The sequence below is a fragment of the Ruegeria intermedia genome (genome assembly GCF_900129345.1).
GTDB classification, from domain to species: domain Bacteria; phylum Pseudomonadota; class Alphaproteobacteria; order Rhodobacterales; family Rhodobacteraceae; genus Ruegeria; species Ruegeria intermedia.
In genome coordinates this window covers 227,510-282,393 of the sequence record NZ_FQVK01000001.1, presented here as the reverse complement: position 1 = coordinate 282,393, position 54,884 = coordinate 227,510, and the positions used below count along the sequence as shown (strand labels likewise).

Genomic DNA, 54,884 nt, shown 5'->3' with positions numbered 1-54,884 from the left:
CGGCGGTGATGTCGTCATGGGTCGGGCCGATGCCCCCGCTGGAGAACACATGGTCATAGGCCTGCGACAGCGCCTTGACGGCGGTTTCGATGGCCTCGGCGTCATCGCTGACGATACGAACTTCTTTCAGATCGATGCCATGCTTGGTCAGCTCCTGCGCCAGAAAGTGCATGTTGGCGTCGCGGGTGCGGCCCGACAGGATTTCATCCCCGATCACCAGCATTGCTGCGGTTGGGTTGGGCATGGCGCGCTCTCCTCTTGATCGACCTTTGAGGCAGGTATAGGCCCAGAGCCATGCGCTTTCAAACCCCTCTTGTCCCCGCCCGCCTGATCCGCCGTTACAAACGCTTTCTGGCCGATTGCAGGCTTGAGGGCGGGCACGAGGTGACGGCCCATTGCGCCAATCCCGGGTCGATGATGGGGCTGGCCGAGCCGGGCATGAAAATCTGGCTGGAGCCCAACGATGACCCCAGGAAGAAACTGAAATTCGGCTGGCGGCTGGTCGAGCACGAGAACGGCCATTTCACCGGGGTCGATACATCGGTGCCCAACCGGGCGCTGCGGGCCGCGCTTGAGGCGGGCGAGATCCCCGAACTGGCCGCCTATGGCACCGTCCGGCCCGAGGTGAAATACGGGGCCAGCAGCCGTGTGGACTTCCTGCTGAGCGAGACGGGGTTGCCGGACGCCTATGTCGAGGTGAAAAGCGTGACCCTGTCGCGCCAGCCCGGACTGGCCGAGTTTCCCGACAGCGTGACCGCGCGCGGCACCAAGCATCTGGGCGAGTTGGCCGCGATGGCCGAGGCCGGGCACCGAGCGATCATGCTGTACCTGGTGCAGCGCACCGATTGCGACAGATTCGCGCTGGCCGCCGATATCGACCCGGCCTATGCGGCGCAATTTGACGCTGCGGCAGCAAAAGGGGTTGAACGGCTGGTCTATGCGACCCAAATCACGCCCAAGGGCGTCTGGATCGGCGACAAACTGTGACGCCCGCGACCGCGCGCCCTCTGGCACTTTCTGCACAAGCAGCGTAAAGAGGGTTTCGCGCGCAACAATTGGAGCCCCGCGTTGATGAAAGACCATCGTGGCCGCCTGACCAAGGACGGCATCCGCATTTACGAACAGGCTGACTTTGCCGGCATGCACGCGGCAGGGGCGGTCGCGGCGCGCATCCTTGATGACATCGCCGAGCATGTCTTTCCCGGCCAGACAACGGGCGAGATCGACCGGATCATCACCCGGATGGTCGAGGAGGCGGGCGCGAAATCGGCCACCATCGGCTACAAGGGCTATCAGCACGCCAGCTGCATCAGCGTGAACCACGTGGTCTGCCACGGGATTCCGGGCGAGAAGAAGCTGAAGGACGGCGATATCCTGAACATCGACGTGACCGTGATCGTCGATGGCTGGTTCGGCGACACCAGCCGCATGTACGTGGCGGGCAAGCTGTCGCGCAAGGCCGAGCGGCTGATCCAGGTGACCCATGACGCCCTGTTCAAGGGGATCGAGATGGTCAAGCCGGGCAACACCTTCGGTGACATTGGCCACGCGATCCAGTCCTACGTCGAATCGCACCGCATGAGCGTGGTGCGCGATTTCTGCGGGCACGGGCTGGGCCGGGTGTTCCACGCGCCGCCCAACGTGCTGCACTATGGCCGCCCCGGCACCGGCGCGGTTCTGGAAGAGGGCATGTTCTTTACCATCGAGCCGATGGTGAACCTGGGCCGCCCCGAGACCAAGACCCTGGCCGATGACTGGACCGCCGTGACCCGCGACAAGTCGCTGTCGGCGCAGTTCGAGCATTCCGTGGGCGTCACCTCGGACGGGGTCGAGATCTTTACCCTGTCACCGGGCGGCACGTTCCACCCGACCTATTGATCCTGATCCTGCTGCGCGCGCCACAGCGCAAGCAACAGCGTTTCCCGCCCCCAAGGCGTCACCGCGTCCTGGATGAACACGGGCGCGCGGCGCGGTTTGGGTTCGGGGCCGGTCGTGGCCTCGGCTCTTTGCGCGGGTGCCAGCGGAAATATGGGCATGGCGCGGTCCATGCCCTGCAACATAGCATGGTGCGGCCCCGGGTCCAAAACCGGGCGATTCAGCCCCGCCACATCAGCGATATATGGGTGTCGCCGTATTTGCGCGCATCGTGCAGCGTGAAGCCTTCGGGCGGAGCCATCGGGGCGTTCTCTTCCCAGACCACAAGCGCATCATCGGCCAGCCAGCCGCCGTTCATGGCTGCCGCCAGTGCTTTTTGCCCCAGCCCCTTGCCATAGGGCGGGTCGAGGAAGATCAGCTCGAACGGCGCGCCGGGATTGTCGCCCAGCCGCGTCGCGTCGCGGCGGATCAGGGCGGTGCGGTCGGCGCTGCGGGTCATGTCGATGTTCTTGCGGATCAGCCCCTGCGCCACGCGCCCGTCATCGACGAAGGTGACATGCGCCGCGCCGCGCGACAGCGCCTCGAGCCCCAGCGCGCCGGTGCCGGCAAACAGGTCCAGCACCCGCAGCCCGTCGAAATCGATCAGGTGGTTCAGCACGTTGAACAGGCTTTCGCGCACCCGGTCGGTGGTGGGGCGCAGATGCGCGCCCGCATCCCCCTTGCCGACCGAGGCCAGCGCCCGGCCCCGGAACTCTCCGGCGATGATCCTCACGCCTTGAGCAGCGGCTTCAGATCCGCTGCGGGGTCGGCCACCACCGCCGGATCGGCGGTTTTCCCTGCGTCGATCAGGCGCTTGCCGACCATGTAGGCGCGCGGGTCGTTCATCGCATCCACTGCCAGCAACTGATCGCCCCGGTAATACCAGAACGAGGTGGTCGCCCCCTCGCCCGGCCGGGTCACCACCCGGTCGTAGCCCGTGTTCAGCCCGGCGATCTGCAGCTTCACGTCATACTGGTCCGACCAGAACCACGCCGTGGCCACGTAATCCTTGCCCGCGCCCAGCATGTTCTGCGCCACCACCTCGGCCTGGTCGATGGCGTTGGGCACGCTTTCCAGCCGGATGCGCCGGCCCTTGTAGGGGAACGAGGCGCAATCGCCCGCCGCCCAGATATCGGCGGCAGAAGTGCGGCCCTGCGCGTCGGTCTTGATGCCGTTCTCGATGGCAAGCCCGGCTGCCTCGGCCAGTTCGGTCGCCGGAGTGATGCCCACGCCCACGACCACGAAATCGACCGCCAGTTCCGTCCCGTCGCCCAGCACCGCGCCGGTGACCTTGCCATTCTCGCCGGTGATCCGCTCCAGCCCGACGCCTTCGCGGATGTCCACCCCGTGCGCGTGGTGCAGTGCGCGGAAATAGTCGCTGGTTTCGGGGGCCGCGACACGCTGCAGGATGCGGTCGGCCATCTCGACCAGCGTCACCTGCACGCCGCGCTTGGCACAGACGGCCGCGGCCTCGAGCCCGATGTACCCGCCGCCCACGATCAGCGCCCGGGCGCCTTCGGTCACGGCGGGGGCCATCGCGTCCACGTCGGCCAGCGTGCGCACCACATGCACGCCCGCCAGGTCTCCGCCGATGGCGGCGGGCAGGCGGCGTGGATGGGAGCCGGTTGTCAGCGCCAGTTGGTCATAGGCGATCACCTCGTCGCCGATGGTGACGGTCTTGGCCGCCGGGTCGATCGCGTTCACCTGCTGACCCAGCCGCAGGGTGATGTCATTTTCGGCATAGAAACTTTCGGGTCGCAGGAACAGCCGTTCCAGATCCATCTCGCCCAGAAGATAGGCCTTGGACAGCGGCGGGCGCTGATAGGGCAGCACGGGTTCCGCCCCGATCAGGGTGATCGCCCCGTCAAACCCGCCCTTGCGCAGCCCGGCCACCAGGGATGACCCCGCCTGCCCGGCTCCGATCACGACGATATGGCTCATCTGCGCTGCCCCCTGTCGATTTCCCGTGGCCTGTGCCACCCGCCAACCTATATTGCGGCAAGCAGCGCGTTTGCAATTTCAATCGACAGGAGCATGACGATGATTTCAACCGGCGACACCCTGCCCGAAGCAACCCTGATCCAGATGGGCGAAAACGGACCGGAAGAGGTGCGGCTCTCCAGCAAGGTCAAGGGCCGCAAGGTGGTGATCTTTGCCGTGCCCGGCGCGTTCACCCCCACCTGCCACTCGGCCCATGTGCCCAGCTTCATGCGCACCAAGGACCAGTTTGCGGCCAAGGGCGTGGACGAGATCATCTGCGTGTCGGTCAACGACCCCTTCGTGATGAAGGCTTGGGGCGAGGCCACGGGTGCGACCGCTGCCGGGCTGACCATGCTGGCCGATCCGGCCTCGGAATTCACCAAGGCGATCGGCATGGATTTCGACGCCCCGCCCGCCGGCCTGATCGCGCGTTCCAAGCGCTATGCGATGCTGGTCGAAGACGGCAAGGTCGTGGCGCTGAACCTCGAGGAAAGCCCCGGCGCCTGCGAGATTTCGGCCGGAGAAGGCCTGCTGGCGGTCATCTGACCGCCAAAAGGAAACCCAACCGCAAGCGCCCCGCCGGGCGCTTGCACATGGCAGAAAAACGGCAAGGAGGATCTTGATGGCCGACATGAAAACACTGGCCGGCATCGGCGCCATGGTCGCTCTGACCGCCTGCGAGGTGCCACAATCCCCTGTCGTCACCGGCCCCGACGGGCAGGCCCGCATCCAGATCAGCACATCGGGTCTGACCTGCTATCAGACGCGCTGCCTCGACATCGATCCGGCCGCGCGCAGCGTTCGGATGGTGGGCAATCGCACCACCGGCATTCCGCGCGGAATAGATGTCAGCGATGGCACCGTGACCCCGGCCGAGTTCCGGCGGCTGGGTGAGGTTGCCCTGCTGGCCGGCGGCACCGGTTCTCGCGGCGACCGCGGCTAAAGCAGGCTGTCCATCTTGCGCGCCAGCTTGGCGTCCTGAGACGACAGGCCGCCCACGTCATGGGTGGTCAAAACCACCTCGACCGTGCGGTAGACGTTCTTCCATTCGGGGTGGTGGTTCCACTTTTCCGCAAAGATCGCCACCCTGGTCATCCAGCCGAAGGCATCGACGAAATCGTCGAAGATGAAGGTCTTGGTGATCGCGTCGCGGTCCGCGACCATGGTCCAGCCGTTCCTGAACAGCGGATCCAGCAGCGGGCCGCGGGTCTCGGTGGACAGTAGTTCGCTCATTGCCGTTCCTCCGGGTTGGCTTTTCTGAACGGGCCGTAATCCGTCAGAATCTCGATCTCTTCGCCTACCGCCCGGGCCTCGGCCTCGAGGTACCGCGCGACGGCGTCGGCAAAGCCGGGATCGGCGATCCAGTGCAGGCTGTGCGTGCGCGTGGGCAGATAACCCCGCGCCAGCTTGTGTTCGCCCTGCGCGCCGGCTTCGACTCGGGCCAGACCATGCGCGATGGCAAAGTCAATCGCCCTATAGTAGCACAGTTCGAAATGCAGACAGGGGTGATGTTCGGTGCAGCCCCAATAGCGCCCGAACAAGGTCTTGCGCCCGATGAAGTTCAGCGCGCCGGCCACCGGGTATCCGCCCCGCTCGGCCAGCACCAGCGCCACGTCATCGGCCATGGTTTCGTGAACGATGTCAAAGAATTGCCGCGTCAGATAGGGCGAGCCCCACTTGCGTGCGCCGGTGTCCTGATAGAACTCCCAGAACGCGTCCCAGTGTTCGGGCCGCAGATCGGCGCCGGTCAGGGTGCGGATCTCGCCGCCAAAGGCATTGGCCTGCGCCCGTTCCTTGCGGATGTTCTTGCGCTTGCGCGAGGACAGGGCGGCGAGGAAATCGTCGAAATCGGCATAGCCGTCGTTCAGCCAGTGAAACTGCTGCGAATCGCGCGCCAGCAGGCCCATCTGCTGCCCGGCCAGCGCCTCGTCCTGGGTGCAGAAGGTGACGTGCAGCGACGACAGGCGATTGTCGGCGGCCAGTTGCACCGCCCCCTGCACCAGCGCCGACATGGCGGTCCCGTCATAGCCGGGCCGTGTCAGAAACCGCCGCCCGGTGGCCGGGGTGAAGGGCACAGCGATCTGCAATTTGGGGTAATACCGCCCGCCCGCGTTTTCATAGGCATGGGCCCAGCTGTGATCGAAGATGTATTCGCCCTGGCTGTGCGACTTGGCATACATCGGCGCGGCCCCGATCAGCAGGCCGTCCAGATAGGCGGTCAGGTATTGCGGCTGCCACCCGGTGCCCCGCCCGACCGATCCGCTGTCTTCCAGCGCGCGCAGGAACCGGTGCGTGGTGAACGGGTCCAGCGGGCGGGCGCCGTCGGCGGCCTCGGGGCAGGCACAACTGTCCCATTCGGCCGCCGGGATCCGATCCAGCGATGACAGAACCCGGATCTCGATCTGTGACTGGTCCATGTGGCCTCCTGCGTCCCCTTGAACCATCTGTGACGCCGGCAGCCGGGTTCAACCCGGAATGGCGGCCAGATAGTTTTCGAAGGTCACATTGTCGGCCACCTTGCGCGCCTCGGCCTCCTGTTCGGCCGAGCGCACCGTCCAGCACAGGATCGGCACGCCCTGCGCCTTCAGCTCGGCCACGCGGGGGCGGGACAGGTCCTGCACCTCGTGACTGATGAAGCTGGCCTCGACGCGGTCGAAATCGGGGATGTCGCGCAGGTGATCGCAGACCCCGACCGGAAGATGTTCGACCTTGGGCTGATAGGAACACGTCACGATGCCCCGTGGCAATTGCGGTGCCAGACGCGCCAGTTCGGCCACCGTGTGCGGGTTGAACGACATCAGCGCCACCGGCCCGGCATAGCGGCGCAGCAGCTCGACCACCGCCTGCTCGAGGGCGCCGACATTCGCGCCCATTTCGCCATCCTGATCCTTGAACTCGATCAGCAGCGGGACCCGGCCGGCGACCAGATCCAACACCTGTTCCAGCGATGGAATCCCCTCGTCCCCGTGCAGCAGCGGAATCTTCGCAGCCTCGGCCCGGGTGATCTGCTGGATGGCCCCCGTCTGGCCGGTCAGGCGCAACAGATCATAGTCGTGGAACACCATGGCCCGACCGTCGGATGTCAGCTGCAGGTCGATCTCGATCCCATAGCCGGACCTGACGGCGGCGGCGACCGCCGCCCGGCTGTTTTCCGGGCGGTTGTCGCGGATGTCGTGCAGCGCCCGGTGGGCGATCGGTGTGCGCAGAAACGCGTCGGGCAGCGGAGGTATCATCGGACTTCGAAAATCCCTTCGATCTCGACCGCGACGCCCAGCGGCAGCGACGCGGCGCTGACGGCCGAACGCGAATGGCGGCCGGCTTCGCCCAGCGCCTCGACCAGGAAGTCCGATGCGCCGTTGATCACCTGCGGCTGGTCGGTGAAATCGGCGGTCGAGTTCACGAAACCGGTCAGCTTGATCACGCGCAACAGCTTGTCGATGTCACCGCCGCAGGCCGCCTTGACCTGGGCCAGCAGGTTGATCGCGCAGACCCGCGCCGCCGCCGCGCCGGCCGCGACGTCCATGTCGGCGCCCAGCTTGCCGGTGATCAACGCATCGCCCTTCGAGATCTGACCCGAGACATAGACGATGTTGCCCACCCGCACGAACGGCACGTAATTGGCCGCCGGCGCGGGGGCGTCCGGCAGGATCACGCCCATGGATTCCAGTTTTGCCGCGATGCTCATGTTCTTGTCCTCAGCTCTCGGTCCGTTTTCGGGACGCTAACCGGGAACGGGATTCGCGAAAAGACGCAAAACCGTCATTTTCCCGTCGGCCTGCGAAACGACGCGCTCTCTTTTGTCCCCGAGGTGTTGAACGCCAACCACTTTACCTTGCGGATGCGCGCGGGTAACACGCTAGGAGTTTCAATTCGGGCGGAAAACCACTATCTGCCGGAGGATTGGGCCGGTGCAAACAGGCCAAGAGTATTGATCGAGTGTCCGGTTGCCTTACATCCGGGCGAACGGGAGTGAATGAGACCGTGTCGAGCCGGATCCGTTTCAGACATGTCGCCCTTGGCGCGCTTTTGGCGGTGCTGTCGGCCTGTGCCAGCCAGCCGCAGGATGCCGCGACGCGGGGCGAGGTTTTCGACCCCTACGAAAAAACCAACCGGGGCATCCACAAGTTCAACCGGGGCGTGGACCGGTTTCTGTTCCGCCCGGCGTCCAAGGGTTATGTCAAGGTCGTGCCCGACCCGATGGTAACCAGTTTCAACAACTTCGCCGAGAACATCACCCTGCCCGGGCAGGCCGTCGATTACCTGTTGCAGGGCAACCTGAAACAGTCCGGCAACGCCCTGCTGCGCTTCGTGATCAACTCGACGGTGGGCGGGTTCGGCCTGTCGAAACCGGCGGACGAGTTGAACCTGCCGCCGGTCGATACCGATTTCGGCGAAACCCTTTATGTGTGGGGTTTCGGCGAAGGTGCCTATGTCGAGCTGCCCTTCTACGGCCCGTCCACCACACGCGACGCGGTGGGCGTGGTGGTGAACCTGTTCACCAACCCGATCGACCTGGCGCCGACCCGCCCGGTCGACAACCTGGGCCTTTATGCCGAGGTCGTGCGCCGGATGGGCGACCGGGGCCGGTATTCGGACACGGTGGACTCGATCCTGTATGAAAGCGCCGACAGCTATGCGCAGGCCCGCCTGATCTATCTGCAGAACCGCCGGTTCGAACTGGCGCGCGACGATGAGGATGCCTATCTGGATCTGTACTCGGACCCGTACGCCGACCTTGGCGGGGATCCGGCCGCGGACCCCTATCTTGACCCCTACGAGGACCCCTATGCCGAATGACACATTGACCCGCCGCGGCTTCGTCTCTGCCGCCCTGGCCGGCGTGACGGCGGCCGCCCTTCCCCTGCCCGCGCTGGCCCTGACCGAAGCCGCGGCCAAGGCTCTGGTCGACAAGGTGGTGGCCGAGATCAACCGCGTCATCGAATCGGGCAAATCCGAAAGCGCGATGCTGCGCGACTTCGAGAAGATCTTCGTGCGATACGCCGATGTGCCGATCATGGCCCGCTATGCGCTGGGCGCCGATGCGCGCAGCGCCAGCAAGGCGCAGCTGCGCGAATTCATCAAGGCGTTCCAGGGCTATATCTCGCGCAAATACGGCCGCCGGTTCCGCGAGTTCATCGGCGGTCAGGTCACCGTGAAATCGGCCCGCAAGATCAAGGCCGGGTACGAGGTGCGCAGTACCGTCAAGCTGCGCGGCGAGGCTCCGTTCGAGGTGACCTTCCTAGTGTCGGACAAATCGGGCCGCGACAAGTTCTACAACATGTTCATCGAAGGGGTGAACCTGCTGTTGACCGAGCGCACCGAGATCGGCGCGATGCTGGATGCCCGCAAGGGCAATCTGGATCAGTTGATCCGGGATCTGAAAACCACCGGCTGACCCCGTCGACCAAAACAAACGCCGCGCAAAACGGATGCGCGGCGTTTTCGTGCTCGGGGCGGCTCAGTTCAGCCGCTCGCCCGTGTCTTTGGCGAAATACGACACCTTGCTCATGTCGAAGGCCAGGTTCAGCATCTGACCCGCTTGGGCGCTGGTTTCGGCATGCAGGCGCGCGGTGACCTGCTTGCCGCCCAGTTCCGACACGACATAGGTGTCCGCGCCCGCCGGCTCGACCATGTCGACCAGGCAGGCGGCCTCCTGCACGCCGGCGCCGGCGCGGAACCCGGCCTCGGCGATGTCCTCGGGGCGCAGGCCCAGGATCACCTCTTCGGGCAGGTGCAGATCGCGCGTATCGGTCAGCACGATCGGATCGCCCCCCGCACGCGCGATGGCGACCTGCGTGCTGGTCCCGTTGCGCTGGACCCGCGCCGGGATCAGGTTCATCGCCGGCGAGCCCATGAAATCGGCCACGAACAGGTTGGCGGGGCGATTGTAGATCTCGGCCGGAGTGCCGATCTGCTGCACCACACCGCCCTTCAGCACCACGATCTTGGTGGCCAGGGTCATCGCTTCGATCTGATCATGGGTCACATAGACGATCGAGGCATCCAGCGTCTGATGCAGCTTCTTGATCTCGGTCCGCATCTCGACCCGCAGCTTGGCGTCCAGGTTCGACAGCGGTTCGTCGAACAGGAACAGCTTGGGGTCGCGCACCAGCGCCCGGCCCATCGCCACGCGCTGACGCTGGCCACCCGACAACTGGCTGGGGCGACGGTTCAGCAGGGGCTCGATCTGCAGCAGCGACGCGACCTCTTTCAGCTTGGCGTCCTGTGTGGCCTGATCGACCCCGCGCACTTTCATGCCGAAAGTGATGTTCTTGGCCACCGACATGGTCGGGTACAGGGCGTAGGACTGGAACACCATCGCGATGTCGCGGTCCTTGGGGCTGACATGGGTCATGTCCTTGCCGCCGATCGACAGCGTCCCGCCCGAGATCGGCTCGAGCCCGGCGATGCAGTTCAGCAGGGTCGACTTGCCACAGCCCGAAGGGCCGACCAGAACCAGGAAATCGCCCGGTTCGATCGAGATGTTGATGTCCTTCAGAATCTCGGTTGCGCCGTAATTCTTGTACAGGTTTTTGATATCGAGGATGGGAGCCATGGGTTATCCCTTCACGGAACCGGCGGTCAGGCCGCGGATGAAATACTTGCCGGCAACGACATAGACGAGCAGCGTCGGCAGCCCCGCGATGATCGCGGCGGCCATGTCGACGTTGTATTCTTTGACGCCGGTGGTTGAGTTGACGATGTTGTTGAGCGCCACGGTCACGGGCTGCGTACCCGCCTGGCTGAACGAAACGCCGAACAGGAAGTCGTTCCAGATCTGGGTGAACTGCCAGATCACCGTCACCACGACGATGGGCAGCGACAGCGGCAGGAAGATCGACCAGAAGATCCGCAGGAACCCGGCCCCATCCACCCGCGCCGCCTTGGTCAGCTCGGCCGGAATGGTGACATAGTAGTTGCGGAAGAACAGCGTGGTGAAGCCCAGCCCATAGATCACGTGAACGAAGATCAGGCCCGGAATGGTCCCCGCAAGCCCCATCAGCCCCAGCAGCCGCGCCATCGGCAGCAGCACGACCTGGAACGGGATGAAACAGCCGAACAGCATCAGCGAAAAGATGATGTTGGCCCCGCGGAACCGCCACTGCGCCACGACATATCCGTTCAGCGCGCCCAGCAGGGTCGACAGGATCACCGCCGGCACCGCGATCAGCACCGAGTTCCAGAAATAGGGCCGCAACCCTTCGCACTGAATCCCGGTGCAGGCGCTGGACCAGGCGGTCTTCCACGCCTCGAGCGTGACGTCGCGGGGCAGGGCGATCAGGCTGCCGGTGCGGATCTCTTCCAGGCTTTTGAGCGAGGTCGTGACCATCACGAACAGCGGCATCAGGTAATACAGCGCAAACAGGCCCAGCAGCACATACAGCAGCCAGCGCAGCGCGGTCTTGCCGGCCGTGCCCTGCGCACGGGTTCGGGGCATCGACAGATCAGTCATTTTTCGCCCTCAGTTCTGAGTAAAGGTAAGGAACCACGATCGCGAAGACGACCAGCATCATGATCATCGCCGACGCCGCCGCCTGGCCGATGTCGCCGCGCGAAAACGCCATGGCGTACATGTAGGTGGCCGGCAGATCGGTGGCATAGCCGGGGCCGCCGCCGGTCAGGGCGATGACCAGGTCGAAGCTCTTGATCGCAAGGTGGGCCAGCACGATGAAGGCCGACAGGAAGATCGGCGCCATCGACGGGATGATGATCGCCGTATAGATCCGCCAGGTGGGGATGCCGTCGACCTGCGCGGCCTTGATGATCTCGCCGTCGACCGAGCGCAGCCCGGCCAGAAACAGCGCCATCACGAAGCCCGAGCTTTGCCAGACCGCCGCCATCACGATCGTGTAGATCGCGAAATCGGGGTTCACCAGCCAGTCGAAGGTGAAGTTTTCGAACCCCCAGCCCCGAACCGTGGATTCAATGCCCAGACCGGGGTTCAGGATCCATTTCCACGCGGTGCCGGTGACGATCATCGACAGCGCCATCGGGTACAGATAGATCGTGCGGATGAACCCTTCGACGCGGATCTTCTGATCCAGCAGGATGGCCAGCGCCAGGCCCAGCACCATCGCGATCACGATGAACAGCGCGCCAAAGATGTACAGGTTGTTGATTGCCGTGTCCCAGCGGGGCGAGTCGAACAGGCGTTCGTATTGCACGAAGCCCTTGATCTCGTATTTCGGCAGCAGTTTCGAGCGGGTCAGCGATACCCAGGCCGTCCATCCGATGAAACCGTAGACAAAGATCAATACGGCGATGAACGAGGGTGCCAGCACCACCTTGGGCAGGTGGTTTTCCAGCCATTCCGACATTTGAGCCTCCGGGGAGAAAAGGTGCCCTGCCCGCGCATGGGGGCAGGGCGGGTTGGAGATCAGTAGCTGTTGGCCACTGCGTCAGCCAGTTGTTGCACGGCCTCCTGCGAGGACATGTCCGAGTTGAAATGCGCGGTCACCACGTCGGTGATCGCACCGGCCTGCGCCCCGCGCAGTGCCATGCCGTGGGCATAGGACGGCAGCAGCGAGCCGTTTTCGGACGAGGTCGCCATGTCTTCGGCCGAGATCTTGGCGCACATGTCGAACTTGTCCAGCGACACGTCGGTGCGGGCCGGGATCGAGCCCTTGTTCAGGTTGAACACTTCCTGGAACTTGGGCGCGACGATCAGCTTGGCCAGCAGTTCCTGCCCGGCGCGCTTGTCGTCACCTTCCACGTCAAACATGGCAAAGCTGTCGACGTTGTACAGATATCCGTCGCCGGGGGTCGAGGCGCACAGGAAATCCTTGCCCGGTTCCTTGCCCGCGGCCAGAAATTCACCCTTGGCCCAGTCGCCCATGATCTGGAAGGCGGCCTCGCCGTTCATGACCATGGCGGTGGCCAGGTTCCAGTCGCGGCCCGAGAAATTCTCGTCAACGAAACCGCGCAGGGTGCGCATCTGGTCGAACACCTTGACCATCGTGTCCGAGGTCAGCGCCTCGGGGTCCAGCTCGACCAGCGCCTTGTTGTAGAACTCGGGGCCGCCAAGGCCCAGAACGACCGTTTCGAACACGGTCGCGTCCTGCCAGGCCTGGCCGCCATGGGCCAGCGGGATCACGCCGGCGGCCTGCAGCTTCTCGGCGGCGGCGTTGAATTCATCCCAGGTGGTCGGCATCTCGATGCCATTGGCCGCCAGCACGTCGGCATTGGCCCAGATCCAGTCGACCCGGTGCACGTTCACCGGCGCGGCACACCAGGTACCCTCGCACTTCATGTGCGCTGCGATCGAAGCGGGCAGAACCTTGTCCCAGCCTTCGGCCTCGGCCACGTTCGAGATGTCGGCCAGAACGCCCTCTTCGTACCATTCCTGGATCGCCGGGCCCTTCAGCTGAACCGCGGTCGGCGCGTTGCCGGCCAGAACCCGGGCGCGCAGCGCGGTCATCGCCGCGTCGCCGCCACCGCCCGCGACGGGCATGTCCGTCCAGGTGCCGCCATTGGCCGCGAATTCCTCCTGCAGAACGGCGACCGACTTGGCCTCGCCGCCCGATGTCCACCAGTGCAGAACTTCGGCCTGCGGCTCGGCCATGACCGACGACGCGGCCAGAACGGCCAGCGACGACGCCGTGGCGAATGCAAAACGTTTCATGTTCGGTATCCTCCCAGAACCTGTGTCATACCGCCGATTGGGCGGCGATGCCGGATATTACCGGAGACAAACCGCCCTCAGGCAACGGAAAATCGGGCCCGAACCCGCCGCCGGAGGCATTTTTTCCCGCCTTTTGTTACAGCATGTTACGTTGATCTTGAATCCGTTGCAGTCCGTTACAATTGAGGGCAGCGTCGTAGGGAAACTCAGGGAGGACGAACGTGAGCATTCCACGTTTGCTGGTTGTCGACGACGACCCGGAGATCCGGTCGATGCTGACCCAGTTCTTTCAGCAGAACGGGTTCATCGCCCTTCCGGCCGCAACCGAGGACCAGGTGCGCGCGCATCTGAAATCGGGCCGCATCGACCTGATCCTGCTGGACGTGATGCTGGGTGACGAGAACGGGGTCGAGATCTGTGCCCGCCTGCGCCGCGAACAGGACGTCCCGATCATCTTCGTGTCGGCCCTGTCGGCCGATCACCAGCGCATGGCCGGCTACGAGGTCGGCGCCGATGACTACATCGCCAAGCCGTTCAACCCGCAGCTGCTGCTGGCGCGCGTGCGGGCGGTAATGCAGCGCGCGCGGCGCACGCCGTCGCTGGCCTATCGCCGGCGGATCCGCACCTTCCGCTTCGGCGGCTGGGTCTATGACGGAAAGCGCGACGAGGTGCATGCGCCCGACGGTTATCAAGTGTCGCTGTCACAGCGGGAAACCGCGCTGCTCAAGGTGCTGTTGGCCAATCCCCACATCCCCCTGACCCGTGACGAGATCGCCGCCGCGCTGGACGTGACCGGCAGCGGCGACAAGCCCGAGGCGCAGGGCCGCGCCATCGATGTTCTGGTCGGGCGTCTGCGCTTCAAGATCGAGGCCAACCCCAAGGAACCCCAGATGCTGCGCACCGCGCGCGGGGTGGGATACGTCTTTGCCTGCGACGTGGCCGTGGAAGACGAGGCATGACCCTGCGCCTGCGCAGTCTCGGCTGGGTCTGGGCCATCGGAGCCTTCGCCGCCGGGCTGCTGGCGGCCGGACTGTGGTTTGCTTCGGCCCGCAACTGGGACCGTTACCTGACGCGGGCCTACGCGGCCGGGTTTTCCGTCTACGAAAACTTGCGCACCGGGCGCGGCGCCCTGCCCGACATCACGATCAAGCCGCTGTCTCCGCAGGCTGCACAGCTGGCCGAAGCCGGCGAGTTCGAACAGCTGCCCGGCCTGCAGGGGCGGCGCTTCGTGACCCACCTGTCGATCCTGACCGACAGCTCCGCGCCTCTGGGCGGGCGCGAACTGACATTGGCCGTGATGTCCGACCGGCTGGTCTATCCGGTGTCCGACATCGTGGCCGGCAGCGATCAGACCGGTCCGCAGAAAATGGGAAACCTGACCCGGCTGCTGGCCACCTATTGCAGCGAACCGGTCCTGATCGCCCGGTACGGCCGCGGCGACTGGCAGCAGTTGGACGGAACACGGGTCTGGGGGTGCCGCGCCGCGCCGGCCGATCTGCGGTTGCCGGCGATCCTGGTGGCGGTCGTGGCCCTGGCCGCCATCCTCACTTCGATCGGCAATGCCACCGACAGTTTCGCCCGCTTCGCCCAGGCGCTGCGCGACCGGCGCCGGCATGGCGGCCCCGAGAGCTATGAAACCGCCGGCCCGGCCGAGCTGCGCGACATCGTCTCGGCGGTGAACGACTATCTTCAGGATGAACGCGCGCAGCTGGAAAAACGTGCCACGGTCCTGTCGGGGGTCAGCCACGATCTGGGCACCCCCGCCGCGCGGGTCCGGCTGCGCGCGGCCCTGATCCCCGACCCCGTCCTGCGTGAAAAGCTGGAATCGGACGTCGACCAGATGACCGGGATGATCGAAAGCGTCCTGACCTATACCCGGTCGGAATTGAGCGTCGAGGAACCGCGGCAGATCTCGCTGACCTCGCTGGTCGAGTCGCTGGTGGCCGATTACCAGGACATGGACCTGCCGGTGAATCTCCAGCAGATCGCCCCGGTCGAAGTCGAGGGCGCCTCCTCGTTGTTCATGTCCCGGCGCGGCCACGCCAGCCTGCCGGAGAGCCGGCGCATCCTGGTGATGGCCCGCCCGATCTCGCTGCGGCGGGCGCTGACCAACCTGATCGACAACGCGCTGAAATACGGCCGGCACGCCAGGGTGTCGCTGGAGACCGACGCCGAAACCGCCACGGTCATCGTCGAGGACAAGGGCACCGACCTGACGGTCGCCGACATCGAGGCGCTGATGGCCCCGTTCCGGCGCGGATCCAACACCGGCTCGTCCGACGGGTTCGGCCTTGGCCTGACCATCGTCGCGACCGTGGCCGAGCAACAAGGCGGCTCGCTGCTGTTCGAGGAGGGCGAACAGGGTTTGCGTGCCCGGTTCACGATCCTGAGGTAACGCTCCGCCTCATGAATAGCTGCGCACCAGCGCTCCCGCGATCAACGACCACCCGTCGGCGATGACGAAGAACGCCAGCTTGAACGGAAGCGACACCGTAGCCGGGGGAACCATCATCATCCCCATCGACATCAGCACCGCGGCTACCACCAGATCGATGATCAGGAACGGCAGAAAGATCAGGAACCCGATCTGAAACGCGCGGGCGATCTCGGACAGCATGAAGGACGGCATCAGCACCGACAGCGGCGCCTGCGGCGACAGCTCCAACGTTTCGCCATTCGGCCGCAGGGCGGCCATCGCCCGGAACGTATCGGCATCCAGCCGCGCGGCCATGAACTCGCGAAACGGCACCAGTGCACGCTCCAACGCAGGCTCGACGTCCATCGTTTCCTCGACCATCGGCCGGATCCCGGTGTCCCAAGCCTGGGTGAAGACCGGTTCCATGATGAAATAGGTCAGGAACAGCGCCAGGCTGACGATCAGCATGTTCGGCGGCGACTGCTGCAGCCCGATCCCCTGCCGCAGGATTGCCAAAACCGTGACGAGGAACGGAAAACAGGTGACCATGATCGCCAGCCCGGGCGCCAGGCTGAGCACGGTGATCAGAAGGATCAACTGGATCGTGCGCGCCGAGATCGAGCCGCCCTCGCCCAGAGACAACGACAGCTCCTGGGCCGAAGCCAGCGCCGGCGTCAGCAACACCGCCGCCAGGATCAGCCAGAATCCGCCGCGCATCATCCCAGCCCGGTCTTGAAATCCGAGATCTCGGTCAGGCGCACGGCCAGCTGGCCGGCATGCTCCCCCTCCATCTCCTCCAGCAGACCACGCGCGACCAGTTGATCGCCGACATACAGATCGACCGGATCCTCGACACGTTTGTCCAGCGTCAGAACCGCATTTTCGCCCAGGTTCAGCAGGTCGCGAACCAACGGACGCGCCCGGCCGACCGAGACGGTCACTTCAATCGGCACCGTCTCGAACGGGTTGTGTTTTTCCGGTTTGGGGGACGGGTTATCACTCATTTGACAAAGCCTCTTTTGCCTCGAATACATACGCGTCGAACGCTGCGGCGATCGTCTCCAACAGCGCTGCGCAATCGACCTCGGCGCGGGCCGTGCCGACCTGCAAGCGCGCCTGTCCCGGCTGCAGCGCCGGGTCCTCGTCCACCTTGGGTGCGGGGTCGATACCATCGGGCAGCAACGCCGAGACCTCCTCGGCCGCGCCCAAAGGTACGACCAGGTGCACCGGCTGGGCGACCTGTTCTCGTGCCAGTTCGCACAACTGTTCGACGACACGCGCGGCAAAACCCTGATCGATGGCCTGCGGCAGAACCGCCTGCACGAGCGACTGGAACATCGGCTCGAGCGACAAGGTCATGCGGGTCAGCGCCTCGTGATAGCTGAAAGACAAGGCAGCGAAGGCGGCGCGCAACTCTTCGGTCAGGGCGGCCCGGCCCTGGCCCTGCGCCTGCAGCGCGTCCTCCCAGCCGGCCCCGTATCCCTTTTCAAAGGCGGCGAGCCGTTCCTCCTCCAACGCTTCCTCGTCCAGAAGGCGCATCGGGGCGCCTTCGGCCTGGGCGGTGAAATCCTCGAGCAGATGGGCTATCGACATCACACCTTCTCCTCGCTTTCCTCAAGCCAGCTGCGCAGGATTTCGACCGTTTCTTCCTGCTTGTCGCCGATCATGCTGCGCAGACGCGCGACCGCATCCTCGGAAGTTGCTTGGGCAATTGCGGGGACCGCACCTTGGTCGGCGGCCGGGGCGAGCGGCGCGAATTCCTGGCCCTGGGCGTCGGCAATCTCGCCGACCAGATATTGGGCATCTGGTGCCGTCGACCGATCGGCCGCCGGCGGCAAGGCCGCGACCGGAGCGTTGGTCAGGATCGGGCGGATCACGAACAGCCCCAACACCAACGACACGATCGCCAACACCGCCATCTGGATCAACGACATCGTGTCCAGATGAATGTTCTGCCAGATCGAGGCCGTGGCCAGGGTTCCCTGCGGCTCCACCTGCGGCAATTCCATCGACTTGAGCGTGATTACATCCCCGCGTTCGGCATCGAAGCCGACCGCCGAGGCCACCAGTTCGCGCAGGGCCTCAAGCTCGGCGTCGGGCATCGGCTGGAACACCGACGCACCCGACGCATCCACCGTGCGCGTGCCGTTCACCATGACCGCCACGGTCAGGCGCTTGATCGCCCCCGGCGCACGATGCACCTCCAGTTCGGTCTCGGACACCTCGTAGTTCACACGCTCGCGGGTCTGGGTCGCGGTCGAGTTCGACTCGTCCCCGCCGGCGGCGTCGCCATCCGGCAGGTTCGACGCCACGGTGACGTCAGAAGACTGGTTGCGCGAGCTGTCCGTGCGTTCCTCGACATCGGTGCTGATGGCAACGCGGCCCTTGGGATCGAACCGCCGCTCTCGGATCGATTCGGTCTCGGTCACGGTATCGACGCTCACCTCGACCACGGCATTTCCGGGGCCGACACGCGCCTCGACCAGGCGCAACACCCGCTCGCGCAGTTGCTTGGCCTTGTCATCGGCCGTATCCGCGGCGACCGTGGCCTCTTGCGGACCGATGACCGCGCCGTTGGAGTCGATCACCGCAACATCCTCGGGCGCCAATCCGGTCACCGCCGAGGCGACCAGGAATCGGATCGCCTTTGCCTGCTCGGCCGTGACCCGGGCGCCGGCCGGCACAAGATAGACCGAGGCCGTGGGGGCGACCGACCGCTGGAACGGGTTGGACGACCCGTTGGCGATATGCACCCGCGCCTGGCTGACATGGGGGCTGCTGACGATGGTGCGGGCCAGTTCGCCCTCTTTCGCGCGCCAATAGGCGGCATCGAACATCTGCGACGTGGTGCCGAATCCGCTGAGCGAATCGAGCAGTTCATAGCCCCGGTTGCCATTGGCCGGCAGGCCCTCGGACGCCAGGGTCATGCGCAGTTCGTCCCGCTTGGAGGCCGGCACATAGATCGAACCGCCCCGGATCTCATACGCGACGCCGCGTTGATCCAATGCGCGCACGATGTCGCCTGCCGCGCCGCTTTCCAGCCCGGCATACAGCAGGGTCATCGATGGAGAAGTCACCAGCCGCGACATGGCCAGCACACTCAGGAATACCAGGATCGCGGCGCCCGCCACGATGATTTGTTTGCGCCTGTCCAAACTTGCCCAGACAGTTCCGATCTGCTGCACGCTCACCTCCGACTCGCCGACATTCTGTGCGGCTCGTCCCCTGTTTGGACGATTGCCCTTAACAATCGGTTAGTCCCTGCAGGGTTATGACGGTGTCCGAACGCAAGAATGAGGACGCCATGACGGACGCGACTGCAGAACAGGCAGAAGCCGTTGAAAAATCGGGCAAAGCAGGGCTGATCGTTGGACTCGTGCTGGCCTTGGCTGGCGCTGCCGGCGGGTACTTTCTGACCAGCTCTGGGCTGTTGCCGCCGGGCGGCGATTCGCATGAAGAAACGGCGGAAAAATCCCCCGTCGACCATGCTGCGCCGAATGTTCAGTTCGTCGACCTGCCGGAGGTGATCGTTGCGGTGACGACCGGCAGTTCGCGGCACCTGAAATTCCATGCTCAGCTCGAGGTCGAGGCCGGATACGCCTCGGAGGTCGAGGCGATGAAACCCCGAATCGTGGATGTGATGAACAGCTATCTGCGCGCAGTCGATCTGTCGGATCTCGAAGACTCGCTGGCGTTGGTGCGGATTCGCGGCCACTTGCTGCGGCGTATCGGCATGGTCGTGGGCGAGGGCCGGGTGCGTGACGTTCTGGTCATGGAATTCGTGTTGAACTAGGAGGCGAAATTGGAGCTGATTGCGGACATTCTTCTGGTGGCAGGCGCGCTTGGGGCGGGCTTGTACTGTTTCGTTCTGGCCCGGCGCCTCAAGCGGTTCACCGACCTTGAGAAAGGGGTCGGCGGGGCGGTTTCCGTGCTGTCCGCCCAGGCGGAAGAGCTGAGAAAATCCCTGGACGCGGCGCGAGCGGCCTCGGATCAGTCGGGGCAGCAATTGCAAGGCCTGACCGAACGCGCCGAATCGGTCGCCAAACGGCTCGAGCTGATCATGGCCTCGATGCACGATGTTGTGCCCCCGACTGGCTCGGACACCGAAAAAAAGGACGAACCGCCGCAACCTGACGACCTGGTTCGACCCGCCGAGCCGCCTGCGGCACCGGCCGAATCGGTATCCAACGCATCCGAAACGGGCGAAGCCGACGTCGGACACGACGAAGCGGAAAATGGCGCGGACGCTGGTGAAGTATCGGCGAAAGACGACTTGGGCGATGGTGATGCCGAACCGATGGAAGAGCCTGACGCAAAGAGCGATTCGGACACGGGCGCCGAAGAGGCGAAGCCGATGCCCAAAGGCGTCCTGTTCTTCCGTCATACGACTCAACGCGGCGAGGCGCGAAAATGACCTCGGCCCTGCAACATGCGAAACCGCGGGCGCGGGGAGGGGTATTGACCCTGATCTCCGCCTTGATGATCGGGTCCGCCGTCATCCGGTTGGGGCTCGAGGCGGGGCCCGCCCTTGCCCGCGCGCCCAAGGCTGCAGTCATGCATGACGAACCGCAACCCCAGGCCCCGGACCTGAACGCGCTTCTGGCCGAGCTGTCGCAGCGGGAAGCCGCGCTCCGACAGCGGGAAAACATGTTGCGCGAGAAGGAAAAGGTGATCGAGATCGCGGAAAAAACGGTCGCCGAGCGCCTCGCCGATCTGCAGAAGGCCGAAGAATCGCTGCGGGAAACTCTGGCCGTTGCAGACCAGGCGGCCGAGCGGGACCTGGCGCGTCTGACCGATGTCTACCAGAACATGAAGCCGAAGGACGCCGCGAAGTTGTTCGAAACGATGGACCCGGTATTCGCCGCGGGTTTCCTGGCCCGCATGCCCCCGGATACGGCCGCCGGCATCATGGCCGGGCTGAACCCTCAGGTGGCCTATACGATCAGTGTCGTCCTGGCAGGCCGCAATGCCAACGCACCTACGGAGTAGACCTTTGCCCCGCCACTCCAAATATCGCCCTGTCGGAGAGCAAGCATGATTGGAATTCTTGGTATTGTCGTAATTTTCGCGATGGTTTTCGGCGGATATCTTGCCGCCGGCGGCAAGATGGCCATCATCCTGAAATCTCTGCCTTTCGAGATGATGATGATCGGTGGAGCCGCCGTCGGCGCGTTCCTGATCAGCAACGACATGTCCGCGGTCAAGCATACGGTCAAGGATCTGGGAAAGGTGTTCAAGGGCCCAAAGTGGAAACCCGAAGACTATCGGGACCTGTTGTGCCTGTTGTTTTCACTGATCCGGCTGGCCCGGTCCAACCCGGTCGAGGTCGAGGGGCATATCGAGGATCCGGAAAACTCTTCCCTGTTCGCGGCGTATCCCAAGATTCAGGCCGACAAGGAGGCCGTCGACCTGATCTGCGACACCTTGCGGTCTGCGGCGATGAACTATGATGACCCGCACCAGGTCGAAGAGGTTCTGGAGAAACGCATGGAAGCCAATTTCCACCATGCCATGCATTCCAGCCACGCTCTTCAGACGGTCGCCGACGGCCTGCCGGCCTTGGGAATCGTTGCCGCGGTTCTGGGTGTGATCAAGACCATGGGATCGATCGACCAACCGCCGGAGGTTCTGGGCAAGTTGATCGGGGGTGCCCTGGTCGGGACCTTTCTGGGGGTGTTCTTGGCCTATGGCCTGGTCGGTCCGTTCGCCGGAAAACTGAAAGCGGTCGTCGAGGAAGACAACCATTTCTACCAACTGATCAAGGAGGTTCTGGTCGCCAACCTGCACCATCACAACGCGGCGATGTGCATCGAGGTCGGACGACAGAATACGCCGACCCACAACCGGCCGAAATTCACCGAACTGGAAGAAGCGTTGAAGGAAATCAAGCAGGCGGCGGCATGATGCGAAGGCTGGCTCTGGTAGTTGCTTTTCTGGGGGTCGCGACCGGCGGAGCAGTGGCGCAAACCACCGTTCCGGTGCGATCGGGCGAACATGACGGCTATACCCGGCTGGTCGTGCAGGTTCCGAGCGGAACCTCCTGGCGGCTGACACATCGCAAGAAGGGCGCCACTCTTTCGCTGGGCCTGACCGACGTGGTGTTCGACATGAAATCGGTATTCACGCGCCTGTCGAGCAACCGGCTTTCGGGCCTCACGCAAGCGCAGCCGGGCGCGCCACTGGAATTGGAATTCGGCTGCGACTGCGCGGCAAGCGCATTCTTGTTCAAGAACACGATGATCGTGGTGGACATCGCCCCCGGGCGGGCCCTGCCTGTGCCTGATCTCGATATCCCGCCGCCGGTTCTGCCACGCGCGGAAGTGGCGGCACCGCCCGAAGACCTGCCTTTGACCCATCTGGCCGAACCTTTGCTGCGCCTGAGCCGACAAGACATCGAAGACCGTCTGGCCACCCGTTTCCTGCAGAGCGCCGACCGCGAGATCGTCGATCTCGACCTGGCGGGCGTCGGCCCGCGCGCCTCGACGCCGCCTCCGCCGACTTTGCTTGCACCCGACCTGTCACCGAACCTGGCGATAACCTCGGTCTTGGACGACTTGGGCTCGATGGCGAGTTTACCGCTGCCAATTCTCGAACCTGGGCCGGCCTGCGTCTCGGACGCCGCATTGGACTTCGAGTCCTGGACAGATGGCCGTCCATTCCATCAGCAGGTGGCAGACTTGCGCCGCGCCTTGTTCCAGGAGTTCGACCGCATCGATCCGGACGCCGCGATCAGACTTGCCGAAGTCCTGACCTATTTCGGCTTCGGCGCCGAAGCGGTGCAAACGCTGGGCCTGCTCTCCCAGGTTCCAGAGGAAGCAGAGTGGGTCGCCGGCATTGCAACGGTCATCGATGCGCTTCCGTCCGATGGTCCGCCACCATTCGAAGGGTTGCAACGTTGCGACGGAGCAATCGCGCTTTGGGCCGCGCTCGCCCAGGAAGAGTTGCAACCCGAGGCCCGGCCGGAAATCATTGAGCAATCTTTCCAACGGCTGCCCGAACACCTGCGACGCCATCTGGGCCCCAAACTGGCGCAGGTTTTCACGAAGGCCGAAGAACTGGAAGCCGCCCGCAGGATTCTGCGGTCGGTGGAACGGATCGAGCCGGAAGTCAGCGCAGAAACCAACCTGGCCAAGGCTCAGGTTGCCTCGGCCGCGGAAGACGCGCAAAGCAGTACAACGTTGCTGAACAAGGTGATCGAGGACCCCAAGGCGCAGGTCGAAGCTCCGTTGGCTTTGGCGAGGTTGATCGAACAGCAATGGGCCGATCGCGGCGCGATCACCCAAAGCCAGCTGGACCTTGCTGGGGCCTATGCCGTTGAACTGAAGAACTCGGAACTCGGGCCCGTCATGGCCCGCAGCCATGCCGTAGCGCTGAGCCTGTTCAACGAGTTCGAACCGGCATTCCGGCTTTCCTCGGCTCATGTGGGTGACGCCGATTGGGACGGTACTCACAACCGAATCCTGCAATTGATGGCAGAGCGGGCGGATGACGGCACATTCGTGCGCATGACCTTTGCGATGGATCCGGCGCTGGTTCAACGGCTCAGCACTGACACTGCCCTGGCCCTGGCCGAGCGGTATGCCGACCTGGGTTTTGCCTCGCAAGTCCGGCGGCTGGTCGACAAAGGGCAAGACCGGACCCGCCAGCGTGACCGAGCGTGGCTGCGCGCCCGCGTCGCGATGATGGAAGGCCGGCCGCGACAGGCGCTGGAAGAACTGGCAGACGACCGATCCGAGCGGGCCCGGCGACTGCGGGCCGCGGCACTGACCGAGTTGGGCGAATTCGAGGAAGCCGCACAGATCCTGGCTGAGTTGGGAGAGGAAGCCGAGGCCGCCCGGCTGTCGTGGCTTGCGGGTTCGCCAGAGGCGCAGATCGACCTGCCGGACGGCCGAGTGGGCCGGTTGATGGCCCTGAGCGCTGCACTGGATGACACGGCGGAACGGTCACCGGAATCGCCCTTGAAGGACGCGCGGACACTATTGGAGACCAGCACCGGAACACGCGACCAAATCCGAGATCTGCTGGCTCTTGTCGAAACGGACGCAGAATGAAGACCGTGCATCGCGCATGTGCGTCACGCCGGGGCTTGCAAAGTTTGCCTGTCAGCCCAAAATGGGCTGACCGAAATACGAACCCATGAGTCAGGCCCCGAACCGGCCTGACGGGTCTGAACGAAATGCGCAGTTTTCTGGCCATTCCCGCAACGCCGAACGTGGTGCGCTTCTGCCATGGCCGACAATCCGAATTCTTCGACGGTCGCCCGGTTGCGGCGGAAAACTTGCACGTCACACTCGTTTTTCTGGGGAACCCGCCCGAAGAACAGCTTGCGGATCTGCATTTTGAACTGGAACGCGTACGGCACCCCGCCTTTTGCATCCGCTTCAACGGTTTGGGAATGTTCGGCAACACCATACATTTGGCCGTGGCGAAAAACCCGTCTTTACAGGAATTACAGACGAAAACTCTGCAAGCGGCGCGTGGGGTGGGCATCGACGTGCCGCGGCGCAGATTTCGGCCGCACATCACCATCCTGCGTGGCGCGAATCCGGCTCTGTTCACGGGTTTTTCCGGGTTCTCGCCGGATGCGCCAGACATGCGGGTAGACCGGTTCGCGCTTTTCTCCTCAAACCTGACTCCGCAGGGTGCGCGATATGATCGGCTTGCCGATTATCCCCTGTTGCCCGGCCCCTGACATCGGGCGGGGCGGACGTCACCGGTCATGGCCTGGGTAGAGAAAGCTGGCAACGCTGTCGAAGCGGACATCGGGTTCGACCAGGTCGAGAACCGCCTCGGCCAGCGTCTTGGCAGGGCCCCCCATCTGCGGCATCGCGAATTCCAGGAACTTGTCAATGACATCCTGGCGCAACATCGGCGCTTCGGGACCACCCCGAGCATGCGTGTCCCCCGAGTGCAACAACTGGCCGTCGCGCGTCGTGACCGAGACATCCGCCCAGCGTCCGGCGGGAAACCGGGCCGAGTGCCGATCGCATGTTCGAACCGAAATTCGTGACATGAACCGGGCCACGTCCGGGTCGGCCAGGCCCGACCCCGTCAGATGTTTCACCCCGATCCGGCCGTGCACCGCCTGCACCGCAACGGCGAAGGGCAGCGAATACTGCGCCTGAGACGTCGTTTGCGGCACGCCGGAAAACAGCTGGCACGCCTCGTGAAAGGTATGGACATCGACATGGGCAATCCGGTCATGGGTCAGGCCGTGCGTTTTCATCACCGCGCGCAGCCCGTCGATGGCGGCATGGGCCCAGCGGCAGATCGGATAGGGTTTCACATATTGATGTTCCATCTGCCAAAACGTGCCGAGGTCCTGCCAATAGGGTGCGGCGCGGTCCTCCTCGATGGTGATGGCGGGGGCGCCGGTAAAGCCGCGCTCGGCCAGAATTGCCGCCGACATGCCCACCAGCGCGCCCCAGCCCGAGCCATCATGCAGCATCGTGGGGTTGGCGATCTCGCGCATCATCTGGCTGCGGGGGCCGTGGTATTCGGCGATGCCCAGCGCCTGCCGCAACTGTTCCGGCGAATACCCGCGCAGGCGGGCCGCCATCGCGGCGACGCCCAGCGCGTTCCATGCGCCCGAGGTGTGATAGTCGCTGACAGTGGCGTGCAGGGCGATGCCGGCACGGCCCGCGACCTCGTATCCGACGATCACCGCCGCCAGCGCCTCGGGGCCTGTCAGGTCCGGGCAGTGCTGGGCCAGAACCGCCAGGGCGGGAACGACCACCACGCCGATATGGCCCTTGGTCGGGTTGTAGCCGTCGTGACCGTCGAGATTGTCGGTCTGCGTGGCGGCCGCGTAGGCCGCGCCCGCCAGGCTGACCCGGCGCCCATCGCACAGCATCCGCGCCGAGAACGCAGGATCGGTCGATCCGTACAGCAATGCCGCGGTGTCCCGCGCGATGACGCCGGCCTCCATCGGCGTCGAGGCGATCACGATGCCCAAAGTATCCAGCAGCATCAGGGCCGCCGCTTCGCGCGCGCTGTCGGGCATCTGGTCCGCCGGGCGGTTCAGCGCAAACTCGGCAACGCGGGCGAAGGTTTCGGTCACTTGGCGCCCTCCATCGCCGGTTTCTGGTCTCGCAGGCGCAGGCCTTTCGGGTCGAACGGAGGCGCATTCAGGATCCGCGCCCTGTGCGGCTTGCCCAGGATGAAGACATGCACCTCGTCACCCGGTTGAGCCATGGCTGGGTTGGCGTAGCCGATGGCCAGCGACTTGCCGACCGTATAGCCATAAGCGCCCGAGGTGACGCGCCCGACGGGCGTACCATCCGGGGTGAAGATCGGCTCGCCCCCGCTGGCATCGGCATCGTGGGTGACATCGATTTCGAAAATCGACAGCACCTCGCGCGCGGGATTGTCCTTGATCGCCAGCCAGGCCGCCTTGTGCAGGAAATCCTTGTCTGGCTTGATCAACCCATCCAGACCGACCTCGTGCGGCCAGTACTCCTGCGAATACTCGCGCCCCCATGAGCCATAGCCTTTTTCGATCCGCAACGCGCCCAGAGCTCGGCTGCCGACCGGCCCGCCACCGCAAGCGCGGGCAGCGTCCAGAAGCGCTGTATAGAGTCTGATCTGGTCCTCTTCGGCGCAGTGCAGCTCCCACCCCAGATCGCCGGTAAAGCTGACGCGGATGGCCAGGCAGGTGACCCCGGCAACCTCGATCGTGGCCGAGCGCATGAAGCGGAACGCCGCGTTCGACAGCTCGGCATTGGTCAGCCGTTGCAAGGCCTCGCGCGATTTCGGGCCGGCGACGTTGAAGCCGGCGATGCGGTTTGTGGCGACCTCAAGGGTTGTGCCTTCGGGCAGGTCCACCATGTTGAAGAACCGCTGGTGATAGCGTTCGGCCATGCCCGAGCCGATCATCATGTATTCGTCTTGGGCCGTCTTGGTGATGGTGAAATCCCCCGCCACGCCGCCACGCACGGAAATCAGCGGGGTCAGGCAAGACCGCCCCACCTCGGTCGGCACCCGGTTGGCCACCAGCCGATCCAGCCAATCATGGGCGCCCGGCCCCTTGATGACGTAATTGGCAAAGTTCGAGATGTCGATCACGCCCACGCTTTCGCGCAGCATCCGGGCCTCGTGCCCCACCGGTTCGAACCAGTTCTGGCGGGTGAAGCCGGTGGTCTCGACCGTTCCGGGCCGGTCGGCGAACCACAGCGGGTGTTCCCAGCCGCAGTTGAGGCCGAAGACCGCGCCCATCTGTTTCTGCATCTCGTAGGCCGGGCGCAGGCGGGCGGGGCGGCCGGCGCTGCGTTCCTCGTTCGGGAAATGGATGGCAAAACGGTGCGAATATTGGTCGGCGACCCGCGCCTTGGTGAAGTTCTTGTCGGCCCAGTCGCCGAACCGCGCCAGATCCCAGGCGAACATGTCATATTGCGGTTCGCCCTCGATCATCCATTGCGCAGCCAGCAGGCCCAGCCCGCCCGATTGCGAGAATCCGGGGATGATGCCGGTGCAGCAGAAATAGTTGCGCAGTTCGGGCACCGGACCCCAGATGGCGTTGGAGTCCGGCGACCAGATCATCGGGCCGTTGATCACCCGTTTCACGCCCGCCGTCGCGGCCACCGGCACACGCTCGGTCGCGCGGATCACGTTCTCCATGATCCGGTCCAGATCGTCGGGAAACAGGTCATGGGCGAAATCCAGCGGCGTGCCGTCCTCGGCCCAGAACCGCATGTCTTTTTCATAGGCGCCGATCAGCAACCCGTTGCCTTCCTGCCGGAAATAATACTCGCCGTCGCGGTCGGCGATCGAGGGCAGGCGGCGGCCAAGGGCTGCCACCTCGTCAATCGCTTCGGTCACGAAATATTGGTGCTCGGTCGGTTGCAGCGGCAGGTCCAGTCCCGCCAGCGCGGCCACCTCACGCCCCCACAACCCGGCTGCGTTGACCACCCATTGCGTGTGGATGTCGCCCTTTTCCGTGCGCACGATCCACGAGCCGTCGGGCTGCTGTTCAGTCCCTATTACGGGGCAAAACCTCTGAATCTCGGCCCCCAGCGCGCGCGCGCCGGCGGCATAGGCGTGGGTCACGCCCGAGGGGTCCACGTTGCCGCCGTCGGGTTCATACATGATGCAGCGAATGTCATCGAACTGCGCCAGCGGGTGCAGTTCCATCGCCTGTTCGCGGCTGATTTCATGGAAGTTCAGGCCATAGAACCGCGCCTTGGCCTCTTGCAGGCGCAGCTGGTGCTCGCGCGCCTCGGTCTGGGCGAGATACAGCGATCCCGGCTGGAACACGCCGCAGCCCTGCCCGGTTTCCTGCTCCAGCTGCTTGTACAGGTTCATCGTGTAGTGCTGGATGCGGGTGACGTTGTTGTTGTCGTGCAGCCCGTGGATGTTGGCCGCCGCGTGCCAGGTGGACCCGCTGGTCAGTTCGTCCCGTTCCAGCAGGATCACGTCGGTCCAGCCCAGCTTGGCAAGATGGTAGAGGATCGAACAACCGACAAGGCCCCCTCCGATCACGACGGCCTGCGCATGGGTTCTCATTGGGCTTTTCTCCTGACTGGTGAGGGCGCGTCACCCCTTTGCATCAGAAGTCAGCCACAGTGTCCGGACACCGTATGCTCTGTTCCCGACCCCAAATGTCGGGAACAGGGCAAGTTGGGTCGGAATCCCGGTTCGGGATCGTCTAGTAGGGTGCCTCGACGTCGTTCATCGAAACATAGACGGTTTTCATTTCCGAGAAGTGGTTGATTGCCAGCTTCGAGTTCTCGCGCCCGACGCCCGACATTTTCGACCCGCCGAACGGCGCTTCGACCGGGGCCAGGTTGTAGGTGTTGATGTAGCAGGTGCCGGCCTCGAACCCGGCCACCACGCGATGGGCGCGGGTCAGGTCGTTGGTGAAGACGCCGGCGGCCAGGCCGAATTCGGTGGCGTTGGCGCGGGCCATCACCTCGTCTTCGGTTTCGAAATCCAGCACCGACATGACGGGGCCGAAGATCTCCTCGCGGGCGATGGTCATGTCGTCGGTCACGTCGGCAAAGACCGTGGGCTGAAGGTAGAAGCCAGCGCGGTCCAGCCGCGCTCCGCCATGGACCAGCCGCGCGCCCTCGGCCTTGCCCTTCTCGATATAGCCCAGAACGATGTTCATCTGGGCCTCGCTGACCATCGGCCCGAAATTCACGGCCTCATCCATCGGGTCGCCGATCTTCACATTGGCAAGGCGTTCGGTCAGACGAGCCAGGAAGGCCTCTTTGATGCCCTTCTGCACGAAGACGCGCGTGCCGTTGGAACAGACCTGACCGGATGAGTAGAAATTGCCCAGGATCGCGCCCGAGACGGCGTTTTCGATGTCGGCGTCGTCGAACACGATCATCGGGGACTTGCCACCCAGCTCCATCGTCACATGTTTCATGCCCTCGGCCGCGGCGGCATAGACCTTGCGGCCGGTGGGCACCGATCCGGTCAGCGACACCTTGGCCACGCGCGGGTCGGTGACCAGCGCGGCGCCCACATCGCCATAGCCCTGAACCACGTTGTAGATGCCCTTGGGCGCGCCGGCCTCGATCAGGATCTCGGCCACTTTCAACGCCGACAGGGGCGTGGTTTCCGAGGGTTTGAACACCATCGCATTGCCGCAGGCCAGCGCCGGGGCACCCTTCCAGCAGGCGATCTGGGTCGGGTAGTTCCACGCGCCGATGCCGACGCAGACGCCCAGCGCCTCGCGGATGGTATAGACGAAATCGCCGCCGCCCAGCGGGATGTGCTCACCGGTCAGGGACCCGGCCAGCCCACCGAAATATTCCAACGCGTCCGCGCCCGAGGTCGCATCGGCCACCAGCGTTTCCTGCAGCGGCTTGCCGGTGTCATGGGTTTCCAGGATCGACAGCTCGCGGTTGCGCTCGCGCATGATGTCGGCGGCGCGGCGCAGGACGCGGCCGCGCTCGGTCCCGGTCATTGCCGTCCAGGCGTTTTGGGCGCGTTTGGCGCTGGTTAGAGCCTGTTCGATGATCTGCGGCGTGGCCGAATGCAGGCGCGCGATGACCTCGCCCGTGGCCGGATAGATCACGTCGATCGGGGTGCCTGCGGTGTCTTCAACATATTCACCATCGATGAAATGGCTGGCCGTGGGCTGAAATTTCATGGCGGATCCTTTTCTTGCGGGGCCGCCGGTCAGGCCAGCGGCAAATGGGTTCTTACCGCAGTTAAGGGTTGTTGATTGGCCAGTCAATAAAACACCGACATCGGCCAGTTTCCGCCGCTGAATCCGCAAGGAAACTTGAAAAAATTTGGTTAATGTTCTATTTATGTTCTGGATGATCGGAGGATTGCACGATGCAACGGTCCCGGCAGATTGCGGCCCGGATGGAGCCCACGAACGATTATCATCTGTTGCCGGTCACAGATCGGCAGATGCGCTATGCCCGCGCGATCGCCCATCAGGCCGCGCTGGAGATTCCCGTCGAAGCGCAGTGTGACCGGCGGTCGATGTCCGATTGGATTTCGGCGCACAAACCAAGGGACACGTCGCCCTTTGCGAACTATCCCACCGGCAAGCAGGTGGCCTTTGCCGAACGTATTTCGCGCAGCAAGCGCCGCCCGATCCCGGATGAGTGCTTTCGCGACAAACGCGCCATGTCGCAGTGGATCGACCGCAACAGGTAGGCCTCAGAGGTTTCGCCGGGCACGATGGGTGCGGCCGTACAGGCCCACGGCGGCGGCCACGAACAGGCCCAGCAGGATATATCCGGTGATGGCCTCGGCCACGGCCAGGGCTCGGCAGACGCCGATGGGCCGCAGGTCGCCGAACCCGACCGTCGTGAAGGTGACATACGAGAAATACAGTACGTCGCTGGGGCGGCGCGCGCCTTCGACGCACAGGTCGTGATACCCATACGATCCATAGACGGCAGCGAACAGGAACGGCACCGCCTGAATGAACGAGATCCCCATCAGCAGCAGCTGCCGCTTGGGGTTGCGGACCCGGGTCATGTAGTACCAGGTCTGCCACAACAGCAAAAGCGCCAGCCCGATCGTCGTGGCGGTCCCGATCGTCGTGCCCGCGGTCGCCTCGTTCAGATGCGACAGCAGATACCAGGCCATCGTACTGACCAGAATCAGCCCCAGCGCGGCCAGCAATGTGGGCTTCCAGTCCTCGAAGGTGGTCGGGTCGGCGGGCATCGGTCATCCTCGGCGGTTCGGCTTCGGCCATCCTTCACCGAAGCGTCCGCCATCACAAGCGATTTCGCGGTTCGCTACTGTCCGCCCAGATGCTCTTCGCCGCGCGCCCGCGCCAGCGCGATCTGTTTCTGCCGTTCGCGGAACCGGGCCTTGTCGGCCTCGGACGTCTCGTGGATGCATTGGTGGCAGGACACGCCGTGCTCGTATTCGGGGCGCTCCATGTCTTGGGGCAGGATCGGGCGGCGGCAACCATGACACAGCTGGTGCGGCCCCTCGACCAGCCCGTGCCCTACGGAAACGCGATTGTCGAACACGAAGCACTCACCCTTCCAGGTGCTGTCCTCGGGCGGGACCTCCTCGAGATAGCGCAGGATGCCACCCTTCAGGTGATAGACATCCTCGACCCCCTGCCCCAGCAGATAGTTGGTGGATTTCTCGCAGCGGATGCCGCCGGTGCAGAACATGGCGACGCGCTTGTTGTGGAACCGGTGCTTGTTCTGCTCCCACCAGGCGGGAAAATCGCGGAAACTGGCCGTTTTAGGGTCGATTGCACCCTCGAATGTGCCGATCGACACCTCATAGTCGTTGCGCGTGTCGATCACCACCACATCATCCGAGCGGATCAGATCGTTCCAGTCCTGCGGCTCGACGTAATGGCCGGTGCGGGCGCGCGGATCGACATCCGGCTGGCCCATGGTCACGATCTCTTTCTTCAGGCGCACCTTCATCTTGCCAAAGGGCGGCTGGCTGGCGGTGGCCTCTTTCCATTCCAGATCGGCACAGCCCGGCAGCGCCCGGATATGCGCCAGCACCGCGTCGATCCCGGCGCGGGGGCCGGCGATGGTGCCGTTGATGCCTTCATGCGCCAGCAGCAGCGTGCCCTTGACCGACTGCGCGCGGCACAGCTCCAGCAGCGGCGCGCGCAGAGCGTCCGGGTCGGCAAAACGGGTGAAGTGATACAGTGCGGCGATCGTATACATGGCCGCGATCTAATGCGCGCGCCCCCGCAACGCAAGAGACCGCATTGACGACCCCCGCCTGCCTGCCTACCGATAGGACACGCAAAGGAGGCCGCCATGACCCATGCCCTGATCGTGATCGATGTCCAGAACGACTTCTGCCCCGGCGGCGCGCTGGCGGTTCCCAACGGGGACGAAATCGTCGCCCCGATCAACGCGATGATGCCCGATTTCGACGCGGTGATCCTGACGCAGGACTGGCACCCGGCGGGTCATTCCTCGTTCGCGTCATCCCATCCGGGCAAGGCGCCCTATGATGTGGTCGAGATGCCCTATGGCCCGCAGGTCCTGTGGCCGGACCATTGCGTTCAGGGCACGCCCGGCGCCGAGTTCCACCCCGACCTGCGCACCGATGCCGACCTGATCCTGCGCAAGGGCTTCCGCAGCGCGATCGACAGCTATTCGGCCTTCTTCGAAAACGACCGGACCACGCCCACCGGGCTGGAAGGCTATCTGCGCACGCGCGGGATCGACCGGTTGACGCTGGTGGGGCTGGCGACCGATTTCTGCGTGCATTATTCGGCGGTGGATGCGGCCCGGCTGGGCTTTGACGTGACCGTCAGAACCGACGCCTGTCGGGCGATCGACCTGGACGGGTCGCTGGCTGCGGCCGAACAGGCCATGCGGACGGCAGGTGTGGCGCTGATCTGATCAGGGCGTCGCCCCGCCCGCCGCCAGGTATTTCAGCACGACGAACAGGATCACCGCCAGCCCCAGCGCGAATCCGACCCGGCCCACGATCGAGCGGCGGGCAGCCTTCTTTGCGTCGGCATCGACCAGGGCCGCCGGCTTTGGCCTCTCTTGGACCGGTCTGCGGGGCAGCGGCTGCGCCCGACGGACATGTTGCAGAAACGCCAGGATGTCGAACGCGCCGCAATACTGGCCCTGAACCCCCCGGTTCCGGATGTTGTCGAACAACCGGCGCAGGATGAGCGCGCGCGCCTCGGCATCTTCCGCGGGGTACAGATCGCACTCGAGCCCGGTCCGTCTGGAGTCCAGGCTGAAGCCGGCATCCACGAAAATCCTGCGGATTCTGGGCGAGGCCCGGCGCAGCGCATCCGCCGTGCGGATATCGCGGAACACGGCATAAACCTGCCGTCCCGCCACCTGGGCACCGGCCTCCGGGTTTTCCGTCTCGGACTCGTCAGCAATCGTTACAATATCAAAATCGTACGTCAGACCCATTCACCACTTACAGTCTTCTGGTTCCATCCCACCCCCTCACTAGATCGCGAAAGGATCAGACTTTATGCCCGGATTGTGACCTGTCCTTGGCATTGTCAACAGATCCGGGACTCTTGCCAATCCCCGCACCGATTGATCTAACAACGGAAATGGCAGGAGCTCCCCATGGTCGACATCGCGACCCGTGTCTACAATCACAAATGGAAGATCGACCCGATCGTGCGGTCGTTGATCGACACGGATTTCTACAAACTGCTGATGTGCCAGTCAGTGTTTCGCAACAAGCCCCAAACGACGGTCGTGTTTTCCCTGATCAACCGGTCGAATCACGTTCCGCTGGCCAAGCTGATCGACGAGGGCGAGCTGCGCGAACAGCTGGACCACATCCGCTCGCTCAGTCTCAGCCGGGGAGAAAGCACCTGGTTGCGGGGCAACACCTTCTACGGCAAACGCCAGATGTTCCGCCCCGATTTCATGGAATGGTTCGAGGGGTTGCGCCTGCCGCCCTATCACCTGGAGCGCCGCGGCGATCAGTACGAGCTGACATTCGAGGGCAAATGGCACGAGGTCATGCTGTGGGAGATCCCGGCCCTGGCAGTGCTGATGGAGCTGCGCTCGCGCGCGGTTCTGAATGACATGCGCCGGTTCGAGTTGCAGGTTCTCTATGCCCGCGCCATGACCCGCGTCTGGGAAAAGATCGAAAAGCTGCGCGCGATCGAAGGCCTCAGCATCGCCGATTTCGGCACCCGGCGGCGGCATTCGTTTCTGTGGCAGGACTGGTGCGTGCAGGCGATGATCGAAGGGCTGGGCCCGGCGTTTACCGGCACGTCGAACTGCCTGATCGCCATGCGGCGCGAGGTCGAGGCGATCGGCACCAATGCGCATGAACTGCCGATGGTTTATTCGGCGCTGGCCGAAACCGACGAGGAACTGGCCCGGGCGCCCTATGACGTGCTGAGCGACTGGCATGACGAACATGACGGCAACCTGCGGATCATCCTGCCCGACACCTATGGCACCAAGGGGTTTCTGGACCGTGCGCCCGACTGGCTGGCCGGCTGGACCGGCATCCGCATCGACAGCGGCGATCCGGCCAAGGGCGCCGAGATTGCCATCGACTGGTGGAAATCGCGCGGCGAGGATCCCAGCCAGAAACGGATCATATTCTCGGACGGGCTCGATGTGGACAAGATCCGCGAATTGCATGGCCAATTCGCGGGCCGGGTGAAGGTCTCGTTCGGGTGGGGCACGTTGCTGACCAACGATTTCCGCGGTCTGGTGCCGGGGGATGCGCTGGCGCCGTTCTCGCTGGTGTGCAAGGCGGTCTCGGCCAATGGGCGTCCGACGGTGAAACTGTCGGACAACCCTGAAAAGGCGATGGGGCCGAAAGACGAGATCGAGCGCTACAAGCGCGTTTTCGGCGTGGGGGACCAAGAGGCGATCGAAGTGATCGTCTAGCCCGGCTCAGCCGTGATGGGCGGCCACGGTTTTCAACTGGGAAAACCCATACAGCGCCTCGAACCCCTTTTCGCGGCCATGGCCAGATTTTCCGACCCCGCCGAACGGCAGCTCGACCCCGCCGCCTGCGCCGTAATTGTTGATGAACACCTGCCCCGCGCGCAGCCGTTTGGCCAGCCGCATCTGCCGCGCGCCGTCCCGCGTCCAGACCCCGGCCACCAGCCCGTACTCGGTGCCGTTGGCGATTTGTATGGCCTGTTCCTCGGTGTCGAAGGGGATCAGAACCTGCACCGGGCCAAAGATTTCCTGCTGCGCCAGCGGATGATCGGGCGGCACGTCCCCAAACAGCGTCGGGCGCACATAGGCCCCGCCCGGCGGCGCGTGATCCACGATCCGGCCTTGTGCGGCGATCTCAAGATCGTCCCCCTGCGCCAGAAAGCCGGTCACGATCTGCTTCTGCCGGTCCGAGATCAGCGGCCCGACGCGCAGATCCTCGGTCGCGGGGCCGACGGTCAGGTCGGCATAGGCGGCGGCCATGCGCGCCTTGACCTCGGCATAGACCCCGCGCTGCACCAGAACACGCGACCCGGCCGAGCAGGTCTGACCCGCGTTCTGGATGCCCGCGTTGACGAGGAAGGGAAGCGCCGCGTCGAGATCGGCGTCGTCAAAGACGAGCTGCGGAGATTTCCCGCCCAGTTCCAGCGTCACCGGCACCACGTTGGCCCCGGCCGCCTGTTGCACCAGCGCGCCCGTCGCCACGGATCCGGTGAACGAGATGTGATGCACACCCGGATGGCCGGACAGCGCCGCCCCGGCCTCGGCCCCCAGCCCCGGCACCACGTTCAGCGCCCCGGCGGGCAGGCCGGCCTCGGTGGCCAGATGGGCAAAGGCCAGTGCTGTCAGACAGGCCTCTTCCGCCGGCTTCAGCACGCAGGCATTGCCCATGGCCAGCGCCGCCCCCACCGATCGGCCGATGATCTGCATCGGATAGTTCCACGGCACGATATGGCCGGTCACGCCATGCGGCTCGCGCAGGGTGTAGACTGTGTAGCCGTCCAGATAGGGGATGGTCTGACCCATCACCTTGTCCGCCGCACCGCCGTAGAATTCGCAGTACCGCGCCAGCGCCACCGCATCGGCGCGCGCCTGGGTCAGCGGTTTGCCTACGTCCAAAGCTTCGAGCAACGCAAGCTCTTCGATCCTGTCCTGTACCAACTGCCCCAGCCGGGTCAGGATGCGGCCCCGCTCCAGCGCGGTCATCCGGCCCCAGTCGCCGTCCAGCGCCGCCTGCGCGGCCTGCACGGCGGCATCGATCTGCGGCGCCCCGCCACGCGCGATCCGGCACAGCGGCGTGCCGTCGGACGGGTTGGTCAGATCAAGCGTGTCGTCGGTTGCGACCCAATCGCCGCCGACCAGGCACAGGGTGGGATCAAACCAGATGGGATTTAGCATATCTGCCTCCAAAACAGGCTCTAACAAACGGGTTTCATGCCGCGCCCTGCCCGATCTCGGGCAATTTCGGCACGGCTTGGATCAGAGTTTGCGTATACGGGTGCTGCGGGTCCGCGAACACGCGCTCGGTCTCGCCCTGCTCGACGATCTTTCCCGACTGCATCACCATCACCCGGTCGGTGATGGTGCGCACCACGCTCAGGTCATGGCTGATGAACAGGTAGGTCAGGTCATAGGCCGCACACAGCTCGGCCAACAGGTCGAGGATCTGCGCCCGGACCGAAACATCCAGCGCCGAGACGGCCTCGTCGAACAGGATCAGCTCGGGCCGGATCATCAGGGCGCGGGCGATGGCGATGCGCTGCCGCTGCCCGCCCGAGAATTCGTGGATGTATTTTCCCGCATCGTCCGGCGAGAGCCCCACGGCGGTCAGCATCTCGGCGATACGATGCTGCCGCTCGGACCCGGTGGGCGGCGCTTCCAGCAGGTGAAAAGGCTCGGTGATCAGGCGGGCAACCCGGTGGCGGGGGTTGAAGCTGCCGAACGGGTCCTGGAACACCACCTGCATCTTGCGGCGCACGGCCAGATTGGGTTTGTGCCCGGTGAAAACCGGCTGGCCGTCCAGCAGGATCTGCCCGCGCTGAACCTCCTCAAGCCCCAAGATTGCCCGTGTCAGGGTCGATTTTCCGCAGCCGGACTCGCCCACAAGTCCAAGGCGTTCGCTCCGGTTCAGCGTGAAACTGACGTGATCCACGGCCCGGTGATGAACGGGCTTTTCAAACAACCGCGTGCGCGGCAGGCGATAGTCGCGCACCACGTTGCGAACCTCGAGCAGCGGCGCGGGCGCAGGCGGCGCAGGCAATGCGACCCTGTGGCCCGAGGCCTGAAACAGCATCCGCGTATAGGGATGCTGCATGTGGCGCAGCAGGTGGTCGGTGGCCCCGGTTTCGACCACCCGCCCCTTCTGCATCACCACGATCCGGTCGGCCATGTCGGCCACCACCGCCAGATCGTGGGTGATCATCAGCAGGCCCATGCCGTATTCCGTGACCAGCCCCTTTAGCAGGTCGAGGATTTGCGCCTGCGTGGTCACGTCCAGCGCGGTTGTCGGCTCGTCCGCGATCAGCAGCCGGGGGCGCAGAGCGATGGCCATGGCGATCACCACCCGCTGCCGCTGCCCGCCCGACAGTTCGTGCGGATAGCGCGACAGGGGAAAGCGGTCGGGCGGCAGGCCGACGCGGGTCAGAACCTCTTGGGCGCGCGTGCGGGCGGCGTCGCGGGGCATGGCCTTGTGGATCAGGATGGTCTCCATCACCTGATCACCGATGGTCTTCACCGGATTGAGCGCCGTCATCGGCTCTTGGAACACCATCCCGACGGCCGCGCCGCGCAGGCGGCACATCTCGTCCTCGGGGCTGTTCAGAACCGCGTGCCCGTCCAGGCGGACCGAGCCGGTGGCCACGGTCCCTGCGGGCAGCAACTGCATCACCGCCAGTGCTGTCATCGACTTGCCCGAGCCGCTCTCACCGGTGACGGCCACGATCTGCCCGGGGTCGATGGACAGGCTGACATGGTCCAGAACGGGGGCCCCGTGGATCGACAGCGACAGGTTATGGATTTCCAGCAGGCTCATGCGCGGGCCACCCGGATGCGGGGGTCCAGCCAATCGCGCAGCCCGTCGCCCAGCAGGTTCAGCCCCAGCACCGTCACGATGATCGCCAGCCCCGGAATCAGAGCCAAATGCGGGGCAAAACTGACCATCGTCTGCGCATCCGCCAGCATCCGGCCCCAGCTGGGCGTGGGCGGCTGCGCACCGAGGCCGACATAGGACAGCCCCGCCTCGGCCAGAATACCAAGGCTGAACTGGATGGTGCCCTGCACGATCAGCAGGTTGGCGACGTTGGGCAGGATGTGCTCGGCCGAGATCCGCGCCGCGCCCTTGCCCGCCACACGGGCGGCGAGGATGAACTCGCGCTCCCACAGGGACAGCGCCGCGCCGCGGGTGATGCGGGCAAAGACGGGGATGTTGAAGATGCCGATGGCGATGATGGCATTCACCGCACCGGGGCCGAAGACGGCGGTGATCAGGATCGCGATCACCAGCGAGGGGAAGGCAAACACCAGATCGTTGCCGCGCATGATCAGCTCGTCCAGCCACGACCCCTTGCGCGCCGCGGCCGCCAGCCCCAGCGGCGCGCCCAGCGCCATGCCGATGCCCACCGCCACCAGCGCAACGGCGATCGAGGTGCGCGCGCCCACCATGATCATCGAGAACATGTCGCGCCCGAAATGATCGGTACCGAACCAGTGTTGCGCATTGGGCGGCTGCAGCTTTTCGGGGATGTTCAGCGCGGCGTGGTCATAGGGTGTCCAGACGAAGGACAGCAGGGCCATCAGCACCACCACCGAGGACAGCGCCGCCCCCAGGATCAGCGCGCGGCTCATGTGCGGCTCCGCAACCGGGGATCGACCGCGGCATAGGCCAGATCGACCAGGAAGTTCACCGTGATGACCGCAAAGACCAGCAGCATCACCACCGACTCCACCACGATCAGGTCCCGCGCCGAAATCGCCTGGAACACCAGCCGCCCCAACCCGGGCAGGTAGAAGACCTGTTCGATGATGATCGACCCGGCCAGCAGGAAAGAAAACTGCAGCCCGATTATGGTCAGCACCGGGATCAGCGCGTTGCGCACCCCGTGCCGCCACAGCGCCTGACGGCGCGACAGGCCCTTGGCGCGGGCGGTGCGCATGAAATCCTCACCCAGAATGTCCAGCAGCGCCGAACGCATGACCCGCGCCAGGATCGCCGCCTGCGGCAGGGCCAGCGCGATCGCCGGCAGGGTCAGCGAATGCAGCCCGGCCCACAGGCCGTTGTCCCACCCCGCGAAGCCGCCCGCGTTGAACCAGCGCAGATTGATGGCGAAGATCAGCACCAGCATCATCGCAAACCAGAAGTTCGGCACCGCGATGCCCAGCTGCGTGGCTCCCATCACCGCCAGATCGCCCGGTTTCCCCCGGCGCGCGGCGGCGTAGATACCGACCGGAAAGGCAATCAGCGTCGACAATGTCAGCGCATAGAGCGCCAGCGGCAGCGACACCCACAGCCGGTCGGCCACCATCTGCGCCACCGGCGTGCGATAGGTGTACGAGGTGCCGAAATCTCCGGCCAGCATGCCGCTGACCCAGTTCAGATAGCGCTGCGGCCGCGACACGTCCAAGCCCAGCTCGGCGCGCAGGGCGGCCAGAGTTTCGGGCTGGGCGTTCACCCCCAGCATGAACGAGGCCGGATCCCCCGGTGCCACCTCGATCACCGCGAAGATGACCACCGAAGCGACGGCCAGGCTGAGTGCCAGCGAAATCAGACGTTTGAGCGCATATCGGAGCATTGCCGCCACGTTAGGCCGGGATTGGCCGCCGGTCCAGCGGCACAGCGCGTCAGGGCTGCATCAGAAACGCCCAGACCGCGTAGCCCACGATCGCGGCATAGCCCAGCGGATAGATCCATTTGATCGCATAGTTGTCCAGCTTGCGCGCCGTGTCCTCGCGCCCCGAAACCTTGAGCCGCCGCAGCATCACGTTGAACACCACCAGCGCCCCGGTCATCAGGAACATGCATTGCAGAATGAAATCCAGAAAGGTCAGATAGCCCAGCTTGGGCAGATCGGCCGAGATCGCCCAGTTGAAGGCGACAAAGACCAGCAGGTTGGCCCCGGCGATGTCGATCCGCTTGCGGTATTCGTCCAGAAAGAACAGCGCCCAGCCGACCAGAACCAGCACCAGCATGGGCAGGAACACCCGGATGACATAGTAGGTCAGATGGCGCTTGCCCTGAAAGACCAGCGACACCTGATCGCTTTCATTGCCCGACAGGCCGGTCGTGGTCGAGGCCAGCATGCGGGCGTTGCCCAGAATCCACTCCTCTTCGCCCAGCGTGTCGCCCAGCCCCGAAAACTGGTCCAGCGCGTAGTAATGCACGAAGTCGGACGGAAAGACCGAGACGACCTCGAAGTGGAACTCCTGCGTGTCGAAGGGGAACCTGAGGAAGTTGAAATGCGGCGCCTGCAGCGTCAGCGAAGATTTCTCGACAAAGGTCACATGCCCATCATGGCGCAGGGCGGCCGCGGATTCGTGCACCCAGCGGTTGGATTGCTGGTTGTGGATGACGAAGGCCGGAACCACCGCATCCCGCGTGGCTGCATGGCGCACGAAGGCCGGCGGATCGAACACGCGGAAATCGCGGCCCAGCTCATCCGGATCGAACGCCAGGGCCGGATCGCTCCATTCAAACCGCAGCACGACCACGGCTCCATAATTCTCGGCCTTCTGATCGACCGAGGTGATCTGGTCGATCTTGATGCCGACGCCGACCTCGACCTGGTTTTCCGGGGTACCCAACAGCGCGCTGTGGCCATCCTGAAACAACCCCTGCGCGCCCGAGGGCCCCGACAGGGCCAAGGCGACCATGAAGAAAAACACCGAAACCAGGCAACGTGTCATCTGAAACAGACCCTAATTTTGGGAAACGGGCCCGCCGGGCGGACCCGCAAGGCTCAGTCCGCCCAGCTGATCGCGGTCAGGTCGATGGCCGCCGTGGGCGCGTTTTCCCACAGACCCTGAACACCGGCCTTGGCCACGCCCAGTTTGGCAAGTTGGAACAGGTAGCCGTTGACGTAATCCTCGGCGATCATGCGCTGCGCCTCGCCCAGCAGGCGGGTGCGTTCGTCGGGGTCGGTGGTGGCGTTCAGCGTCGCCATCAGGGCCTGGAAGTCCGGGTTGTCATATTGGAAGTAGTAATCCGGCCGGGCATAGATGCCGATGTCCATCGGCTCGGTATGGCTGACGATGGTCAGGGCGAAATTCTTGCCCTTGAACACGGTTTCCAGCCACTGCGCCCATTCCACGTTGATGATCTCGGCCTTGATGCCCACCTCGGCCAGCTGCGCGGCCACGATCTCGCCCCCGCGGCGGGCGTAGGAGGGCGGCGGCAGGTGCAGCGTGGTTTCGAACCCGTCTGCGAACCCGGCCTCGGCCAGCAGGGCGCGGGCCTTGTCCGGGTCATGCGCCGACAGGCCGGTCAGATCGACATAGGCCGGGTTGTGCGGTGCGAAATGCGTGCCGATCGGCGTGCCGTAGCCGAACATCGCGCCGTCGATGATGGCCTGACGGTCGATCGCATGGGCCAGCGCCTGCCGCACCCGCACGTCGTCAAAGGGCGGCTTCTTGTTGTTGGTCGCCAGAATGGTCTCGCCCTCGGTCGAGCCGACAAGCACCTGGAACCGCGGGTCGGCCTCGAACTGCGGCAGGTTCTCGGGGGCGGGGAAATTGTCGAACACGTCCACGTCCTCGGCCATCATCGCGGCAAAGGCGGCGGTTGGGTCCGAGATGAACTTGAACGTGGCCTGCTCCAGCGCGGGTTGGTCACCCCAGTAATCAGGGTTGCGCTCCAAGGTGATGCGGTCGCCCTGGACCCATTCGGCGAACTTGTAGGCGCCGGTGCCCACCGGGTTGGTCTTGATACCCTCGATGCTTTCGGGCGCCACGATCACCGCGTCGCCCCAGGCCAGGTTGAACAGGAAATTGCCGTTGGGTTCCGCCAAAGTGATTCTGACGGTCAGCGGGTCCACGACCTCGACGCTTTCGATCCCGGCGAACAGGGCCTTCTGCGCATTGGCGCTGTCCTCGGCGGTGGCGCGGTCGAGGCTGAACTTCACGTCCTCGGCATCCATCGTGGTGCCATCGTGGAAAGTGACGCCATCGTGCAGCGTGAAGGTATAGACGGTGCCATCCTCGGAGATCTCCCAGCTTTCGGCCAGCCCGGGCACGACCGAGCCATCGCCCATGAACCGGGTCAGCCCTTCGAACACGTTGGTGTAGACGACCGAATCGATGGCTTGTGCGGCGGCGCTGGTCGGGTCCAGATGCGGCGGTTCCAGCTGCATGGCGATGGTGATGTCCGACCGGGCCATGGCCTGCGAGGCGAGAAGCCCCACGCCCAGCGCCATGGCGCCGGCAAAGGTGCGAAAGAACGGCTTGGTCATGTAAATTCCCTCCCAGAATGTGCGGATGGGCGGCGGCTGACGCGGCCCTGACGGTAACAATGTCCCTGCAAACCTTGGGTCATTCAAGGAAATGTTCGCGCAACCGGGGTTTCTCTGGCCCCCGCCGATCTGCTATGCCGCGCTGCAACATGAACCCCGCGAGGAGCGAGCATGAGCGCCACCGCCCGCAAGAAAGCCCCGAATGCCGAGGATATCCGCGCCCGCAAAGGGGGCGATCCGCTGGTCAGCCTGACCGCCTATACCACGCCGATGGCCCGGCTGATGGACCCCCATTGCGATTTCGTCCTGGTGGGCGACAGCGTCGGCATGGTGCTGCACGGGCTAAGCTCGACCCTGGGCGTGACGATGGAGATGATGATCCTGCACGGGCAGGCTGTCGCGCGCGGGCTGGAGACGGCGATGATGGTCATCGACATGCCCTTTGCCAGCTATGAAGAAGGCCCTGCGCAGGCCTTCCGCAACGCGGCCCGTCTGATGGCCGAGACCGGTGCCGGCGCGGTCAAGCTGGAAGGCGGGGTCGAGATGGCCGAGACGATCCGCTTTCTGGTCAAGCGCGGTATCCCGGTGATGGCGCATGTGGGTCTGACGCCGCAGTCGATCAATACGCTGGGCGGCTACAAGGTGCAGGGCCGCGACGAACAGGCCGAGACGGTGCTGGCCGACGCCCGCTCCGTGGCCGAGGCCGGGGCGTTTTCGGTCGTGCTCGAGAAGGTTCCGCAGGGTCTGGCCGACCGGATCACCGCCGAGGTGCCCATCCCCACCATCGGCATCGGCGCCTCGGCAGGCTGTGACGGACAGATCCTGGTGGTCGATGACATGCTGGGCTTTTTCACCGCCTTCAAACCGAAATTCGTCAAACGCTATGCCGATCTGGGCCCGCTGGCCGAGGCCGCCATCGCCGAATACGCCGCCGAGGTGCGCGCCCGCACCTTCCCCGCGGCCGAGCATGTGTTTGCCGACCAGGCCCCTGCCAAGGGGGGCAAGGCATGACCGCGCCCATCCTGCGCACCCTTTCTGAGCTGCGCGCCAAGACCCGGGCCTGGCGCCGGGCGGGCCAGACCATCGGCGTGGTGCCCACCATGGGCGCGCTGCATCAGGGGCACCTGTCGCTGGCACAGGCGGCGCGGGCTGATTGCGACCGGGTGATCGTGACGATCTTCGTCAATCCCAAACAGTTCAACAACCCCGAGGATCTGGCCAAGTATCCGCGCACCGAGCAGGACGACGCGGCCAAGCTGGCACCGCTGGGGGTTGATGCGATCTATGTCCCCGACCCGGGCCAGATCTATCCGGACGGCTTCGCCACCACCGTGTCCGTCGCCGGGCTGACCGACGTGATGGAGGGCGAATTCCGCCCCGGACATTTCGACGGCGTGGCGACCGTCGTGGCAAAACTGTTCCTGCAGACGCAGGCGGACAGGGCCTATTTCGGGGAAAAAGACTATCAGCAGTTGATGGTCGTGCGGCGCATGGCCCGCGATCTGGACATCCCGATCGAGGTGATCGGCTGCCCCACCGTGCGCGAGCCCTCGGGGCTGGCGATGTCCTCGCGCAATCTGCGCCTGTCGGGCCAGGGGCTGGCGACCGGGGCGCGGATGCATGCGGTGATGCAGGACATGGCCGGGCAGTTGGCGCAGGGCGCCGCGTTCGCCGATCTGGTGGGGCCGGCCCGCGAGACGCTGCTGGCGGCGGGCTTTTCCGAGGTGGAATATATCGACCTGCGCTGCGCCGAAACGCTTGCGCCGCTGACCGCCGCCACCCGCCCCGCGCGCCTGTTCGCCACCGCCTGGCTGGAGGGCGTGCGCCTGATCGACAATATCGACGTGCCTGTGGCCTGAAACTGGGGTCTGGAACGGCCCCGACCAATCGCCTAAGGTCCCCTGAAAATGACGACTGGGGGAGCACGGGCATGACCCATATTCTGGCAATCGATCAGGGCACCACGTCCTCGCGCGCGATCCTGTTCGACGCGCAGATGCAGCGCGTGGGCACCGCACAGCAGGAATTCACCCAGTATTTCCCGCAGGAAGGCTGGGTCGAACACGACCCCGAGGAAATCTGGGACAGTGTTCTGAATGTCTGCCGGCAGGTGATGGACAAGGTGGGCGTCGCGGCCGACCAGATCGCCGGGATCGGCATCACCAACCAGCGCGAAACCACCGTGGTCTGGGACAAGACAAGCGGCAAGGCCATCCACAACGCCATCGTCTGGCAAGACCGCCGCACCGCCGAGATCTGCCAGCGGTTCCGCGACGCGGGCTGCGAGGATGACGTGACCGCCCAGACCGGCCTGCTGCTCGACCCGTATTTCTCGGGCACCAAGGTCAAATGGCTGCTGGACACCGTGCCCGGCGCGCGCGACCGGGCCGAGGCAGGCGAGCTGCTGTTCGGCACCATCGACAGTTTCCTGATCTGGCGCCTGACCGAGGGCCGCGTCCACGCCACCGACGCCACCAACGCCGCACGCACCCTGCTGTTCGACATCCACAAGGGCAACTGGAGCGCCGAGATCTGCGATCTGCTGGACGTGCCGCTTGCCATGCTGCCCGAGGTGCGCGACTGCGCGGCCGATTTCGGCCAGACCGGCCTGTTCGGCGGGATGATCCCGATTCTGGGCGTGGCCGGCGACCAGCAGGCCGCCACGATCGGGCAGGCCTGTTTCCAGCCGGGCATGATGAAATCCACCTATGGCACCGGCTGTTTTGCGCTGCTGAACACCGGCACGCAGCCGGTGGAGTCGAAAAACCGCCTGCTGACCACCATCGCCTATCAGCTGGGCGGTCAGCGGACCTATGCGCTGGAAGGCTCGATCTTCATCGCGGGTGCGGCGGTGCAGTGGCTGCGCGACGCGCTGCGGATCATCGACTCGGCCCCGCAAAGCGGCGAGCTGGCGGCGCAGGCCGACCCCAACCAGCATGTGGTGCTGGTACCCGCCTTCACCGGACTGGGCGCGCCCTATTGGAAGCCCGAATGTCGCGGCGCCATGTTCGGCCTGACCCGCAACTCGGGCCGGGCCGAGATCGCGCGGGCCACGCTGGAAAGCATCGCCTTCCAGACCCGCGACCTGTGGCACGCGATGCAGGGCGATTGGGGCGCCGAGGCCGACGTGATCCTGCGGGTCGATGGCGGGATGAGCGCGTCCGACTGGGCGATGCAGGGGCTGTCGGACATTCTGGGCGCGCCGGTCGACCGGCCGGTGATGCAGGAAACCACGGCGCTGGGCGCGGCCTGGCTGACGGGGATGAAGGCCGGGGTCTATCCCGATCAGGCCGGATTTGCCGACACCTGGGCGCTGGACCAACGGTTCGAACCGATCCTGCCCGAATCTGACCGCGAGGCGGCCTATGCGCGCTGGAAACGGGCAGTGCAGGCCACCATGGCGTTCTGATCCGTTCTGACCCGCGGCGCAGCCCGGGTCAGCCGTGATCCTTCAGCAGGCGCTGTTTCTGGCGCGACCAGTCGCGCTTGGCCTGGGTTTCGCGCTTGTCGTGGTTCTTCTTGCCCTTGGCGATGCCGATCTTCAGTTTGGCCCGGCCCTTGTGGTTGAAATACAGCACCAGCGGTACCAGGGTCATGCCCTTGCGCTGGGTGGCGGCCCACAGGTTCGACAGCTCTTTGCGGGACACCAGCAGCTTGCGCCGGCGGCGCTCGTCGTGCTTGAACGCCTTGGCCTGTTCGTAGGGCGCGATGTAGCTGTTGATCAGCCACAGTTCGCCATCCTCGACCGCGGCATAGCTTTCGGCGATGTTCGCCCCGCCCGCGCGCAGGGACTTGACCTCGGACCCTTCCAGCACGATGCCGCACTCGAGATCCTCTTCGATCGCGTAATCGAAGCGGGCCCGCCGGTTTTCGGCGATCACCTTGTAGTTGGGGTCTGTCTTCTGCTTGTGCTTGGCCATGACGCCGTGATGTATGCGGCTTCGTCAGCCCTTGCAAGATGGGCGCGTCAGGATTTGGCCGAGATGATCAGGTCGGGGCCAAAGATCGTGTCGGCGTGGTTGTGCAGATAGATCTTCAGCCACGGGGTGAACCGTTCGGGATGACGGCGCACTTCGGCCAGCAGGTCGTGATAGTCGATCCAGCGGATCTCCATCACCTCGTCGGGTTTGGGCTCGATCTTCAGGGGTCCGCGCACATGCGCCAGGAACACGTCCACGACCTCGTTCTCGACCATCCCGTTGCCGACATCCGCGTGATATTCCAGCCGGTGCCGGTATTCGGGGTACAGTCCGGTGATGCCCAACTCCTCGCGCAGGCGGCGCACCGCGCAGTCCGAGGAGTTCTCGTCCCAGTCGGGATGGGTGCAGCAGGTGTTCGCCCACAGGCCGGGCGTGTGATATTTGCCCAGCGCGCGGCGCTGCATCAGAATCTCGGTGCCCCGCACGACGAAGACCGAGACCGCCTTGTGCTTGAGCCCCTTTTCGTGGGCTTCCAGCTTGTCCACGGGTGTCAGCTTGCCATGAACCCAAGCCGGGATCATGATTCCCATCTGTCCTCTCCTGATGTGACTGCGTCGGTCTGGCGGCATCGGCGACTGGGCGCGATGCGCTGGCGGGTTTGGCGCAGCGTTTGTTGGTCTGCGTCGAATCTGGCGATGATCGAGGTTCCAATCAAGCGCACGAAAGGCCGCAGGGCTGCGGCCTTTTGTACTTGCTCCGGTTTTCTGGCAAGCGCGGCTTATTCAGCCGAAACGCTCTGCAGATAGGCAAAGACGTCCTCGCCACCCTTCTTCAGCTTGAAGGTCATCTTCGACTTGGCCGAAGTCTCACCCAGGTAGTCTTTCAGGAAACCCTTGGGATCCTGAACATAGGCGACGAAGCTTTCCTCGTCCCAGACCAGACCTTTTTCACCGGCCGCAACCAAGCTGTCACCATACTTGAAGCCTTCTTCGGTGCCGGCGGTGCGGCCGACCACGCCATAGAGGTTCGGACCGGTCTTGCCGCCCTTGACGATCGTCTCGCCCTCGGGCGTTGCGATCATGTGACAGGACTTGCACTTGTTGAAAGCCTTCTTGCCGGCTTCGGCGTCGCCTTCGGCCAGGGCCGGCACGGCCAGCAGGCCGACGATGGCAGTCGCGATGATACGTTTCATTGGCGTTGCTCCGATATGAATTGGCTGCCCCTTAACCAGTATCAAACGCGCGCAGAGTCAATGCGCAATTTGACGCGCGGCGGCGACCTGACGCAGCCGAAAAGGTATATTTTCAACGCGTATTTTGCAGATCCGACCAGCACGGCAACAGGTCGCCCGGCGCCGGTTTCGCATGGTAGACCGCGCGTGCGATGGCACGGGTCAGGCACAGAGCCGCGGCGTGACCCAGCAGGGCCAGATCGGCCTCGGCCGAAGGGATCCGCCCCGTGCTGACGCCGAACACCAGGTCGCCATCGCCCGGCGTGTGGGCGGGCAGGATGGCGCGGGCGATCCCGTCATGGGCGGCCACCGCCATGCGCTGGCATTGCGGTTTGGTCAGGGCCGCATCGGTGGCGACGATGGCGATGGTCGTGTTGGCCTTGTCGGGCGGGGGATGGCCCATCGCCCGGGCCTTGCGGCTGGGCGCGGGGTCCCCCAGACCGGACGCCGCATCCGGCCCCAGCCCGCCGAACTCGGCCCCGATCTCGAACGGGGCGGCCCAGAAATGCCGGTCGCCCGGGGTGGTGACGCTGCCCAGCGGGTTGGCCGCCACCAGCGCACCTACGGCCACGCCGCCCGGCAACACCGCCGAGGCCGAGCCCAGCCCGCCCTTGCACATGGCCGTCAGCGCGCCGGTTCCGGCCCCGGCGCTGCCCAGATCGAACGTGTCCGCCGCAGCGTCAAATGCGGCCCGGCCCAAGGCGCGGTACGGGTTTTCACCCCACGCCTTGTCGCCGCCGTTCAGCAGATCGAACAGAATCGCGCCGGGCACGATCGGCACCACGGCCGGCCCCACCTGAAACCCGCGACCCTGCGCATGCAGCGCGTCCATCACGCCCGAACAGGCATCCAGCCCGAAGGCCGAGCCCCCCGAAAGCACGATCGCATCCACCCGGTCAACGGTTTTGTCGGCGGCCAACAGATCGGTCTCGCGCGTGCCGGGGGCGCCCCCCATCACATGTACCGAGGCCCGCAGGGGCTGATCTCCGGTCAGGACGGTGACACCTGATTTCAGAGCCGCGTCCTGAGCGTTGCCCACCAGCAGGCCGGGCACGTCGGTGATCAAGTTTCTGGGTCCGGGGGTCATTTGGGTTTGTCCTTTTCTGCGGGAAAGCGCGCTGGTGCGCGCTGCCTCCGGCGGGGATATTTTGGGCCAGATGAAGGGGCAGTCAGATGCAGCGGCCCCCGTCCACCTCGAGCGCGGCGCCGGTGATCATGCTGGCCTCGTCCGAGCACAGGAAACAGGCGGCGTTGCCCATGTCCTGCGGGGTCGAGAACCGGCCCAACGGGATGGTCGACAGGAACCTGGCGCGAATTTCGGGCGTGTCCTCGCCCATGAAGGACTTCAGCAGGGGTGTTTCGCCGGCCACCGGGCAGATTGCGTTCACGCGCACACCGGACGGGGCCAGTTCGACCGCCATCGTCTTGGTTGCGGTGATCATCCAACCCTTGGAGGCGTTGTACCAGTTCAGGTTCGGGCGCGGCGACAATCCGGCGGTCGAGGCGACGTTCAGGATCGCCCCCGATCCGCGCGATTTCATATGCGGCACCAGCGCCCGCGCGGTCAGAAAGACCGACTTCATGTTCACGCGATAGACGCGGTCGAAATCTTCGTCGCTGACCTCCTCCAGCGGCCTCGGCAGGTGGGTCACGCCGGCATTGTTCACCAGGATGTCCAGATGGCCGTAGAGGTTCAGCGCCGCATCCGCCATCGCCTGGACCGTGTCGCCGTCGGAGACATCCACCTGGCAGTGGTCGGCCAGAGGACCCAGCGTTGCCGCCATGTGACGCGCGGCATCCCCGTTGATGTCGGCGATCATCACCCGTGCGCCCTCGGACAGGAACTTCTGCACGATCCCGGCCCCGAACCCGGATGCGCCGCCGGTCACGATTGCGGTTTTTCCCTCCAGCCTCATGGCCTTGCCTCCCTGCCGCCTGTCGCGGTCAGACTAGCAACGGCAGGGAAAGATGCCAGATCAATCTTCCGCCACCTTTCCGCGCAGCGCCTTGACGTCCGACCGGGCCTTTTTTGCCGCCAACCGGCGCTTGACCGAACCATAGGTGGGTTTCGTCGCGATCCGCCGCTTGGGTTTGACCAGCGCCTTGCCGATCAGCTCGGCCAGACGGGCGCGGGCGATCTCGCGGTTGCGGGCCTGGCTGCGGGTCTCGTCGCATTGGATGATGATCGCGCCATCCTTGGTCCAGCGCCGCCCGGCCAGCCGTTTCAGCCGCGCTTTGACCGGACCTGGCAGCGAGGGCGAGCGCGCGGCCTCGAAGCGCAGCTCGACCGCGGTCGAGACCTTGTTCACGTTCTGCCCGCCGGGACCCGAGGCGCGGATGAAGCTCTCGGTCATTTCCCAATCGTGCAGGGTGATATCGTCGGTGATGCGCAACATGGGCGCGACCTTACAGGCGCCACCCGGAAACAGAAAGGGCCGCCCCGGCGGGACGGCCCTTCGAAAGTTCAGGAGGTCGGGTCGGTTAGATCAATCGACCAGCCGGAGCGCGCGCTCCGCCAAGGGCTGCCCTAGCAGGCGGTCCCCCCGGTTGTTCCGACACCTCTCTCCAATCTCTTTCTCGACACTGGATCACCTCCTTTTCTATCTGTTGCGGTTGAAAAGGATGGTGACACAACTTGTGCCATTCTCAAAGCGTTTTTTACGCGGGCTGTGCGGTCAGGCGCGCGACGATCACCTTGAAGGGGATCAGTGCGACCAGGGCCAGCGACAGCTTCACCAGCCAGTCTGCAAAGGCCAGCGTCACCCACAGGGGCGCCTCGGGGCCCGACAGCATGAAGGGCACGGGCTCCCACGCCCAATTGATGGCCGCATCCGCGTCGGCGCCAAAGAAGGTCACCGAGGCCGAGAAGGCGATGGTGAAGAAGATCGCGGTATCCAACGCCGATCCGACCAGGGTGGATACCAGCGGCGCGCGCCACCAGCGGCCTTCACGCATGGCGTTGAACACGGTGACGTCGGTCAGCTGCGCGATCAGGAACGCGGTTCCCGAAGCCACGGCGATGCGCAACGGCACGGCGGCGTAGGTGAAGCCGTCGCCCTGCAGCATGATCTGGCTGCCGATCAGCGAGCAGATCACACCGGTGACGAAGCCGGCAAACACGACCTTGCGGGCCGGGCCCACGCCATAGACGCGGTTCATGATGTCGGTGACCAGAAAGGCCATTGGATAGGTGAAGGCACCCCAGGTCAGCAGCCCGTCAAAGATCAGGAACTGGACCAGGATGTTCGAGGCCACGACGATGGCGGCCATGGCAAGAATGCCGGGGATAAAGTTGCGTTGCATGTTCTGATGCCCGTTTTGACAAGGTAGCGGCGACTTGGCCCCGGGGGTATCCCAAGGCAAGCCGCGCTTTTAGGCCCGGGATCGGAACGTGTCAATCCGGCAGCAGATATTCGACCAGTTCGGTGCGTTGCAGCGCCAGAAAGTTGTCGTCCGATATCATCGTGGCCCGCAACCGCCTCTGCCCGTCGCGCCAGACCGACAGCCCCTCGAGGTTGTCATGGGTTCCGGTTCCAGTCTGGAAGAGGGTTTCTTCAGCCGCAGGTGTATCGCCGTCGATCCGCCACCGACGCAGCCGCGACCGGAACCCGATCAGAGCGACCGCGCGTTCCAGCACGTAGAACCGCCCGTCCGGGCCGAAATCGGCCGCTACGGGCAGAAAACCGTCCCGCTGCGCCAGGACGAAGGGCGTGGACCAGGCGCGCCCGTTCCAGCGATAGACCGGAATGTCGCCATTTGCCGTGCGGCTTTTCTCGGGCAACGTGTACAGGCGGCCCTGCGCGTCGATGGCCAGCCCCTCGAACGAACCGTTCTGGTCGAGCCCGTCAAAGGCCTTGGGGCGCGGCAGCACCTGAGCATGGGCACCGGGCGCGGCATAACGGGCCACGCGATGCACGCCTTCGAACGAGATGTAGAAGCTGCCATCCGGCGCCAGCGCCAGCCCCTCGGAATCACCCGAGCTGCCGGGCATGATCCGTCCCCGGCTGGACAGAACCGGCCAGTGGCCAACAACACCGATGCCGACAATCTGATCGCCATCCCGGCCGATGCGGACCGATACCAGGGTGGAGCGGTCGCTCAGCACCCATGCGCGCTGCCCGTCATCCGAGACATGGATGGCGGAAAACCCGCCGAACCAGTCATGGCCGGCGCGCCATGCAAAGCTGCCCAGATATTCGGCCGATTTGACTTCTACCGCCCAGGCGGAGCCGGCCAGAAACAGGCTGGCGATCAGTTGGACTGCAAGACGGCGGCGCATTGCTGGGGCAGATCCGCCAGAACATATTCGCGCCGTTTCTTCGGAGGCGGCGCGTTGGGGTCGGGCGGCGGCGGGTTCAAGATGTTGCGCACCCACTGCTCGGCCTCGGCGCAGCCGTCGCCTTTGGGCGGTGGATCCTGATTGACGCACCCGCGTGAGCCGCGCGGACAGTTCAGCCGGACGTGGAAGTGATAATGATGCCCCCACCAGGGCCGAATCTTGCGCAGATAGGCACGGTTGCCCTTCTCTTCCTTGCACATCTGCACCTTGGCGCCCGGAAAAACGAAGATGCGGGCCACGCGCTTGTCCTTGGCCGCCGCGCGCAGGATGGCGTGGTGCTGTTTCGTCCAGTTGCCGTTCACATAGGCCCCGTTCGCGCGCCGCAGAGAGATGGACGAGATGTTCTCGCGCGCCTTGCGCGACAGGCGCATGTTGTCACCGGGCAGCATCCAGATGTCGATGTCCAGGCCCAGCTGGTGGCTGCGGTGGCCCGAGGTCATCGGCCCGCCCCGCGGCTGGCTGATATCCCCGATGTAAAGCCCGTTCCATCCGGGTTGCTTTGCCGCAAAACGGCTGAGGTCCTGCACGAAGTCGATGGCCTGCGGATGGCCCCAGTTGCGGTTGCGCGACAGACGCATCGCCTGCCAGGTGGGTCCGGTCTCGGGCAGTTGCACCGATCCGGCGGCGCATCCGCGCGAATAACTGCCGAAAGCGGCCGGTTTTTGTTGCGAACCGACCTTCTGAGCCCCGAACAACTGCTTGGCCAGCGGTTGGGCCCCGGCCGCCCCGGCCAGCGCAACTCCTGTCAAAAATACCAAAAAACGTAATGAAATCATCTGCTCTGATCCCCTTCCGGTTTGACCCAGCGCATTAGGAACAATCCCAGAATAAACAACCCGACGATCGGAGACACCCCCAACCGCGCGCTGCCGGTCGCGGTTGTCGCAATTCCGATCAGCAAAGGCGCGGCAAAGGCGGTGGCGCGGCCCGACAGACCATAGAGGCCAAAGCTCTCGACCGGGGCGGCCGGGTCGGTGTGGCGCACCATCAGCGACCGGCTGGCCGATTGCAGAATGCCCCCCATCCCGCCGATCAGGATGCCGCAGCCAAAGAACACCATGTCCGGCAGGCCCGAGCCTTGGGGCAGGGCGATGCCGAAGATCTGCGTCCGGTCCATCGACACGATGGTGGTGCAGACCAGGATCAGAACCCAGATCGCGGTCAGGATCACCGGCTTGGGGCCGAATTTCCGGTCCAGCTTGCCGCCGATCCAGGCGAAAACTGCCGAAGCCAGCACGCTGATGATGCCGAAGACGCCGATCTTGATCAGGTTCCATTCCAGCACCAGCCGCGCATAGACGCCGCCGAAACTGTACAGCCCGTTCAGCGCGTCCCGATAGAACATCGATGACCCCAGATAGCTGGCAAGGCTGACCCGGTACCGCAAGGCGGCCACGGATTTGCCAAGCAGGCGCAGCGCCTCGGATACGCTGCCCTTTTTGTCGGCGGCGGGATCGTCGCGCACCCACAGGAAATACGGGACCATGAACAGGATGAACCACCCGGCGGTGAACGGCCCAACGAAACGCGTGCCTTCGCGCGCGCCGGCGTCCAGCCCGAACAGCGGCTCCATTCCGATCAGCGTCTTGCCGTTGGGCTGCTCGACGAACAGCGCCAGCATGATCGCCAGGGAAATCAGCCCGCCGAAATAGCCGAAGGCAAAGCCCGAGCCCGAGATCTCGCCCACCTCTTTGTCGTCCCCCAGATCGGGCAGTTGCGAGTTGATGAAGATCAGCGCGTATTCCGCCCCCACGAAGCCCAGACCGAAGGCCGACAGCATCAGCCACATGTTCGACCCGTCCGGCAGCGTGAACCACAGCGCCGCAGACCCCGCGGCATACATCACCGAAAAGGTAAAGATCCACGGGATGCGCCGCCCCGAGACGTCGGCCATCGCCCCCAAGAGCGGCGCGCCGAAAGCGATGATCAGCCCGGTGATCGTCAGGCAGTTGGCCCAGACCGTCTGCGCCTGCGCGGCGGCGGCTTCGGCATCCATCCCGGCGGTTGCGTAATATTCGGCCGCAACGCCGGCGAAATACGGGCCAAAGACAAAGGTCACCAACAGGATGTGATACGGCTGGCTGGCCCAGTCGAAAAACCACCAGCCCCAGATGCGCCTGCGCTTGGAAATCTCTGCCATCTCTGCCCCTTGCCTGCTTTTGAATTAATAAGACGGGCCTTTGGGGCATTTCGCAAGCGTTCTGTGACTGCGGGCTTGCCTATTGCCGCTTGGGCACTTAGGTCTCGGGCCGTACGGAAAACGAGGTGCCCATGCTGTCGCTGATCCAAATTTTGCTGCTGATCCTGGACATCGTCTGGTTCATCATCCTGGCCCATGTGATCATGAGCTGGCTGATCAACTTCCAGGTCCTGAACCTGCATCAACAGCTGGTCGCCCAGATCTGGTACGGCCTGAACCGCCTGCTCGAGCCGATCTACGGCCCGATCCGCCGCATTCTGCCCAACATGGGCGGTCTGGATCTGACGCCGCTGGTGGTGCTGATCGGGGTCTATGCCCTGCGGATCATCCTGATCAACAACATGGTCTATTTCTACTGACCTCTTGTTCCCCGATTCCGACTATGTGATTGTCCGTTCAAGAGCAGTCAAATCTTGAAACAGGGCACCCCCGCACATGTTCGACGCCGCGCCTCTGCTGCGAGATGTCTTTGGATTCGATGAGTTCCGCCCCGGGCAGGAAGAGATCGTCGATGCCGTGACCGCCGGCGAGAACGTGCTGGCCATCATGCCCACCGGGGGCGGCAAATCCCTGTGTTATCAACTGCCTGCCCTGCTGCGCGACGGGGTCACGGTGGTGATCTCGCCGCTGATCGCGCTGATGCGCGACCAGGTGCGCGGGCTGCAAGAGGCCGGGGTCGAGGCCGGTGCGCTGACCTCGGGCAACACGCCCGAGGAAACCGATGCCGTGTGGGAGGCGCTCGAGGCCGGGCGGCTGAAGCTGCTGTATATGGCGCCCGAACGGCTGGCGGCGGGTTCGGCGCTGGGGATGCTGCGGCGCATCAATGTCAGCCTGATCGCCGTGGACGAGGCCCATTGCGTCAGCCAGTGGGGCCATGATTTCCGCCCTGACTATCTGCGGATCGGAGAGCTGCGGCGCGCGCTGAACGTGCCCTTGGCCGCCTTCACCGCCACGGCGGATGCGGAAACGCAG

59 protein-coding genes and 1 pseudogene (2 of these 60 running past the window's edge) are annotated in these 54,884 nt (G+C 64.8%); 22 read left to right on the top strand and 38 right to left on the bottom strand.

The features are described 5' to 3' along the window. Window positions 1-244, bottom strand: the start of a protein-coding gene (locus F3H26_RS01340) for a competence/damage-inducible protein A (protein WP_149774261.1). 479 nt of this gene lie to the left of the window's left edge; 244 of the gene's 723 nt are visible here — the first part of the coding sequence; the start codon lies at window positions 242-244; its stop codon lies beyond the left edge, outside the window. 50 nt (window positions 245-294) lie between these two features. Here F3H26_RS01340 and sfsA point away from each other — a divergent pair, with 50 nt between their 5' ends. Both sfsA and map read left to right on the top strand, forming a co-directional pair. After that, window positions 295-987 carry a DNA/RNA nuclease SfsA gene (gene sfsA / locus F3H26_RS01335; RefSeq protein ID WP_149774260.1) on the top strand — a complete coding sequence of 231 codons (693 nt, stop codon included), beginning with the start codon at window positions 295-297 and terminating at the stop codon, window positions 985-987. 84 nt (window positions 988-1,071) lie between these two features. Further along, a complete protein-coding gene (map, locus tag F3H26_RS01330) occupies window positions 1,072-1,878 on the top strand; it encodes a type I methionyl aminopeptidase (protein ID WP_149774259.1) in 807 nt (268 codons plus the stop codon). Here map and F3H26_RS19335 read toward each other — a convergent pair. From F3H26_RS19335 to F3H26_RS01320, 3 genes are read right to left on the bottom strand one after another with little or no spacing between them, the layout of a single operon-like run. Then, window positions 1,872-2,048: a hypothetical protein gene (locus F3H26_RS19335; protein WP_188127659.1), complete on the bottom strand. Its 177-nt coding sequence runs from the start codon at window positions 2,046-2,048 to the stop codon at window positions 1,872-1,874. The two genes, map and F3H26_RS19335, sit on opposite strands and share 7 nt — an antisense overlap. 47 nt (window positions 2,049-2,095) lie before the next feature. After that, complete coding sequence (gene rsmD / locus F3H26_RS01325) at window positions 2,096-2,647, bottom strand: 16S rRNA (guanine(966)-N(2))-methyltransferase RsmD (protein WP_149774258.1); 552 nt, start codon at window positions 2,645-2,647, stop codon at window positions 2,096-2,098. Further along, entirely contained in the window at window positions 2,644-3,855 is a 1,212-nt protein-coding gene (locus tag F3H26_RS01320) for an NAD(P)/FAD-dependent oxidoreductase (RefSeq protein ID WP_149774257.1), read from the bottom strand. The genes rsmD and F3H26_RS01320 overlap by 4 nt, the downstream gene beginning before the upstream one ends. A 99-nt stretch (window positions 3,856-3,954) precedes the next feature. Here F3H26_RS01320 and F3H26_RS01315 point away from each other — a divergent pair, with 99 nt between their 5' ends. After that, window positions 3,955-4,440 (top strand): peroxiredoxin, encoded by a 486-nt coding sequence (locus F3H26_RS01315; RefSeq protein ID WP_149774325.1) that lies wholly within the window; start codon window positions 3,955-3,957, stop codon window positions 4,438-4,440. A gap of 76 nt (window positions 4,441-4,516) precedes the next feature. Continuing rightward, window positions 4,517-4,837 (top strand): hypothetical protein, encoded by a 321-nt coding sequence (locus F3H26_RS01310; protein WP_223162400.1) that lies wholly within the window; start codon window positions 4,517-4,519, stop codon window positions 4,835-4,837. Here F3H26_RS01310 and F3H26_RS01305 read toward each other — a convergent pair. Genes F3H26_RS01305 through F3H26_RS01290 form a run of 4 tightly spaced genes read right to left on the bottom strand, consistent with a single transcriptional unit; the run spans window position 4,834 to window position 7,579 of the window. Beyond that, complete coding sequence (locus F3H26_RS01305; RefSeq protein WP_149774256.1) at window positions 4,834-5,127, bottom strand: 4a-hydroxytetrahydrobiopterin dehydratase; 294 nt, start codon at window positions 5,125-5,127, stop codon at window positions 4,834-4,836. The genes F3H26_RS01310 and F3H26_RS01305 overlap by 4 nt on opposite strands. Then, window positions 5,124-6,311: a GNAT family N-acetyltransferase gene (locus tag F3H26_RS01300; RefSeq protein WP_149774255.1), complete on the bottom strand. Its 1,188-nt coding sequence runs from the start codon at window positions 6,309-6,311 to the stop codon at window positions 5,124-5,126. The genes F3H26_RS01305 and F3H26_RS01300 overlap by 4 nt, the downstream gene beginning before the upstream one ends. Window positions 6,312-6,359: 48 nt before the next feature. Further along, window positions 6,360-7,127, bottom strand: coding sequence for a glycerophosphodiester phosphodiesterase family protein (locus F3H26_RS01295; protein WP_149774254.1), 768 nt, complete (start codon window positions 7,125-7,127; stop codon window positions 6,360-6,362). After that, entirely contained in the window at window positions 7,124-7,579 is a 456-nt protein-coding gene (locus F3H26_RS01290) for a RidA family protein (protein WP_149774253.1), read from the bottom strand. Before F3H26_RS01290 ends, F3H26_RS01295 begins: the two co-directional genes overlap by 4 nt. Before the next feature lie 284 nt (window positions 7,580-7,863). Between F3H26_RS01290 and F3H26_RS01285 the strand changes: the two genes are divergently transcribed. Both F3H26_RS01285 and F3H26_RS01280 read left to right on the top strand, forming a co-directional pair. Further along, entirely contained in the window at window positions 7,864-8,691 is an 828-nt protein-coding gene (locus tag F3H26_RS01285) for an MlaA family lipoprotein (protein WP_394349753.1), read from the top strand. Continuing rightward, a complete protein-coding gene (locus F3H26_RS01280) occupies window positions 8,681-9,289 on the top strand; it encodes an MlaC/ttg2D family ABC transporter substrate-binding protein (protein ID WP_149774252.1) in 609 nt (202 codons plus the stop codon). The genes F3H26_RS01285 and F3H26_RS01280 overlap by 11 nt, the downstream gene beginning before the upstream one ends. A 63-nt stretch (window positions 9,290-9,352) precedes the next feature. Here the strand turns inward: F3H26_RS01280 and F3H26_RS01275 are convergent, their stop codons facing one another. From F3H26_RS01275 to F3H26_RS01260, 4 genes are read right to left on the bottom strand one after another with little or no spacing between them, the layout of a single operon-like run. Continuing rightward, window positions 9,353-10,450 carry an ABC transporter ATP-binding protein gene (locus F3H26_RS01275; protein WP_149774251.1) on the bottom strand — a complete coding sequence of 366 codons (1,098 nt, stop codon included), beginning with the start codon at window positions 10,448-10,450 and terminating at the stop codon, window positions 9,353-9,355. A gap of 3 nt (window positions 10,451-10,453) precedes the next feature. Then, on the bottom strand, window positions 10,454-11,347 hold the full coding sequence (locus F3H26_RS01270) for a carbohydrate ABC transporter permease (RefSeq protein WP_149774250.1): 894 nt from the start codon (window positions 11,345-11,347) through the stop codon (window positions 10,454-10,456). Next, window positions 11,340-12,212, bottom strand: coding sequence for a carbohydrate ABC transporter permease (locus F3H26_RS01265; RefSeq protein ID WP_005980165.1), 873 nt, complete (start codon window positions 12,210-12,212; stop codon window positions 11,340-11,342). The genes F3H26_RS01270 and F3H26_RS01265 overlap by 8 nt, the downstream gene beginning before the upstream one ends. 59 nt (window positions 12,213-12,271) lie before the next feature. Next, window positions 12,272-13,516 (bottom strand): ABC transporter substrate-binding protein, encoded by a 1,245-nt coding sequence (locus tag F3H26_RS01260; RefSeq protein ID WP_149774249.1) that lies wholly within the window; start codon window positions 13,514-13,516, stop codon window positions 12,272-12,274. Window positions 13,517-13,737: 221 nt separating this feature from the next. Between F3H26_RS01260 and F3H26_RS01255 the strand changes: the two genes are divergently transcribed. Both F3H26_RS01255 and F3H26_RS01250 read left to right on the top strand, forming a co-directional pair. Further along, window positions 13,738-14,475 carry a response regulator transcription factor gene (locus F3H26_RS01255; RefSeq protein ID WP_149774248.1) on the top strand — a complete coding sequence of 246 codons (738 nt, stop codon included), beginning with the start codon at window positions 13,738-13,740 and terminating at the stop codon, window positions 14,473-14,475. Then, complete coding sequence (locus tag F3H26_RS01250; RefSeq protein WP_149774247.1) at window positions 14,472-15,911, top strand: sensor histidine kinase; 1,440 nt, start codon at window positions 14,472-14,474, stop codon at window positions 15,909-15,911. The genes F3H26_RS01255 and F3H26_RS01250 overlap by 4 nt, the downstream gene beginning before the upstream one ends. A gap of 9 nt (window positions 15,912-15,920) precedes the next feature. Here the strand turns inward: F3H26_RS01250 and fliP are convergent, their stop codons facing one another. From fliP to fliF, 4 genes are read right to left on the bottom strand one after another with little or no spacing between them, the layout of a single operon-like run. Beyond that, entirely contained in the window at window positions 15,921-16,652 is a 732-nt protein-coding gene (gene fliP, locus F3H26_RS01245) for a flagellar type III secretion system pore protein FliP (protein ID WP_149774246.1), read from the bottom strand. Continuing rightward, the gene (locus tag F3H26_RS01240; RefSeq protein WP_149774245.1) at window positions 16,649-16,936 is read right to left on the bottom strand and encodes a FliM/FliN family flagellar motor switch protein; all 288 of its coding nucleotides are present in this window, start codon (window positions 16,934-16,936) and stop codon (window positions 16,649-16,651) included. Before F3H26_RS01240 ends, fliP begins: the two co-directional genes overlap by 4 nt. Further along, window positions 16,929-17,525 carry a FliH/SctL family protein gene (locus F3H26_RS01235; protein WP_149774244.1) on the bottom strand — a complete coding sequence of 199 codons (597 nt, stop codon included), beginning with the start codon at window positions 17,523-17,525 and terminating at the stop codon, window positions 16,929-16,931. Before F3H26_RS01235 ends, F3H26_RS01240 begins: the two co-directional genes overlap by 8 nt. Further along, window positions 17,525-19,117 (bottom strand): flagellar basal-body MS-ring/collar protein FliF, encoded by a 1,593-nt coding sequence (fliF, locus tag F3H26_RS01230; protein ID WP_149774243.1) that lies wholly within the window; start codon window positions 19,115-19,117, stop codon window positions 17,525-17,527. The genes F3H26_RS01235 and fliF overlap by 1 nt, the downstream gene beginning before the upstream one ends. An 86-nt stretch (window positions 19,118-19,203) precedes the next feature. Between fliF and F3H26_RS01225 the strand changes: the two genes are divergently transcribed. The 6 genes and pseudogenes from F3H26_RS01225 to thpR all read left to right on the top strand — a co-directional run bounded on the left by F3H26_RS01225 (window position 19,204) and on the right by thpR (window position 24,624). Then, window positions 19,204-19,725, top strand: a complete 522-nt coding sequence (locus F3H26_RS01225) for a flagellar basal body-associated FliL family protein (protein WP_223162399.1) — start codon at window positions 19,204-19,206, stop codon at window positions 19,723-19,725. Window positions 19,726-19,734: 9 nt separating this feature from the next. After that, window positions 19,735-20,020 (top strand): annotated as a pseudogene (locus F3H26_RS01220) (hypothetical protein); the annotation flags it as partial. Window positions 20,021-20,342: 322 nt separating this feature from the next. After that, window positions 20,343-20,921 (top strand): MotE family protein, encoded by a 579-nt coding sequence (locus F3H26_RS01215; RefSeq protein WP_149774241.1) that lies wholly within the window; start codon window positions 20,343-20,345, stop codon window positions 20,919-20,921. Window positions 20,922-20,966: 45 nt separating this feature from the next. After that, window positions 20,967-21,836: a flagellar motor stator protein MotA gene (gene motA, locus F3H26_RS01210; RefSeq protein WP_149774240.1), complete on the top strand. Its 870-nt coding sequence runs from the start codon at window positions 20,967-20,969 to the stop codon at window positions 21,834-21,836. Next, complete coding sequence (locus F3H26_RS01205) at window positions 21,833-23,983, top strand: hypothetical protein (RefSeq protein WP_149774239.1); 2,151 nt, start codon at window positions 21,833-21,835, stop codon at window positions 23,981-23,983. The genes motA and F3H26_RS01205 overlap by 4 nt, the downstream gene beginning before the upstream one ends. Window positions 23,984-24,108: 125 nt before the next feature. Further along, entirely contained in the window at window positions 24,109-24,624 is a 516-nt protein-coding gene (gene thpR, locus F3H26_RS01200) for an RNA 2',3'-cyclic phosphodiesterase (protein WP_149774238.1), read from the top strand. 18 nt (window positions 24,625-24,642) lie between these two features. Here thpR and F3H26_RS01195 read toward each other — a convergent pair whose 3' ends face one another. The 3 genes from F3H26_RS01195 to betB form a co-directional block, all read right to left on the bottom strand. Beyond that, window positions 24,643-25,992, bottom strand: a complete 1,350-nt coding sequence (locus F3H26_RS01195) for an MmgE/PrpD family protein (protein ID WP_149774237.1) — start codon at window positions 25,990-25,992, stop codon at window positions 24,643-24,645. Then, window positions 25,989-28,433 carry a GcvT family protein gene (locus tag F3H26_RS01190; protein ID WP_149774236.1) on the bottom strand — a complete coding sequence of 815 codons (2,445 nt, stop codon included), beginning with the start codon at window positions 28,431-28,433 and terminating at the stop codon, window positions 25,989-25,991. Before F3H26_RS01190 ends, F3H26_RS01195 begins: the two co-directional genes overlap by 4 nt. A gap of 142 nt (window positions 28,434-28,575) precedes the next feature. Beyond that, a complete protein-coding gene (gene betB / locus F3H26_RS01185; protein WP_149774235.1) occupies window positions 28,576-30,030 on the bottom strand; it encodes a betaine-aldehyde dehydrogenase in 1,455 nt (484 codons plus the stop codon). Window positions 30,031-30,221: 191 nt separating this feature from the next. On the opposite strand from betB, the gene F3H26_RS01180 reads away from it, so the two are divergent. Next, a complete protein-coding gene (locus F3H26_RS01180) occupies window positions 30,222-30,551 on the top strand; it encodes a hypothetical protein (protein ID WP_149774234.1) in 330 nt (109 codons plus the stop codon). A gap of 3 nt (window positions 30,552-30,554) precedes the next feature. Here the strand turns inward: F3H26_RS01180 and F3H26_RS01175 are convergent, their stop codons facing one another. Both F3H26_RS01175 and trhO read right to left on the bottom strand, forming a co-directional pair. Beyond that, a complete protein-coding gene (locus tag F3H26_RS01175; protein ID WP_149774233.1) occupies window positions 30,555-31,067 on the bottom strand; it encodes a potassium channel family protein in 513 nt (170 codons plus the stop codon). A 74-nt stretch (window positions 31,068-31,141) separates the two neighbouring features. Then, window positions 31,142-32,047 (bottom strand): oxygen-dependent tRNA uridine(34) hydroxylase TrhO, encoded by a 906-nt coding sequence (gene trhO, locus F3H26_RS01170; RefSeq protein ID WP_149774232.1) that lies wholly within the window; start codon window positions 32,045-32,047, stop codon window positions 31,142-31,144. Window positions 32,048-32,143: 96 nt separating this feature from the next. On the opposite strand from trhO, the gene pncA reads away from it, so the two are divergent. Continuing rightward, the gene (pncA, locus tag F3H26_RS01165) at window positions 32,144-32,737 is read left to right on the top strand and encodes a bifunctional nicotinamidase/pyrazinamidase (RefSeq protein ID WP_149774231.1); all 594 of its coding nucleotides are present in this window, start codon (window positions 32,144-32,146) and stop codon (window positions 32,735-32,737) included. Here the strand turns inward: pncA and F3H26_RS01160 are convergent, their stop codons facing one another. After that, window positions 32,738-33,271 carry a hypothetical protein gene (locus F3H26_RS01160; RefSeq protein WP_149774230.1) on the bottom strand — a complete coding sequence of 178 codons (534 nt, stop codon included), beginning with the start codon at window positions 33,269-33,271 and terminating at the stop codon, window positions 32,738-32,740. It abuts the gene before it with no gap. Between the two features lie 165 nt (window positions 33,272-33,436). Between F3H26_RS01160 and pncB the strand changes: the two genes are divergently transcribed. After that, window positions 33,437-34,729, top strand: a complete 1,293-nt coding sequence (pncB, locus tag F3H26_RS01155) for a nicotinate phosphoribosyltransferase (protein ID WP_149774229.1) — start codon at window positions 33,437-33,439, stop codon at window positions 34,727-34,729. A 6-nt stretch (window positions 34,730-34,735) separates the two neighbouring features. On the opposite strand, the gene F3H26_RS01150 is transcribed toward pncB, so the two are convergent. Genes F3H26_RS01150 through F3H26_RS01125 form a run of 6 tightly spaced genes read right to left on the bottom strand, consistent with a single transcriptional unit; the run spans window position 34,736 to window position 42,222 of the window. Next, window positions 34,736-36,181: an aldehyde dehydrogenase family protein gene (locus F3H26_RS01150; RefSeq protein WP_149774228.1), complete on the bottom strand. Its 1,446-nt coding sequence runs from the start codon at window positions 36,179-36,181 to the stop codon at window positions 34,736-34,738. A gap of 34 nt (window positions 36,182-36,215) precedes the next feature. Beyond that, on the bottom strand, window positions 36,216-37,814 hold the full coding sequence (locus tag F3H26_RS01145; RefSeq protein WP_149774227.1) for an ABC transporter ATP-binding protein: 1,599 nt from the start codon (window positions 37,812-37,814) through the stop codon (window positions 36,216-36,218). Beyond that, a complete protein-coding gene (locus F3H26_RS01140; RefSeq protein ID WP_149774226.1) occupies window positions 37,811-38,626 on the bottom strand; it encodes an ABC transporter permease in 816 nt (271 codons plus the stop codon). Before F3H26_RS01140 ends, F3H26_RS01145 begins: the two co-directional genes overlap by 4 nt. Then, window positions 38,623-39,570 carry an ABC transporter permease gene (locus F3H26_RS01135; RefSeq protein WP_149774225.1) on the bottom strand — a complete coding sequence of 316 codons (948 nt, stop codon included), beginning with the start codon at window positions 39,568-39,570 and terminating at the stop codon, window positions 38,623-38,625. Before F3H26_RS01135 ends, F3H26_RS01140 begins: the two co-directional genes overlap by 4 nt. A 49-nt stretch (window positions 39,571-39,619) precedes the next feature. Beyond that, on the bottom strand, window positions 39,620-40,681 hold the full coding sequence (locus F3H26_RS01130) for a ligand-gated ion channel (RefSeq protein WP_149774224.1): 1,062 nt from the start codon (window positions 40,679-40,681) through the stop codon (window positions 39,620-39,622). A gap of 53 nt (window positions 40,682-40,734) precedes the next feature. Then, complete coding sequence (locus tag F3H26_RS01125) at window positions 40,735-42,222, bottom strand: ABC transporter substrate-binding protein (protein WP_149774223.1); 1,488 nt, start codon at window positions 42,220-42,222, stop codon at window positions 40,735-40,737. 171 nt (window positions 42,223-42,393) lie between these two features. Here F3H26_RS01125 and panB point away from each other — a divergent pair, with 171 nt between their 5' ends. The 3 genes from panB to glpK all read left to right on the top strand — a co-directional run bounded on the left by panB (window position 42,394) and on the right by glpK (window position 45,631). Further along, window positions 42,394-43,233, top strand: a complete 840-nt coding sequence (gene panB, locus F3H26_RS01120; protein ID WP_149774222.1) for a 3-methyl-2-oxobutanoate hydroxymethyltransferase — start codon at window positions 42,394-42,396, stop codon at window positions 43,231-43,233. Then, window positions 43,230-44,081, top strand: coding sequence for a pantoate--beta-alanine ligase (gene panC, locus F3H26_RS01115; RefSeq protein ID WP_149774221.1), 852 nt, complete (start codon window positions 43,230-43,232; stop codon window positions 44,079-44,081). The genes panB and panC overlap by 4 nt, the downstream gene beginning before the upstream one ends. Window positions 44,082-44,152: 71 nt before the next feature. After that, a complete protein-coding gene (gene glpK / locus F3H26_RS01110) occupies window positions 44,153-45,631 on the top strand; it encodes a glycerol kinase GlpK (protein WP_149774220.1) in 1,479 nt (492 codons plus the stop codon). 28 nt (window positions 45,632-45,659) lie between these two features. On the opposite strand, the gene smpB is transcribed toward glpK, so the two are convergent. The 10 genes from smpB to F3H26_RS01060 form a co-directional block, all read right to left on the bottom strand. Beyond that, window positions 45,660-46,142: an SsrA-binding protein SmpB gene (smpB, locus tag F3H26_RS01105; RefSeq protein ID WP_149774219.1), complete on the bottom strand. Its 483-nt coding sequence runs from the start codon at window positions 46,140-46,142 to the stop codon at window positions 45,660-45,662. Window positions 46,143-46,189: 47 nt separating this feature from the next. Continuing rightward, complete coding sequence (gene idi, locus F3H26_RS01100) at window positions 46,190-46,732, bottom strand: isopentenyl-diphosphate Delta-isomerase (protein WP_149774218.1); 543 nt, start codon at window positions 46,730-46,732, stop codon at window positions 46,190-46,192. A gap of 188 nt (window positions 46,733-46,920) precedes the next feature. Beyond that, the gene (locus F3H26_RS01095) at window positions 46,921-47,334 is read right to left on the bottom strand and encodes a c-type cytochrome (RefSeq protein WP_149774217.1); all 414 of its coding nucleotides are present in this window, start codon (window positions 47,332-47,334) and stop codon (window positions 46,921-46,923) included. Window positions 47,335-47,446: 112 nt separating this feature from the next. After that, entirely contained in the window at window positions 47,447-48,460 is a 1,014-nt protein-coding gene (locus tag F3H26_RS01090; RefSeq protein WP_149774216.1) for a P1 family peptidase, read from the bottom strand. Between the two features lie 82 nt (window positions 48,461-48,542). Beyond that, on the bottom strand, window positions 48,543-49,289 hold the full coding sequence (locus tag F3H26_RS01085; protein ID WP_149774215.1) for an SDR family oxidoreductase: 747 nt from the start codon (window positions 49,287-49,289) through the stop codon (window positions 48,543-48,545). Window positions 49,290-49,349: 60 nt separating this feature from the next. Next, complete coding sequence (arfB, locus tag F3H26_RS01080; RefSeq protein WP_149774214.1) at window positions 49,350-49,769, bottom strand: alternative ribosome rescue aminoacyl-tRNA hydrolase ArfB; 420 nt, start codon at window positions 49,767-49,769, stop codon at window positions 49,350-49,352. 262 nt (window positions 49,770-50,031) lie between these two features. Then, complete coding sequence (locus F3H26_RS01075) at window positions 50,032-50,676, bottom strand: queuosine precursor transporter (protein ID WP_149774213.1); 645 nt, start codon at window positions 50,674-50,676, stop codon at window positions 50,032-50,034. 91 nt (window positions 50,677-50,767) lie between these two features. Then, window positions 50,768-51,652 carry an esterase-like activity of phytase family protein gene (locus F3H26_RS01070; protein WP_149774212.1) on the bottom strand — a complete coding sequence of 295 codons (885 nt, stop codon included), beginning with the start codon at window positions 51,650-51,652 and terminating at the stop codon, window positions 50,768-50,770. Further along, a complete protein-coding gene (mepA, locus tag F3H26_RS01065) occupies window positions 51,625-52,488 on the bottom strand; it encodes a penicillin-insensitive murein endopeptidase (RefSeq protein ID WP_149774211.1) in 864 nt (287 codons plus the stop codon). The genes F3H26_RS01070 and mepA overlap by 28 nt, the downstream gene beginning before the upstream one ends. After that, window positions 52,485-53,852, bottom strand: a complete 1,368-nt coding sequence (locus tag F3H26_RS01060) for an MFS transporter (RefSeq protein WP_149774210.1) — start codon at window positions 53,850-53,852, stop codon at window positions 52,485-52,487. Before F3H26_RS01060 ends, mepA begins: the two co-directional genes overlap by 4 nt. A 131-nt stretch (window positions 53,853-53,983) precedes the next feature. Here F3H26_RS01060 and F3H26_RS01055 point away from each other — a divergent pair, with 131 nt between their 5' ends. Further along, entirely contained in the window at window positions 53,984-54,271 is a 288-nt protein-coding gene (locus F3H26_RS01055; RefSeq protein WP_149774209.1) for a YggT family protein, read from the top strand. A gap of 76 nt (window positions 54,272-54,347) precedes the next feature. Continuing rightward, on the top strand, window positions 54,348-54,884 hold the 5' end (the start) of the coding sequence (gene recQ / locus F3H26_RS01050; protein WP_149774208.1) for a DNA helicase RecQ. Its footprint extends 1,503 nt past the window's final position; the window shows 537 of its 2,040 coding nt (coding positions 1-537); its start codon is at window positions 54,348-54,350; its stop codon lies off the right edge, out of view.

Coding starts and splice junctions, on each gene's coding strand:
- glpK (WP_149774220.1), top strand. CDS start 44,153: ATGACCCATATTCTGGCAATCGATCAGGGCACCACGTCCTCGCGCGCG.
- F3H26_RS01205 (WP_149774239.1), top strand. CDS start 21,833: ATGATGCGAAGGCTGGCTCTGGTAGTTGCTTTTCTGGGGGTCGCGACC.
- pncB (WP_149774229.1), top strand. CDS start 33,437: ATGGTCGACATCGCGACCCGTGTCTACAATCACAAATGGAAGATCGAC.
- map (WP_149774259.1), top strand. CDS start 1,072: ATGAAAGACCATCGTGGCCGCCTGACCAAGGACGGCATCCGCATTTAC.
- fliP (WP_149774246.1), bottom strand. CDS start 16,652: ATGATGCGCGGCGGATTCTGGCTGATCCTGGCGGCGGTGTTGCTGACG.
- F3H26_RS01075 (WP_149774213.1), bottom strand. CDS start 50,676: ATGCAACGCAACTTTATCCCCGGCATTCTTGCCATGGCCGCCATCGTC.
- F3H26_RS01250 (WP_149774247.1), top strand. CDS start 14,472: ATGACCCTGCGCCTGCGCAGTCTCGGCTGGGTCTGGGCCATCGGAGCC.
- arfB (WP_149774214.1), bottom strand. CDS start 49,769: ATGTTGCGCATCACCGACGATATCACCCTGCACGATTGGGAAATGACC.
- F3H26_RS01175 (WP_149774233.1), bottom strand. CDS start 31,067: ATGCCCGCCGACCCGACCACCTTCGAGGACTGGAAGCCCACATTGCTG.
- F3H26_RS01060 (WP_149774210.1), bottom strand. CDS start 53,852: ATGGCAGAGATTTCCAAGCGCAGGCGCATCTGGGGCTGGTGGTTTTTC.
- F3H26_RS01275 (WP_149774251.1), bottom strand. CDS start 10,450: ATGGCTCCCATCCTCGATATCAAAAACCTGTACAAGAATTACGGCGCA.
- F3H26_RS01215 (WP_149774241.1), top strand. CDS start 20,343: ATGACCTCGGCCCTGCAACATGCGAAACCGCGGGCGCGGGGAGGGGTA.
- pncA (WP_149774231.1), top strand. CDS start 32,144: ATGACCCATGCCCTGATCGTGATCGATGTCCAGAACGACTTCTGCCCC.
- F3H26_RS01145 (WP_149774227.1), bottom strand. CDS start 37,814: ATGAGCCTGCTGGAAATCCATAACCTGTCGCTGTCGATCCACGGGGCC.
- F3H26_RS01240 (WP_149774245.1), bottom strand. CDS start 16,936: ATGAGTGATAACCCGTCCCCCAAACCGGAAAAACACAACCCGTTCGAG.
- F3H26_RS01090 (WP_149774216.1), bottom strand. CDS start 48,460: ATGACCCCCGGACCCAGAAACTTGATCACCGACGTGCCCGGCCTGCTG.
- F3H26_RS01190 (WP_149774236.1), bottom strand. CDS start 28,433: ATGAGAACCCATGCGCAGGCCGTCGTGATCGGAGGGGGCCTTGTCGGT.
- sfsA (WP_149774260.1), top strand. CDS start 295: ATGCGCTTTCAAACCCCTCTTGTCCCCGCCCGCCTGATCCGCCGTTAC.
- F3H26_RS01070 (WP_149774212.1), bottom strand. CDS start 51,652: ATGCGCCGCCGTCTTGCAGTCCAACTGATCGCCAGCCTGTTTCTGGCC.
- F3H26_RS01315 (WP_149774325.1), top strand. CDS start 3,955: ATGATTTCAACCGGCGACACCCTGCCCGAAGCAACCCTGATCCAGATG.
- panB (WP_149774222.1), top strand. CDS start 42,394: ATGAGCGCCACCGCCCGCAAGAAAGCCCCGAATGCCGAGGATATCCGC.
- F3H26_RS01135 (WP_149774225.1), bottom strand. CDS start 39,570: ATGCTCCGATATGCGCTCAAACGTCTGATTTCGCTGGCACTCAGCCTG.
- F3H26_RS01260 (WP_149774249.1), bottom strand. CDS start 13,516: ATGAAACGTTTTGCATTCGCCACGGCGTCGTCGCTGGCCGTTCTGGCC.
- F3H26_RS01300 (WP_149774255.1), bottom strand. CDS start 6,311: ATGGACCAGTCACAGATCGAGATCCGGGTTCTGTCATCGCTGGATCGG.
- panC (WP_149774221.1), top strand. CDS start 43,230: ATGACCGCGCCCATCCTGCGCACCCTTTCTGAGCTGCGCGCCAAGACC.
- F3H26_RS01265 (WP_005980165.1), bottom strand. CDS start 12,212: ATGTCGGAATGGCTGGAAAACCACCTGCCCAAGGTGGTGCTGGCACCC.
- F3H26_RS01125 (WP_149774223.1), bottom strand. CDS start 42,222: ATGACCAAGCCGTTCTTTCGCACCTTTGCCGGCGCCATGGCGCTGGGC.
- F3H26_RS19335 (WP_188127659.1), bottom strand. CDS start 2,048: ATGGACCGCGCCATGCCCATATTTCCGCTGGCACCCGCGCAAAGAGCC.
- thpR (WP_149774238.1), top strand. CDS start 24,109: ATGCGCAGTTTTCTGGCCATTCCCGCAACGCCGAACGTGGTGCGCTTC.
- betB (WP_149774235.1), bottom strand. CDS start 30,030: ATGAAATTTCAGCCCACGGCCAGCCATTTCATCGATGGTGAATATGTT.
- F3H26_RS01290 (WP_149774253.1), bottom strand. CDS start 7,579: ATGAGCATCGCGGCAAAACTGGAATCCATGGGCGTGATCCTGCCGGAC.
- F3H26_RS01095 (WP_149774217.1), bottom strand. CDS start 47,334: ATGAAACGTATCATCGCGACTGCCATCGTCGGCCTGCTGGCCGTGCCG.
- F3H26_RS01235 (WP_149774244.1), bottom strand. CDS start 17,525: ATGTCGATAGCCCATCTGCTCGAGGATTTCACCGCCCAGGCCGAAGGC.
- F3H26_RS01305 (WP_149774256.1), bottom strand. CDS start 5,127: ATGAGCGAACTACTGTCCACCGAGACCCGCGGCCCGCTGCTGGATCCG.
- motA (WP_149774240.1), top strand. CDS start 20,967: ATGATTGGAATTCTTGGTATTGTCGTAATTTTCGCGATGGTTTTCGGC.
- idi (WP_149774218.1), bottom strand. CDS start 46,732: ATGGGAATCATGATCCCGGCTTGGGTTCATGGCAAGCTGACACCCGTG.
- F3H26_RS01150 (WP_149774228.1), bottom strand. CDS start 36,181: ATGCTAAATCCCATCTGGTTTGATCCCACCCTGTGCCTGGTCGGCGGC.
- F3H26_RS01180 (WP_149774234.1), top strand. CDS start 30,222: ATGCAACGGTCCCGGCAGATTGCGGCCCGGATGGAGCCCACGAACGAT.
- F3H26_RS01280 (WP_149774252.1), top strand. CDS start 8,681: ATGCCGAATGACACATTGACCCGCCGCGGCTTCGTCTCTGCCGCCCTG.
- F3H26_RS01140 (WP_149774226.1), bottom strand. CDS start 38,626: ATGAGCCGCGCGCTGATCCTGGGGGCGGCGCTGTCCTCGGTGGTGGTG.
- F3H26_RS01225 (WP_223162399.1), top strand. CDS start 19,204: ATGACGGTGTCCGAACGCAAGAATGAGGACGCCATGACGGACGCGACT.
- F3H26_RS01270 (WP_149774250.1), bottom strand. CDS start 11,347: ATGACTGATCTGTCGATGCCCCGAACCCGTGCGCAGGGCACGGCCGGC.
- mepA (WP_149774211.1), bottom strand. CDS start 52,488: ATGATTTCATTACGTTTTTTGGTATTTTTGACAGGAGTTGCGCTGGCC.
- F3H26_RS01055 (WP_149774209.1), top strand. CDS start 53,984: ATGCTGTCGCTGATCCAAATTTTGCTGCTGATCCTGGACATCGTCTGG.
- trhO (WP_149774232.1), bottom strand. CDS start 32,047: ATGTATACGATCGCCGCACTGTATCACTTCACCCGTTTTGCCGACCCG.
- F3H26_RS01130 (WP_149774224.1), bottom strand. CDS start 40,681: ATGACACGTTGCCTGGTTTCGGTGTTTTTCTTCATGGTCGCCTTGGCC.
- smpB (WP_149774219.1), bottom strand. CDS start 46,142: ATGGCCAAGCACAAGCAGAAGACAGACCCCAACTACAAGGTGATCGCC.
- F3H26_RS01320 (WP_149774257.1), bottom strand. CDS start 3,855: ATGAGCCATATCGTCGTGATCGGAGCCGGGCAGGCGGGGTCATCCCTG.
- F3H26_RS01295 (WP_149774254.1), bottom strand. CDS start 7,127: ATGATACCTCCGCTGCCCGACGCGTTTCTGCGCACACCGATCGCCCAC.
- F3H26_RS01085 (WP_149774215.1), bottom strand. CDS start 49,289: ATGAGGCTGGAGGGAAAAACCGCAATCGTGACCGGCGGCGCATCCGGG.
- F3H26_RS01310 (WP_223162400.1), top strand. CDS start 4,517: ATGGCCGACATGAAAACACTGGCCGGCATCGGCGCCATGGTCGCTCTG.
- F3H26_RS01160 (WP_149774230.1), bottom strand. CDS start 33,271: ATGGGTCTGACGTACGATTTTGATATTGTAACGATTGCTGACGAGTCC.